Annotated in this window: 57 protein-coding genes and 2 tRNA genes (1 of these 59 only partly in view); 23 read left to right on the top strand and 36 right to left on the bottom strand. The window is 58.3% G+C overall.

The genetic code is table 11. The features are described 5' to 3' along the window. Positions 1-17: 17 nt before the first annotated feature. From L350_RS07420 to mltB, 11 genes are all read right to left on the bottom strand, one after another. Positions 18-94 (bottom strand) — tRNA-Arg (locus L350_RS07420). A gap of 4 nt (positions 95-98) precedes the next feature. Next, positions 99-191, bottom strand: a tRNA-Ser gene (locus L350_RS07415). Positions 192-533: 342 nt separating this feature from the next. Continuing rightward, a complete protein-coding gene (gene csrA / locus L350_RS07410) occupies positions 534-719 on the bottom strand; it encodes a carbon storage regulator CsrA (RefSeq protein ID WP_000906486.1) in 186 nt (61 codons plus the stop codon). 241 nt (positions 720-960) lie between these two features. Further along, entirely contained in the window at positions 961-3,588 is a 2,628-nt protein-coding gene (gene alaS / locus L350_RS07405; RefSeq protein ID WP_023298452.1) for an alanine--tRNA ligase, read from the bottom strand. A gap of 131 nt (positions 3,589-3,719) precedes the next feature. Beyond that, positions 3,720-4,220: a recombination regulator RecX gene (gene recX, locus L350_RS07400; protein WP_017382782.1), complete on the bottom strand. Its 501-nt coding sequence runs from the start codon at positions 4,218-4,220 to the stop codon at positions 3,720-3,722. 68 nt (positions 4,221-4,288) lie between these two features. Next, complete coding sequence (gene recA, locus L350_RS07395; protein WP_022649140.1) at positions 4,289-5,347, bottom strand: recombinase RecA; 1,059 nt, start codon at positions 5,345-5,347, stop codon at positions 4,289-4,291. An 89-nt stretch (positions 5,348-5,436) separates the two neighbouring features. Next, positions 5,437-5,934: a nicotinamide-nucleotide amidase gene (pncC, locus tag L350_RS07390; protein ID WP_003862172.1), complete on the bottom strand. Its 498-nt coding sequence runs from the start codon at positions 5,932-5,934 to the stop codon at positions 5,437-5,439. A 130-nt stretch (positions 5,935-6,064) separates the two neighbouring features. Beyond that, a complete protein-coding gene (locus L350_RS07385; protein WP_032625933.1) occupies positions 6,065-6,943 on the bottom strand; it encodes a metal ABC transporter substrate-binding protein in 879 nt (292 codons plus the stop codon). A 14-nt stretch (positions 6,944-6,957) separates the two neighbouring features. Beyond that, positions 6,958-7,818 carry a metal ABC transporter permease gene (locus L350_RS07380; protein ID WP_022649142.1) on the bottom strand — a complete coding sequence of 287 codons (861 nt, stop codon included), beginning with the start codon at positions 7,816-7,818 and terminating at the stop codon, positions 6,958-6,960. After that, positions 7,815-8,468 carry a metal ABC transporter ATP-binding protein gene (locus L350_RS07375; protein WP_032625935.1) on the bottom strand — a complete coding sequence of 218 codons (654 nt, stop codon included), beginning with the start codon at positions 8,466-8,468 and terminating at the stop codon, positions 7,815-7,817. The genes L350_RS07380 and L350_RS07375 overlap by 4 nt, the downstream gene beginning before the upstream one ends. 310 nt (positions 8,469-8,778) lie before the next feature. After that, positions 8,779-9,879: a lytic murein transglycosylase B gene (gene mltB, locus L350_RS07370; protein ID WP_022649145.1), complete on the bottom strand. Its 1,101-nt coding sequence runs from the start codon at positions 9,877-9,879 to the stop codon at positions 8,779-8,781. 251 nt (positions 9,880-10,130) lie between these two features. On the opposite strand from mltB, the gene srlA reads away from it, so the two are divergent. From srlA to gutQ, 7 genes are all read left to right on the top strand, one after another. After that, positions 10,131-10,694: a PTS glucitol/sorbitol transporter subunit IIC gene (gene srlA / locus L350_RS07365; RefSeq protein WP_003862164.1), complete on the top strand. Its 564-nt coding sequence runs from the start codon at positions 10,131-10,133 to the stop codon at positions 10,692-10,694. Further along, positions 10,691-11,650 carry a PTS glucitol/sorbitol transporter subunit IIB gene (locus tag L350_RS07360; protein ID WP_022649146.1) on the top strand — a complete coding sequence of 320 codons (960 nt, stop codon included), beginning with the start codon at positions 10,691-10,693 and terminating at the stop codon, positions 11,648-11,650. Before srlA ends, L350_RS07360 begins: the two co-directional genes overlap by 4 nt. Before the next feature lie 12 nt (positions 11,651-11,662). Then, on the top strand, positions 11,663-12,025 hold the full coding sequence (gene srlB, locus L350_RS07355; RefSeq protein WP_022649147.1) for a PTS glucitol/sorbitol transporter subunit IIA: 363 nt from the start codon (positions 11,663-11,665) through the stop codon (positions 12,023-12,025). 14 nt (positions 12,026-12,039) lie between these two features. Further along, positions 12,040-12,819: a sorbitol-6-phosphate dehydrogenase gene (gene srlD, locus L350_RS07350; protein WP_032625941.1), complete on the top strand. Its 780-nt coding sequence runs from the start codon at positions 12,040-12,042 to the stop codon at positions 12,817-12,819. A gap of 91 nt (positions 12,820-12,910) precedes the next feature. Further along, entirely contained in the window at positions 12,911-13,270 is a 360-nt protein-coding gene (gene gutM / locus L350_RS07345) for a transcriptional regulator GutM (protein WP_023298457.1), read from the top strand. A 63-nt stretch (positions 13,271-13,333) separates the two neighbouring features. After that, positions 13,334-14,107, top strand: coding sequence for a glucitol operon DNA-binding transcriptional repressor SrlR (locus tag L350_RS07340; RefSeq protein ID WP_015571676.1), 774 nt, complete (start codon positions 13,334-13,336; stop codon positions 14,105-14,107). Then, a complete protein-coding gene (gene gutQ / locus L350_RS07335) occupies positions 14,100-15,065 on the top strand; it encodes an arabinose-5-phosphate isomerase GutQ (protein ID WP_023298458.1) in 966 nt (321 codons plus the stop codon). The genes L350_RS07340 and gutQ overlap by 8 nt, the downstream gene beginning before the upstream one ends. Here gutQ and norR read toward each other — a convergent pair. Then, positions 15,062-16,576, bottom strand: a complete 1,515-nt coding sequence (gene norR / locus L350_RS07330; protein WP_032625943.1) for a nitric oxide reductase transcriptional regulator NorR — start codon at positions 16,574-16,576, stop codon at positions 15,062-15,064. The two genes, gutQ and norR, sit on opposite strands and share 4 nt — an antisense overlap. 187 nt (positions 16,577-16,763) lie before the next feature. Here norR and norV point away from each other — a divergent pair, with 187 nt between their 5' ends. Both norV and norW read left to right on the top strand, forming a co-directional pair. Then, positions 16,764-18,212, top strand: coding sequence for an anaerobic nitric oxide reductase flavorubredoxin (gene norV / locus L350_RS07325; protein ID WP_023298460.1), 1,449 nt, complete (start codon positions 16,764-16,766; stop codon positions 18,210-18,212). After that, on the top strand, positions 18,209-19,342 hold the full coding sequence (gene norW / locus L350_RS07320; protein WP_032625945.1) for an NADH:flavorubredoxin reductase NorW: 1,134 nt from the start codon (positions 18,209-18,211) through the stop codon (positions 19,340-19,342). The genes norV and norW overlap by 4 nt, the downstream gene beginning before the upstream one ends. Before the next feature lie 79 nt (positions 19,343-19,421). On the opposite strand, the gene L350_RS07315 is transcribed toward norW, so the two are convergent. The 5 genes from L350_RS07315 to L350_RS07295 all read right to left on the bottom strand — a co-directional run bounded on the left by L350_RS07315 (position 19,422) and on the right by L350_RS07295 (position 25,692). Next, a complete protein-coding gene (locus L350_RS07315; RefSeq protein WP_032624508.1) occupies positions 19,422-20,579 on the bottom strand; it encodes a DDE-type integrase/transposase/recombinase in 1,158 nt (385 codons plus the stop codon). Between the two features lie 173 nt (positions 20,580-20,752). Further along, a complete protein-coding gene (locus L350_RS07310; protein WP_032625946.1) occupies positions 20,753-21,775 on the bottom strand; it encodes a HoxN/HupN/NixA family nickel/cobalt transporter in 1,023 nt (340 codons plus the stop codon). A 1-nt stretch (position 21,776) separates the two neighbouring features. Next, positions 21,777-23,993, bottom strand: a complete 2,217-nt coding sequence (gene hypF, locus L350_RS07305; RefSeq protein WP_032625948.1) for a carbamoyltransferase HypF — start codon at positions 23,991-23,993, stop codon at positions 21,777-21,779. A 6-nt stretch (positions 23,994-23,999) separates the two neighbouring features. Continuing rightward, positions 24,000-24,545 (bottom strand): electron transport protein HydN, encoded by a 546-nt coding sequence (gene hydN / locus L350_RS07300; RefSeq protein WP_017382793.1) that lies wholly within the window; start codon positions 24,543-24,545, stop codon positions 24,000-24,002. Positions 24,546-24,678: 133 nt separating this feature from the next. Next, a complete protein-coding gene (locus L350_RS07295) occupies positions 24,679-25,692 on the bottom strand; it encodes a LacI family DNA-binding transcriptional regulator (protein WP_032625950.1) in 1,014 nt (337 codons plus the stop codon). A gap of 214 nt (positions 25,693-25,906) precedes the next feature. Between L350_RS07295 and ascF the strand changes: the two genes are divergently transcribed. Both ascF and L350_RS07285 read left to right on the top strand, forming a co-directional pair. Beyond that, positions 25,907-27,358 (top strand): PTS cellobiose/arbutin/salicin transporter subunit IIBC, encoded by a 1,452-nt coding sequence (gene ascF, locus L350_RS07290; protein ID WP_032625951.1) that lies wholly within the window; start codon positions 25,907-25,909, stop codon positions 27,356-27,358. An 18-nt stretch (positions 27,359-27,376) separates the two neighbouring features. Then, a complete protein-coding gene (locus L350_RS07285) occupies positions 27,377-28,801 on the top strand; it encodes a 6-phospho-beta-glucosidase (protein ID WP_032625953.1) in 1,425 nt (474 codons plus the stop codon). A gap of 59 nt (positions 28,802-28,860) precedes the next feature. Here the strand turns inward: L350_RS07285 and hycI are convergent, their stop codons facing one another. The 9 genes from hycI to hycA all read right to left on the bottom strand — a co-directional run bounded on the left by hycI (position 28,861) and on the right by hycA (position 36,671). After that, entirely contained in the window at positions 28,861-29,346 is a 486-nt protein-coding gene (hycI, locus tag L350_RS07280; protein ID WP_032625956.1) for a hydrogenase maturation peptidase HycI, read from the bottom strand. Next, the gene (locus L350_RS07275) at positions 29,339-29,749 is read right to left on the bottom strand and encodes a formate hydrogenlyase maturation HycH family protein (RefSeq protein ID WP_032625959.1); all 411 of its coding nucleotides are present in this window, start codon (positions 29,747-29,749) and stop codon (positions 29,339-29,341) included. Before L350_RS07275 ends, hycI begins: the two co-directional genes overlap by 8 nt. After that, positions 29,746-30,513 (bottom strand): NADH-quinone oxidoreductase subunit B family protein, encoded by a 768-nt coding sequence (locus tag L350_RS07270; RefSeq protein WP_032625962.1) that lies wholly within the window; start codon positions 30,511-30,513, stop codon positions 29,746-29,748. Before L350_RS07270 ends, L350_RS07275 begins: the two co-directional genes overlap by 4 nt. Continuing rightward, positions 30,513-31,055, bottom strand: a complete 543-nt coding sequence (locus tag L350_RS07265) for a formate hydrogenlyase complex iron-sulfur subunit (protein WP_003862138.1) — start codon at positions 31,053-31,055, stop codon at positions 30,513-30,515. The genes L350_RS07270 and L350_RS07265 overlap by 1 nt, the downstream gene beginning before the upstream one ends. Positions 31,056-31,064: 9 nt before the next feature. Next, complete coding sequence (gene hycE, locus L350_RS07260) at positions 31,065-32,774, bottom strand: formate hydrogenlyase subunit HycE (RefSeq protein ID WP_023298468.1); 1,710 nt, start codon at positions 32,772-32,774, stop codon at positions 31,065-31,067. Between the two features lie 15 nt (positions 32,775-32,789). Further along, the gene (locus L350_RS07255) at positions 32,790-33,713 is read right to left on the bottom strand and encodes a respiratory chain complex I subunit 1 family protein (protein ID WP_032625965.1); all 924 of its coding nucleotides are present in this window, start codon (positions 33,711-33,713) and stop codon (positions 32,790-32,792) included. Position 33,714: 1 nt separating this feature from the next. After that, positions 33,715-35,529 (bottom strand): formate hydrogenlyase subunit 3, encoded by a 1,815-nt coding sequence (gene hycC / locus L350_RS07250; protein WP_032625967.1) that lies wholly within the window; start codon positions 35,527-35,529, stop codon positions 33,715-33,717. After that, positions 35,526-36,134, bottom strand: coding sequence for a 4Fe-4S dicluster domain-containing protein (locus tag L350_RS07245; RefSeq protein ID WP_032625969.1), 609 nt, complete (start codon positions 36,132-36,134; stop codon positions 35,526-35,528). The genes hycC and L350_RS07245 overlap by 4 nt, the downstream gene beginning before the upstream one ends. Positions 36,135-36,206: 72 nt before the next feature. Then, positions 36,207-36,671, bottom strand: coding sequence for a formate hydrogenlyase regulator HycA (gene hycA, locus L350_RS07240; RefSeq protein WP_022649167.1), 465 nt, complete (start codon positions 36,669-36,671; stop codon positions 36,207-36,209). Positions 36,672-36,881: 210 nt separating this feature from the next. On the opposite strand from hycA, the gene hypA reads away from it, so the two are divergent. The 6 genes from hypA to flhA all read left to right on the top strand — a co-directional run bounded on the left by hypA (position 36,882) and on the right by flhA (position 42,630). Then, entirely contained in the window at positions 36,882-37,232 is a 351-nt protein-coding gene (gene hypA, locus L350_RS07235; RefSeq protein WP_022649168.1) for a hydrogenase maturation nickel metallochaperone HypA, read from the top strand. 3 nt (positions 37,233-37,235) lie between these two features. Further along, entirely contained in the window at positions 37,236-38,099 is an 864-nt protein-coding gene (gene hypB, locus L350_RS07230) for a hydrogenase nickel incorporation protein HypB (RefSeq protein WP_032625971.1), read from the top strand. Next, entirely contained in the window at positions 38,090-38,362 is a 273-nt protein-coding gene (locus L350_RS07225; RefSeq protein WP_003862132.1) for a HypC/HybG/HupF family hydrogenase formation chaperone, read from the top strand. The genes hypB and L350_RS07225 overlap by 10 nt, the downstream gene beginning before the upstream one ends. Before the next feature lie 3 nt (positions 38,363-38,365). Continuing rightward, entirely contained in the window at positions 38,366-39,487 is a 1,122-nt protein-coding gene (gene hypD / locus L350_RS07220; protein ID WP_032625973.1) for a hydrogenase formation protein HypD, read from the top strand. Next, entirely contained in the window at positions 39,484-40,494 is a 1,011-nt protein-coding gene (hypE, locus tag L350_RS07215; RefSeq protein ID WP_032625976.1) for a hydrogenase expression/formation protein HypE, read from the top strand. Before hypD ends, hypE begins: the two co-directional genes overlap by 4 nt. A 63-nt stretch (positions 40,495-40,557) precedes the next feature. Then, positions 40,558-42,630: a formate hydrogenlyase transcriptional activator FlhA gene (flhA, locus tag L350_RS07210; protein WP_023330179.1), complete on the top strand. Its 2,073-nt coding sequence runs from the start codon at positions 40,558-40,560 to the stop codon at positions 42,628-42,630. A gap of 130 nt (positions 42,631-42,760) precedes the next feature. Here the strand turns inward: flhA and L350_RS07205 are convergent, their stop codons facing one another. Further along, positions 42,761-43,105 (bottom strand): nitrous oxide-stimulated promoter family protein, encoded by a 345-nt coding sequence (locus L350_RS07205; RefSeq protein ID WP_022649174.1) that lies wholly within the window; start codon positions 43,103-43,105, stop codon positions 42,761-42,763. Positions 43,106-43,270: 165 nt separating this feature from the next. Between L350_RS07205 and L350_RS07200 the strand changes: the two genes are divergently transcribed. Together L350_RS07200 and mutS are read left to right on the top strand one after the other, a co-directional pair. Then, the gene (locus L350_RS07200) at positions 43,271-43,501 is read left to right on the top strand and encodes a SymE family type I addiction module toxin (RefSeq protein WP_022649175.1); all 231 of its coding nucleotides are present in this window, start codon (positions 43,271-43,273) and stop codon (positions 43,499-43,501) included. 113 nt (positions 43,502-43,614) lie between these two features. After that, the gene (mutS, locus tag L350_RS07195) at positions 43,615-46,176 is read left to right on the top strand and encodes a DNA mismatch repair protein MutS (RefSeq protein ID WP_022649176.1); all 2,562 of its coding nucleotides are present in this window, start codon (positions 43,615-43,617) and stop codon (positions 46,174-46,176) included. A 140-nt stretch (positions 46,177-46,316) separates the two neighbouring features. Here the strand turns inward: mutS and L350_RS07190 are convergent, their stop codons facing one another. Genes L350_RS07190 through L350_RS07180 form a run of 3 tightly spaced genes read right to left on the bottom strand, consistent with a single transcriptional unit; the run spans position 46,317 to position 48,568 of the window. Then, positions 46,317-46,538 carry a non-oxidative hydroxyarylic acid decarboxylases subunit D gene (locus L350_RS07190; protein ID WP_003862116.1) on the bottom strand — a complete coding sequence of 74 codons (222 nt, stop codon included), beginning with the start codon at positions 46,536-46,538 and terminating at the stop codon, positions 46,317-46,319. Between the two features lie 10 nt (positions 46,539-46,548). Further along, on the bottom strand, positions 46,549-47,976 hold the full coding sequence (locus L350_RS07185) for a non-oxidative hydroxyarylic acid decarboxylases subunit C (RefSeq protein WP_023298476.1): 1,428 nt from the start codon (positions 47,974-47,976) through the stop codon (positions 46,549-46,551). Then, the gene (locus L350_RS07180; RefSeq protein WP_003862111.1) at positions 47,966-48,568 is read right to left on the bottom strand and encodes a non-oxidative hydroxyarylic acid decarboxylases subunit B; all 603 of its coding nucleotides are present in this window, start codon (positions 48,566-48,568) and stop codon (positions 47,966-47,968) included. Before L350_RS07180 ends, L350_RS07185 begins: the two co-directional genes overlap by 11 nt. A 172-nt stretch (positions 48,569-48,740) precedes the next feature. Between L350_RS07180 and L350_RS07175 the strand changes: the two genes are divergently transcribed. After that, positions 48,741-49,148 carry a MarR family winged helix-turn-helix transcriptional regulator gene (locus tag L350_RS07175; RefSeq protein WP_022651767.1) on the top strand — a complete coding sequence of 136 codons (408 nt, stop codon included), beginning with the start codon at positions 48,741-48,743 and terminating at the stop codon, positions 49,146-49,148. On the opposite strand, the gene L350_RS07170 is transcribed toward L350_RS07175, so the two are convergent. After that, entirely contained in the window at positions 49,145-50,032 is an 888-nt protein-coding gene (locus L350_RS07170; protein ID WP_032625978.1) for a LysR family transcriptional regulator, read from the bottom strand. The genes L350_RS07175 and L350_RS07170 overlap by 4 nt on opposite strands. Before the next feature lie 109 nt (positions 50,033-50,141). On the opposite strand from L350_RS07170, the gene L350_RS07165 reads away from it, so the two are divergent. Then, entirely contained in the window at positions 50,142-51,344 is a 1,203-nt protein-coding gene (locus L350_RS07165; protein ID WP_032625980.1) for an MFS transporter, read from the top strand. Then, positions 51,341-51,718, top strand: a complete 378-nt coding sequence (locus L350_RS07160) for a DUF4440 domain-containing protein (RefSeq protein WP_032625982.1) — start codon at positions 51,341-51,343, stop codon at positions 51,716-51,718. The genes L350_RS07165 and L350_RS07160 overlap by 4 nt, the downstream gene beginning before the upstream one ends. 50 nt (positions 51,719-51,768) lie before the next feature. Here the strand turns inward: L350_RS07160 and rpoS are convergent, their stop codons facing one another. Beyond that, complete coding sequence (gene rpoS / locus L350_RS07155; RefSeq protein WP_022649182.1) at positions 51,769-52,761, bottom strand: RNA polymerase sigma factor RpoS; 993 nt, start codon at positions 52,759-52,761, stop codon at positions 51,769-51,771. Between the two features lie 60 nt (positions 52,762-52,821). Beyond that, the gene (gene nlpD, locus L350_RS07150) at positions 52,822-53,895 is read right to left on the bottom strand and encodes a murein hydrolase activator NlpD (protein ID WP_306307778.1); all 1,074 of its coding nucleotides are present in this window, start codon (positions 53,893-53,895) and stop codon (positions 52,822-52,824) included. Here nlpD and L350_RS24815 point away from each other — a divergent pair. Continuing rightward, entirely contained in the window at positions 53,837-53,968 is a 132-nt protein-coding gene (locus tag L350_RS24815) for a peptidase (RefSeq protein WP_306173474.1), read from the top strand. The two genes, nlpD and L350_RS24815, sit on opposite strands and share 59 nt — an antisense overlap. A 94-nt stretch (positions 53,969-54,062) precedes the next feature. Here L350_RS24815 and L350_RS07145 read toward each other — a convergent pair whose 3' ends face one another. The 3 genes in view from L350_RS07145 to truD are tightly spaced (each overlapping or abutting the next) and all read right to left on the bottom strand, a layout consistent with a single transcriptional unit that may run on beyond the window. Further along, entirely contained in the window at positions 54,063-54,689 is a 627-nt protein-coding gene (locus L350_RS07145; protein WP_022649184.1) for a protein-L-isoaspartate(D-aspartate) O-methyltransferase, read from the bottom strand. Continuing rightward, positions 54,683-55,444: a 5'/3'-nucleotidase SurE gene (gene surE / locus L350_RS07140; protein WP_017382816.1), complete on the bottom strand. Its 762-nt coding sequence runs from the start codon at positions 55,442-55,444 to the stop codon at positions 54,683-54,685. Before surE ends, L350_RS07145 begins: the two co-directional genes overlap by 7 nt. Continuing rightward, positions 55,425-55,772, bottom strand: the 3' portion of a protein-coding gene (gene truD, locus L350_RS07135) for a tRNA pseudouridine(13) synthase TruD (protein WP_032625985.1). The gene runs 702 nt beyond the window's last position; only the last 348 of its 1,050 coding nucleotides appear in the window; its start codon lies off the right edge, out of view — the gene reads right to left on this strand; it ends in the stop codon at positions 55,425-55,427. The genes surE and truD overlap by 20 nt, the downstream gene beginning before the upstream one ends.

Genomic DNA, 55,772 nt, shown 5'->3' on the forward strand with positions numbered 1-55,772 from the left:
CAATATGAAGTAATAGATGGTGCATCCGGGAGGATTCGAACCTCCGACCGCTCGGTTCGTAGCCGAGTACTCTATCCAGCTGAGCTACGGATGCAAAATGGCGGTGAGGCGGGGATTCGAACCCCGGATGCAGCTTTTGACCGCATACTCCCTTAGCAGGGGAGCGCCTTCAGCCTCTCGGCCACCTCACCACACAACGCCTCTTTCGAGTGCTTCGAGCAACTCGTTAAGAGCTTCTCGTCGCTGCGTGGCGCATATATTACTTTCTGGGACTTATAAGTCAAACAATTTTCCACATGCTTTTTTCGTTTGCACAATTCGCACGCAATTCGCATGTAAAAGCCGCAAAGAGAGTGTTTTATAAGCGGATTTTGCAGGCATCTTCACAGAATTGTGTTGAGAGAAGCGCGTCATTTGGATGAGATAAGATTATGAGAGTGGTCAAAAACGAAGCGTTTGAAATAGAACGGTAACTTTATGCAGGAAAAATAGCGGGAGGGTTGCGTCTCGCCCGACAGCGAGACGCGACAATATCAGTAACTGGACTGCTGGGATTTTTCAGCCTGGATACGCTGGTAGATCTCTTCACGGTGGACAGATACTTCTTTAGGAGCGTTAACACCAATACGTACCTGGTTACCCTTTACCCCTAAAACTGTCACGGTGACCTCATCCCCAATCATGAGGGTCTCACCAACTCGACGAGTCAGAATCAGCATTCTTTGCTCCTTGAAAGATTAAAAGAGTCGGGTCTCTTGTATCCCGGCATTATCCATCATATAACGCCAAAAAGTAAGCGATGACAAACACATAAAGTGTAAGCAGTCACGGCATCACATTCTGTTAAACGTAAGTTTAGCCGATATACACAAACTCAACCTGACTTTATCGTTATCGATAGCGCAGTGAGCAAGACGCCATAACGTTACCGCTATGGCGTCTGCTTGTGCTTTGTAGTTATTACAGTTTCGCGCTTACCCAGCTTTCAACGCTGGCTAATGCCGCGGGAAGTGCCGCCGCATCCGTACCACCGGCTTGCGCCATGTCCGGACGACCGCCACCTTTGCCACCCACCTGCTGGGCGACCATGCCAATCAGTTCCCCTGCTTTGACACGATCCGTCACATCCTTAGAGACGCCCGCAATCAGAGAAACCTTACCCTCTGCGACCGTTGCCAGCACGATAATCGTCGAACCAAGCTGGTTCTTCAGATCGTCGACCATGGTACGCAGCATCTTAGGCTCAACGCCCGCCAGGTCGCTGACCAGCAGTTTGACGCCCTTAATGTCTACCGCTTTGCTGGAGAGGTTTGCGCTCTCCTGCGCCGCAGCCTGTTCTTTCAGCTGCTGGAGTTCTTTTTCCAGCTGACGGGTACGATCCAGCGCGACACGCACTTTCTCGCCCAGGTTCTGGCTATCGCCTTTCAGCAGCTGCGCGATCTCGTGCAGCTGGTCGCTCTGCGCATGCAGGCTGGCAATTGCACCTTCCCCGGTCACCGCCTCAATACGACGCACGCCTGCCGCCGTACCCGACTCGGAAACGATGCGGAACAAGCCGATGTCACCGGTGCGGGATGCGTGAGTACCGCCACACAGTTCGGTAGAGAAGTCGCCCATGCTCAGCACGCGAACGCGGTCGTCATATTTCTCGCCAAACAGCGCCATCGCACCTTTCTTCTTCGCTGCCTCAAGATCCATGATGTGGGTTTCGATTGGCAGGTTACGGCGGATCTGGGCATTCACCAGATCTTCCACCGCACGAATTTCAGACGGCTTCATCGCTTCAAAATGCGAGAAGTCGAAACGCAGCACTTTGTCGTTAACCAGAGAACCTTTCTGTGCAACGTGCGTACCCAGCACTTCGCGCAGGGCTGCGTGCATCAGGTGGGTTGCCGAGTGGTTCAGACGAATGCGCGCGCGGCGAGCTTCGTCAACGTTGGCCTGAACGCCCTCGCCCACTTTCAGAGAACCGGAAACCAGTTTGCCCTGGTGACCAATTGCCTGACCGTATTTCTGGGTATCGCTTACGCTGAAGCTGAAGCCATTGCCTTTCAGTTCGCCTTTATCGCCAACCTGGCCGCCGGATTCCGCATAGAACGGTGTTTTATCCAGGATAACAACCGCGTCCTGACCTGCGCTAATGCTGTCTACGGCTTTACCGTCAACAAACAGCGCGGTCACGTTGCTGGTCAGAGCCAGCTCTTCGTAGCCTTTAAATTCAGACGCGCTATCAACGCGAATCATCGCGTTGTAGTCCGCGCCAAAACCGCTGGATTCACGCGCACGACGACGCTGCTCTTCCATTGCGGCCTCAAAGCCTGCTTCGTCAACTTTGATGTTGCGCTCGCGGCAAACGTCCGCCGTCAGGTCAACCGGGAAGCCGTAGGTGTCGTACAGGCGGAAAGCGGTTTCGCCATCCAGCGTGTCGCCCTTGAGTTTCGCCAGCTCGTCGTCCAGCAGCGCCAGTCCGCGCTCCAGCGTACGGGCAAACTGCTCTTCTTCGGTTTTCAGAACCTGTTCAACCTGCGCCTGCTGGCGTTTCAGCTCGTCACCGGCAGAGCCCATCACGCCAATCAGTGGCCCAACGAGTTTATAGAAGAAGGTGTCCTTCGCGCCCAGCATGTTGCCATGACGGATCGCACGACGAATGATACGACGCAGCACATAGCCACGGTTTTCATTCGACGGGATAACGCCGTCAGCAATCAGGAACGCACAAGAACGAATATGGTCTGCGATAACGCGCAGTGATTTGTTGTTCAGATCGGTTGCGCCCGTCACTTCGGCAACGGCTTTGATCAGGGTGCTGAACAGGTCAATCTCATAGTTGGAGTTAACGTGTTGCAGAACGGCCGCGATACGCTCAAGACCCATACCGGTATCTACGGACGGTTTTGGCAGCGGCTCCATGGTGCCGTCGGCCTGACGGTTGAACTGCATGAAGACGATGTTCCAGATCTCAATGTAGCGATCGCCATCTTCTTCCGCGCTTCCCGGAGGGCCGCCCCAGATGTGGTCACCATGATCGTAGAAGATCTCGGTGCACGGACCGCAAGGGCCAGTGTCACCCATCTGCCAGAAGTTATCAGACGCGTAAGGCGCGCCTTTGTTGTCACCGATACGGATGATACGTTCGCGAGGGATACCCACTTCTTTTTCCCAGATGTCGAACGCTTCGTCATCGGTCTCATACACGGTCACCCACAGACGCTCTTTCGGCAGATTAAACCAGTTTTCACCGGTCAGCAGTTCCCACGCATATTGAATGGCGTCGTGTTTGAAGTAGTCGCCGAAGCTGAAGTTACCCAGCATTTCGAAGAAAGTGTGGTGGCGCGCGGTGTAACCGACGTTTTCCAGATCGTTGTGTTTACCGCCCGCACGCACGCAACGCTGTGAGGTTGTGGCGCGGGAATAATTACGCTTGTCGAGACCAAGGAACACATCCTTGAACTGGTTCATCCCGGCGTTGGTAAACAGCAGAGTCGGGTCATTGTTCGGTACCAGGGAGCTGCTGGCAACAACCTGGTGTCCCTTACTATGGAAAAAATCGAGAAACGCCTGACGGATCTCAGCGGTGCTCTTGCTCATAATTATCCTGAAATCAAGCTAACGAAATGTCGCAGCAGATCTGTATCTGTAAACAGTTGGACGGACCAGCTACTGGAAAAAGTGGGAATAAGATAAGTTTTCTTTAGTGGGAAGTAAAATCCCGCATGCGTTCAATCGGTAAAATTACGCCAGATATCCTGAATATCTTCCATCAGGAAGCCGCGGTAGAGCAAAAAGCGCTGGATTTTAACTTTTTCTGAAAATTCACGCGGCAGCGGCTCACCGTACTTTCGTACCGCCTGCTCACGCGCCAGTTCGCACCAGTCGATTTCACTTTCGCGCATGGCTTTTTCAATCGATTCACGGGCTACACCTTTCTGGTTCAGCTCCTGGCGGATACGCGCTGGCCCATAGCCTTTACGACCACGGCTGGCAAGAAAGCGAGCGGCAAAACGGCCGTCATCCAGATAGTGATGCTCGTAGCACCAGGCAACCACGCGGTCATAATCTTCCGCGGTGGCATCAATGTCTTCCGGACCGTTTTTGCTCATGACGGGCGCTGACAGTTTCCGCCGCAGCTCCTGTTCGCTATGGTCACGCACGGCAAGAATACGCACGGCCCGATCCAGCAAGCGTGAGTAGGCTGGTCGGCGTGATGTCGGTTCACTCATAAAAAACCTGTCGATTCAGAAATGCAAAAAGGGCCGCATCAGCAGCCCTTCATTTTTATCCGAGAGGATTAAAAATCTTCGTTGGTTTCTTCAGCATCCGCGCCGTCGACCACGAAATCAGGTTTAGAGTCCTGGTTGCTCAGCAGGAGTTCACGCACCTTCTTCTCAATCTCTTTCGCCGCCGCCGGGTTCTCTTTCAGCCAGGAGATAGCATTCGCTTTACCCTGACCAATCTTGTCACCGTTGTAGCTGTACCATGCGCCCGCTTTTTCAATCAGCTTCTCTTTCACGCCAAGGTCAACCAGCTCGCCGAGGAAGTTGATACCTTCGCCGTAGAGGATCTGGAATTCAGCCTGTTTGAACGGTGCTGCGATTTTGTTCTTCACAACCTTCACGCGGGTTTCGCTACCGACGACGTTATCCCCCTCTTTCACCGCGCCGATACGGCGGATATCCAGACGGACAGAAGCGTAGAATTTCAGAGCGTTACCGCCGGTGGTGGTTTCCGGGTTACCGAACATTACACCAATTTTCATACGGATCTGGTTGATAAAGATCAGCAGCGTATTGGACTGCTTCAGGTTACCCGCCAGCTTACGCATCGCCTGGCTCATCATACGTGCCGCGAGGCCCATGTGAGAGTCACCGATTTCACCTTCAATTTCCGCTTTTGGCGTCAGCGCCGCAACGGAGTCGACGATGATCACGTCAACCGCACCTGAGCGCGCCAGCGCGTCACAAATTTCCAGGGCCTGCTCGCCGGTGTCCGGCTGTGAGCACAGCAGGTTGTCGATATCAACGCCCAGTTTACGGGCATAGACCGGGTCCAGCGCGTGCTCGGCATCGATAAACGCACAGGTTTTACCTTCGCGCTGTGCCGCCGCAACAACCTGCAACGTCAGGGTGGTTTTACCCGAGGATTCCGGACCGTAGATTTCTACGATACGGCCCATCGGCAAACCGCCAGCGCCCAGTGCGATATCAAGAGAAAGCGAACCAGTGGAGATAGTTTCCACATCCATGGAACGGTCTTCACCCAGGCGCATGATGGAGCCTTTACCGAATTGCTTTTCGATCTGGCCCAGTGCTGCCGCCAACGCTTTCTGTTTGTTTTCGTCGATAGCCATTATTACTCCTGTCATGCCGGGAGAAGCAACTGCGCTTCACCATGGACTTCTGTTCTGTTGAGGCAATTATACTGTATAGTCATACAGTATCAAGTATTTTGTAGAAATTGTTGCCAGAGCGTTTTTAACGCGTATTCCGTTGCCTGACGACGCACGCTTTCGCGATCGCCGCTGAAGCATTCCCGGCGGGTGATCCCTTCACCTTTTGAGGTGGCAAAGCCAAACCAGACGGTGCCGACAGGCTTCACGTCGCTGCCGCCGTCCGGCCCCGCGATACCGCTGATGGAGATAGCGTAATCTGCGCGCGCCTCTTTCAGCGCGCCAATCGCCATTTCGATCACCACCGGCTCGCTGACCGCGCCATGCTGCTCAAGCGTGGCTTCACGCACGCCAATCATCTGCGCTTTAGCCTCGTTACTGTAGGTCACAAAACCGCGTTCAAACCAGGCGGAACTGCCAGCAATATCGGTAATTGCTTTCGCCACCCAGCCGCCGGTGCAGGATTCTGCGGTCGTGAGAGTCGCGCCGCGCTGTTTCAGCGCCAGCCCCACCACTTCGCTTAGCTGCATCAATTCATGGTCAGTCATTCTCGCTCCAGGCCTTAGAAAAACATGCAGCACAAGATAGCACTTTCTCATCAAATATGGGGATGCGCGTCGGGTTTTACGAGGGGGCTTCAGAAAAAAGCCGATGCGGGCGCATCGGCCAGAGAGACGCTTATTTCATGCTGTTAGCGAGGGTGTCTACATTGTGGCGAAACGCCTTGACGTAGGTGTCCGCCACGCCGCCCTTCGCGGACAGCGCTTCCGGGTAAAGTTCACCGCCCGGCTGGGCGCCCGTGGCGGTCGCAATCTGCTTCACCAGGCGCGGATCAAGCTGGTTTTCCATAAACCAGGTTTTCACGCCGTCAGCTTTAATCTGATTGATGATCTCCGCTACCTGCGCCGCGCTGGCTTCACTCTCAGACGACAGCCCCTGCGGCGCCATAAACGTCACGCCGTAGGCGCGGCTGAAATAGCCGAAGGCGTCGTGGCTGGTCAGCACTTTGCGCTTCGCCTGTGGGATGTCGCTGAAACGCTTTTTAGCCCAACCGTCCAGCTGAGAGAGCTGCGCAATATAGGGTTTACCGGTAGCTTCAAGCGCCGCCGTATCTTCAGGATCGGCCTTCACCAGCCCAGAGAGAATATTTTGCGCATACAGCGCGCCGTTCGCCGCGCTGTTCCACGCGTGCGGAACGGTCACTGTTTTACCGTCCTCTTCCAGCGTGTGCGTTTTCACGCCGTCCGAAGCAACCACCAGTTGGCCTTTGAATCCGGAGGCTTTCACCAGACGATCGAGCCAGCCTTCCAGCCCCAGCCCATTGACTACCACCACGTCGGCTTTACTCAGCGCCGCGCTGTCTTTGGGCGAGGGTTCGAAAGTATGGGGATCACCGTCCGGCCCCACCAGCGTCGTCACCTTCACACGATCGCCGCCAACCTGCTGCGTGATGTCTCCCAGGATGGAAAAGCTGGTCACCACATTAAGCGTTTTCGCCATTACGCCGTGCGTCATCATGCCGAGCGCGAGCGCCACGGCTAACCCTGTACGTTTCATCGTTTCCCCTTGCGTTAAAAAAGCGCCCGCAGGCTATCCGCCAGCCTGCTGCGCGTGCCAAATAAAACGGAAATAAAGAACAATGCGCTGGCGGTCAGCACAATGGAGGGCCCGGCGGGCAGACTCACTGCCCAGGAAAGGCTTAAGCCCAGCCACGCGCAAAAAATACCGCTGATACCCGCCATCAGAAGTAACCCTGGCAGGGTGCGCACCCAGCAGCGTGCCGCCACGGCGGGCAACATCATCAGCCCGACGGCCATCAACGTGCCGAGCACCTGAAAACCGGCCACCAGGTTGAGCACCAGCAGCGCCAGAAACAGACCGTGTAACATCCCGGGCAGCCAGCGCGCGTTCACCTGCAACCACGCGGTATCGAACGCTTCGCTGACCAGCCCACGATAAAACATCGCCAGCGTGAGGAGCGTGAACATGCAAACGCCCGTCACGAACAGGGCTGACGCGCTATCCACGGCGAGAATGGAGCCAAACAGAAGATGAAGCAGATCGACATTTGAACCGCGCAGCGACACCAGCGTGACGCCCAGCGCCAGGGAACCCAGGTAAAACCCCGCGAAGCTGGCATCCTCTTTAAGGGGCGTGCGGCGGCTGACCAGCCCGGCCACCAGCGCAACGGCGATCCCGGCAATAAACCCGCCGACAGTCATTGCCAGCAGCGACATTCCGCTGAGCAGATAGCCCACCGCGACACCCGGCAAAATGGCATGAGAAAGGGCGTCCCCCATCAGGCTCATCCGACGCAGCTGAAGGAATACCCCCAGCGCCGTGGTGCTGACGGAGAGCGCCAGGCAAACCACCAGTGCACGGCGCATAAAGCCGTACTCAATAAACGGCTGGAAGAATGTATGCCAGATCATGCCACCCTCACCCGCTCGGTTTTCCATTGGGGACTATCAGCGTCCAGACGTAACGTCTGCGGGAAGTGACGTGCTACGCGCTCGCTGTCATGCAGTACCGCCAGCAGAGTCTGCCCCTGCATATACATCTCCAGCATCAGATCCATCAGCACGTTGCAGGTCGCTTCATCGACGCCGGTAAAGGGTTCGTCCAGCATCACCAGCGGTGCCTGCTGCACTAAAACGCGGGCAAACAGCATGCGCTGGAATTGCCCGCCGGAGAGTTCATCGATGGTGGATAACGCCATGGACGCCAGCCCCACGCGCTCAAGCGCGCCGGCAATGCGCATGCGGGCATCCCGACGAAAACTGGCAAATAGCGAGATTTCTGGCCAGCAGCCCATGCTCACCACGTCCTGCACGGTCAGAGGAAATTGCGCCTCCAGCGCGTGACGCTGCGCCAGCCAGCCCACCACCGGACGTCTCCCCTGCCAGCGAAACGTACCGCTGACGGGCGGAAGAAAGCCAGCGAGCGTTTTCAGCAGCGTGGATTTGCCGCAGCCGTTGGCCCCGACGATGGCGGTCATGCTCCCGCGTTCAATCACGCCGGACAGTGCGCGCGTAACGGGCTGGCGATCGTAACCCGCTACCAGGTCGTTCATCACGATCATGGCAACGCCACCGCCCAGCGCACGGCCAGGCCGAGAAACAGAATGAGCACCAGCGCCAGCAGCAGCCGAACCGGGGATGAGAGAGAAAACAGGGACATGGACATCTCAATTCAAAATTATGTTATAACATAACAATAATGAAAGACGATTAAGATGTAAACGGCGGGAGTGAAATGGGAATGTGGCGAAATGTTTCTGCAAACTTCCCTCTCCCGTGGGAGAGGGTCAGGGTGAGGGCATCAGGCCGCACCGTGCGGGCAGCCATGCCGGGTGGCGGCGTTGCCTTACCCGGCCTACCCGTCGGGGTAACTTACTGGCTAAACGGTGACGCTGCCGGCACACGCGCCTGAGACACCGCCAGCCCCAGTTGCCACACCGCCATCGCATAGTGCGTGCTGTGGTTGTAGCGGGTAATGGTGTAGAAGTTCGGCAGTCCGAACCAGTACTGATAACCGGTTCCGACATCCAGGCGCAGCAGGCTCACCTGGTCAACATTGCCCAGCGGCTGCGACGGCGTTAAGCCTGCCGCTGCCAGCTGCGCCACGCTGTATTTGGTTTTAAATCCGTTTTCCAGACCAAACGCCTCGCCGTTTGCCTGCACCGCCACCTGGCCGCCCGGCGTCCAGCCGTGCGCTTTGAAGTAGTTGGCCACGCTGCCAATGGCGTCTTCGGGATCCCACAGGTTGATGTGACCATCCCCGTTAAAATCTACCGCGTACTGCTTATAGGAGGACGGCATAAACTGGCCGTAGCCCATCGCACCGGCGAACGACCCTTTCAGATCTAACGGATCGTCCTGTTCGTCTCGCGCCATCAGCAGGAAGGTTTCCAGTTCAGAGGAGAAATACTCGGCGCGGCGCGGGTAGTTGAAGGAGAGCGTCGCCAGCGCATCGAGGATGCGGGTTTTACCCATAATGCGTCCCCAGCGAGTCTCGACCCCAATAATACCGACGATGATCTCCGGCGGCACGCCATAGACCTGCCACGCGCGGTTCAGGGCGTCTTCATACTGATTCCAGAACACCACGCCATTTTGCACGTTGTCCGGGGTAATAAACTGTTTGCGATAGCGCAGCCACGCCCCGTTTGGCCCGGTCGGCACCTGGGCCGTCGGCGCCTGCCTGTCCATCAGGCGCAGCACGTAGTCCAGACGCTTCGCCTGAGACAAAATGGCATGCAGCTGCTGGCGATCAAAACCGTGCTTGCTCACCATTTTATCGATGAACTGTTCGGCCGCAGGGTTATTCGCGAAGTCGCCGCCCATCTGCATCATATTGTGCTGCGGCTCAAGCAGAAACCCGCCGGAAGGCGCGCCCGCCGTTTGTTGAACAGCTTCAGTCCTGGGTTTGCTACTACAGGCGGACAGGAGAATAAGCGCAGGTAACAGCGCTGCATAACGACGCTTGAACATGTGGCATCCATTTAACGAGTTCGGTAAGAACCCAGTATGGTAAAGCATCCGCAACACCTCAAGGAAGCGGTACACACCTCCCCAACGCAAATCCGCGCTTTTTTCCATCGAAAATCATTCGCCCCACCAATTATCTTTCATATTAATCCATTTTTCTTTCATTGTGAGATCTAATTAACACTTTAAAAGCTTTCAATTTGATTATTATTAGCCCCGAACAGACAAAAACAAACGCCCTACAGGAGAGAAGAATGATAGAAACCATCACCCACGGCGCCGAGTGGTTCATCGGGCTTTTTCAGAAAGGCGGCGAGGTATTCACCGGCATGGTGACCGGGATCCTGCCCCTGCTGATCAGCCTGCTGGTAATCATGAACGCGCTGATTAACTTTATCGGCCAGCAGCGTATTGAACGCTTCGCCCAGCGCTGCGCCGGAAACCCGCTGTCCCGCTACCTGATCCTGCCCTTCATCGGCACCTTTGTGTTCTGCAACCCGATGACCTTAAGCCTCGGCCGCTTTATGCCAGAGAAGTACAAGCCGAGCTATTACGCCGCCGCCTCCTACAGTTGCCATTCCATGAACGGCCTGTTCCCGCACATCAACCCCGGCGAGCTGTTCGTTTATCTCGGGATCGCCAGCGGCCTTACCACGCTTGGCCTGCCGCTCGGCCCGCTGGCGGTGAGCTACCTGCTGGTCGGTCTGGTCACCAACTTCTTCCGCGGCTGGGTGACGGATCTCACCACCGCCATTTTTGAGAAAAAAATGGGCATCCAGCTTGAACAGAAAGTCCATCTTTCAGGAGCTACAGCATGAACCGGATCCGCATTGAGAAAGGCACGGGCGGCTGGGGCGGCCCGCTGGAGTTCGACGCCACCGAAGGCAAAAAGATTGTGTACATCACCGCGGGCACGCGCCCGGCGATCGTCGACAGGCTGCACGAGCTGACGGGCTGGGAAGCGGTCGACGGCTTCAAGGAAGGCGAACCGCCGGAAGCGGAAATCGGCGTGGCGGTGATCGACTGCGGCGGCACGCTGCGCTGCGGCATCTATCCGAAGCGCCGCATTCCGACGGTAAATATTCACTCCACCGGGAAATCCGGCCCGCTGGCGCAGTACATCCTTGAGGATATTTATGTCTCTGGGGTGAAGGAGGACAACATCACGCTGGTGAATGGCACATCCGCGCCGCAAAAAGCGGCCCCGCGCGAGTACGACACCAGCAAAAAAATCACCGAGCAGAGCGATGGCCTGCTGGCGAAGGTCGGGATGGGGATGGGGTCCGCCGTGGCGGTGCTGTTCCAGTCCGGGCGCGACACCATCGACACGGTGCTGAAAACCATTCTGCCGTTTATGGCGTTCGTCTCGGCGCTGATCGGTATCATCATGGCCTCCGGCCTCGGCGACTGGATTGCCCACGGCCTCGCCCCGCTCGCCAGCCACCCGCTCGGCCTGGTGACGCTGGCGCTGATCTGCTCCTTCCCGCTGCTGTCGCCGTTTCTCGGCCCGGGCGCGGTGATTGCCCAGGTCATCGGCGTGCTGATTGGCGTACAGATTGGTCTGGGCAACATTCCCCCGCACCTCGCTCTGCCAGCCCTTTTCGCCATTAACGCTCAGGCGGCGTGCGACTTCATCCCCGTCGGGCTGTCGCTGGCGGAAGCACGTCAGGACACCGTGCGCGTGGGCGTCCCCTCCGTGCTGGTGAGCCGCTTCCTGACGGGCGCGCCCACGGTGCTGATTGCCTGGTTTGTCTCCGGCTTTATTTATCAATAAGAGGTTCCTGCCATGACCGTGATTTACCAGACCACCATTACCCGCATCGGCCAGAGCGCAGCCGATGCGCTGAGCGACCAGATGCTGATCACCTTCCGCGAAGGGGCGCCTGCGGATATCGAAGAGTTTTGCTTTATCCACTGCCACGGCGAGCTAAACGGCGAGCTGAAGGCCGGGAGCCAGCTTGAGCTGGGCGAGGCGCGCTATGCCGTGACCGCCGTCGGCGACGTCGCTGAACAAAACCTGCGCGAGCTGGGGCACATCACCCTGCGTTTTGACGGGCAGCCGCAGGCGGAGTATCCCGGCACGGTTCACGTTGAGGGGCCGGTTCCGCAGGCTGTCACACCAGGCTGTACGTTAAAATTTGTTGCGTAATTAAGGAGAAACACATGAGTCAGGTTGCCGTTGTCATTGGTGGGGGACAAACCTTAGGCGAGTTCCTCTGCCGTGGGCTTGCCGCAGAGGGTTACCACGTAGCGGTAGTGGACATTCAGAGTGAAAAAGCCGCCCGTGTGGCGGACGCCATCAACACCGAGTTTGGCGAAGGGATGGCGTACGGATTTGGTGCCGACGCCACCAGCGAGCAGAGCGTGATGGCGCTGGCCCGCGGCGTGGACGAGATATTTGGGCGTATCGACCTGCTGGTCTACAGCGCGGGGATCGCGAAAGCGGCCTTTATCAGCGATTTCGAACTGGGGGATTTTGACCGCTCGTTGCAGGTGAATCTGGTGGGCTATTTCCTCTGCGCCCGTGAGTTTTCCCGGCTGATGATCCGCGATGGTATTCAGGGGCGCATCATTCAGATCAACTCGAAATCAGGGAAAGTGGGCAGCAAGCACAACTCCGGCTACAGCGCGGCGAAGTTTGGCGGCGTGGGGCTGACGCAGTCTCTGGCGCTGGATCTGGCCGAATACGGCATCACCGTTCACTCGCTGATGCTGGGTAACCTGTTGAAATCGCCGATGTTCCAGTCCCTGCTGCCGCAGTACGCCTCCAAGCTCGGCATCAAAGCTGAAGAAGTGGAGCAGTACTACATCGACAAAGTGCCGCTCAAGCGCGGGTGTGATTATCAGGACGTGCTGAACATGCTGCTGTTTTACGCCAGCCCGAAAGCCTCGTACTGCACCGGGCAGTCGATTAACGTCACCGGTGGGCAGGTGATGTTCTGAGTTTAATCCCCGGTGGCACTGCGCTTACCGGGGCTACAACCCCCGTAGGCCGGGTAAGGCGCAGCCGCCACCCGGCAATTAAGGAGCCGATATGGTAACCGCATTAATCACCTTCGCCGCCCTCGCCTGGATCTGCCAGATGGCGTTTGGCGGCTGGCAAATCCATCAGTTTAACCGCGCCTTTGACGCCCTGTGCCAGAAAGGCCGTGTGGGCGTCGGGCGTTCCGGTGGACGCTTTAAACCGCGGGTTGTCGTCGCTGTTGCGCTGGATGAAAACAATAAGGTCTGCGATTCCCTCATCATGCGCGGCATGACCGTCTTTGCCCGCCCGGTGAAAATCCAGGCGATCAACGGCATTTTGCTGCATGAATTACAACCTGATGTGATCTTCCCCCATGATTCACTCTGTCAGAATGCACTATCATTAGCGCTTAATCTGAAACATGGATAATTTCGTTGTGAAAGTTATAAACTTGCGGAATTATCATTTCGCAACGTAAGGAACGAAGCGCCTATGAAACCACGTCAGCGGCAGGCGGCCATACTTGAGCATCTGCAAAAGCAGGGAAAGTGCTCGGTAGAGGATCTGGCCCACTACTTTGACACCACCGGCACGACAATACGCAAGGACCTGGTGTTGCTCGAAAACTCCGGCGCCGTCATTCGTACCTACGGCGGCGTGGTGCTCAATAAAGACGAAGCCGACCCGCCTATCGATCACAAGACGCTGATTAATACGCACCAGAAAGCGCTGATTGCCGAAGCTGCGGTCAAATTTATCCAGGACGGCGATTCCATCATCCTCGACGCTGGCAGTACCGTCCTACAGATGATCCCGCTGCTCAGCCGCTTTAATAACATCACCGTGATGACCAACAGCCTGCACATCGTCAATGCCCTGTCAGAGTTCGACAGCGAGCAGACCATCCTGATGCCCGGTGGCACCTTCCGTAAAAAATCCGCGTCGTTTCACGGGCAGCTGGCGGAGAATGCCTTCGACCACTTCAGCTTCGATAAGCTGTTTATGGGCACGGACGGCATCGACCTCAACGCGGGCGTGACCACCTTCAACGAGGTGTTCAGCGTCAGCAAAGCGATGTGCAACGCCGCGCGGGAAGTGATTTTGATGGCGGACTCGTCGAAGTTTGGCCGTAAAAGCCCCAACATTGTCTGTAGCCTTGAAAGCGTCGATAAGCTGATTACCGACGCAGGTATCGATCCGGCATTTAAAAAAGCGCTGGAAGCGAAGGGCATCGACGTGATCGTAACCGGAGAGAAAAATGAGTGATTTTCTGTTAAACGCAGGCCGCCAGACTCTGCTGCTGGAGCTACAGGAAGCCAGCCGCCTGCCGGAGCGTCTGGGTGAGGATTTTGTTCGTGCAGCCAACACCATTATCCACTGCGAGGGCAAAGTGATCGTGGCGGGTATCGGTAAATCCGGTCATATCGGCAAGAAGATTGCCGCGACGCTTGCCAGCACCGGCACACCGGCGTTCTTCGTGCATCCTGCCGAAGCGCTGCACGGCGATCTGGGGATGATCGAAAGCCGCGACGTGATGCTGTTTATCTCCTACTCCGGTTCAGCCAAAGAGCTGGATCTCATCATCCCTCGCCTGCAAGAAAAATCGGTGGCCCTGTTAGCGATGACCGGCAAATCCCGTTCGCCGCTGGCGCTGGCCGCGAAAGCAACGCTGGATATTTCCGTTGAGCGCGAAGCCTGCCCGATGCACCTGGCACCGACCTCCAGCACCGTCAACACGCTGATGATGGGCGACGCGCTGGCGATGGCGGTGATGCAGGCGCGCGGTTTTAATGAGGAAGATTTCGCCCGTTCCCATCCTGCTGGCGCGCTTGGGGCACGTCTGCTCAACAAGGTTCACCACCTGATGCGCACGGACGATGCCATTCCTCAGGTCAAACTCGACACCAGCGTGATGGACGCCATGCTGGAGCTGAGCCGCACCGGGCTGGGGCTGGTTGCGGTATGCGACAATGACCGCCAGGTGAAGGGCGTCTTCACCGACGGCGACCTGCGCCGCTGGCTGGTGGGCGGCGGCAAGCTGGAGGCGCGGGTATCCGAAGCAATGACCCGGGGCGGGCTGACGCTGAATGCCGACAGCCGCGCCATTGAAGCCAAAGAGGTGCTGATGAAGCGCAAAATCACCGCTGCGCCGGTGGTGGACGAGCACGGCAGGCTGTGCGGCGCGATCAACCTGCAAGACTTCTACCAGGCGGGGATTATTTAACCCTTAAGCCCCAGACGTTTCGCCAGCCTGTGAAGGTTGGCGACGTCCATCTCCAGCGCCCGCGCGCATGCCGCCCAGCTGCGGTTATTCTGCTCCAGGGCGCGGGTGATCATCTGACGCTGGAACGCATCCGTCGCCTCGCGCAGGTTTTCGTTCACGCTCTCAGGTATCACTGGCTTCACGGACGGCGTCGTTTCCTCATGCAGCGCGAAATGGCGCGCATGGATAACCACTTCATCCCCCGAACGCGTAGCCCGCGCCAGCACCACCGCGCGGTGAATCGCATGTTCCAGTTCACGCACGTTACCCGGCCAGCCGTAGCTCAGCAGGTGCGTCCTCGCGCCGGGGCTTAGCACCACGCGGGAAAGCCCCATTTTGTGCCGACACTGTTCGCAGAAAAAGCCCGCCAGCAGCACCACATCATCGCCCCGCTCGCGCAGCGGCGGCACCGTGAGCGGGAACACGCTCAGACGGTGGAACAGATCGGCGCGGAAATTGCCCGCCAGCACCTCTTCGCGCAGATCGCGGTTCGTCGCCGCCAGCACGCGCACATCCACGCGTAAGCTGCGATCGTCACCCACGCGTTGAATATCGCCATACTGCAACACCCGCAGCAGTTTGGCCTGGAGCGAAAGGGAGAGTTCGCCAATTTCATCGAGGAACAGCGTGCCGTTATCAGCCATTTCGAACTTGCCGCTGCGGTTGCTGATCGCCCCGGTAAAGGCTCCTTTGACGTGTCCGAACAGCTCGCTTTCCGCCACGCTTTCCGGCAGCGCCGCGCAGTTGAGATACACCAGCGGGTTCACCGCACGGGGCGAGGCTTCGTGGATCGCTTTCGCCACCAGCTCTTTACCGGTGCCGGTCTCCCCGAAGATCAGCACGTTCAAATCAGACGCGGCGACAATCTCAATCTCTTTTTTAAGCTGCGCCATGCCCGGCGAAAGGCCAATCATTTCGGTGTGCGCCACCTGCTCAAACGCCGTCGGGCTACCCGGAAGAATATTCTGGCTCTCCAGCTGTTCTATCAGCAGGGCGTTGTTCAGCGCCCCGGCCGCCAGCGCGGCAATCAGCCGTAGCTCTTCGTCGCTGAAGGTATCGAACTGATCCGGCGACATGCCGTCGAGGGTTAACGCGCCAATCAGGTTCTGCCCGGCAAACAGCGGCAGGCCGATACAGGCGTGAACCTTCAGGCTCTCCTGGCCGGGGATCAGGCCGTCGTACGGATCGGGCAGATCGCTGTCTGCCGGGAAACGCACCACATCACCCGCACGGGCGATGGTTTCCAGACGCGGGTGACCCTCCAGGGTAAAGCGCCGCCCGAGTACGTCCTTCGCCAGACCGTCGATAGCCAGCGGAATAAACTGCCGCCCTTCGTAACGCAGCAGCGCCGAGGCATCGCAATCCAGCACGTGGCGCAACGTGGAGATCAGCCGCTGAAAGCGGTCCTGATGACCAATACCGGTTTGCAGTTCTATGGCGATCTTCGCCAGCACATCTACGGAAAAGCTCATCGCTGCCTCACTGTCATTTTGACAACACATAGTGTCATATTGACAATTTTTAAGATAGTCAAAATGACTACCCATTAGGGAGAATAAAAATATAAATACATTATTTTCAATGAGTTAAAAAACTGGCACGCAACTTGATATATGACAGTCATCTTATTTGAAAACGCCGTATTAAGTTGAGGTTGCTATGTCTATTCTGGTTAAAAATAACATTCATTGGGTGGGTCAACGTGACTGGGAAGTACGTGATTTTCACGGGACGGAATACAAAACGCTGCGCGGCAGCAGCTACAACAGCTACCTCATTCGCGAAGGTAAAAACGTCCTGATCGATACCGTCGATCACAAATTCAGCCGCGAGTTCGTGCAGAACCTGCGCAGCGAAATCGATTTGAATGACATCGACTACATCATCATCAACCACGCGGAAGAGGATCACGCCGGGGCGCTGACCGAGCTGATGTCCCTCATTCCGGATACCCCGATCTACTGCACCACCAACGCCATTGACTCCATCAACGGCCACCACCACCATCCGGAGTGGAACTTCCACACCGTAAAAACCGGCGACACGCTGGATATCGGCAACGGCAAACAGCTGATCTTTGTGGAAACCCCAATGCTGCACTGGCCGGACAGCATGATGACCTACATGACCGGTGACGCGGTGCTGTTCAGCAACGACGCCTTCGGCCAGCACTACTGCGACGAACGTCTGTTCAACGACGAAGTGGATCAGACCGAGCTGTTCGAACAGTGCCAGCGCTACTACGCCAACATCCTGACGCCGTTCAGCCGTCTGGTCACGCCAAAAATCACCGAGATCCTCGGCTTCAACCTGCCGGTGGATATGATTGCCACCTCCCACGGCGTGGTATGGCGTGAAAATCCTACCCAGATCGTCGAGCTGTACCTGAAGTGGGCGGCGGACTATCAGGAAGATCGCATTACGATCTTCTACGACACCATGTCCAACAACACCCGCATGATGGCGGACGCCATTGCCCAGGGCATCAACGAAGTGGATCCGAACGTGGCAGTGAAAATCTTCAACGTGGCGCGCAGCGATAAGAATGAGGTATTGACCAACGTCTTCCGCTCCAAAGGCGTGCTGGTGGGTACCTCCACCATGAATAACGTGATGATGCCGAAAATTGCCGGACTGGTGGAAGAGATGACCGGCCTGCGCTTCCGTAACAAACGCGCCAGCGCCTTTGGTTCACACGGCTGGAGCGGCGGCGCGGTAGACCGTCTCTCCACCCGTTTACAGGATGCCGGTTTTGAGATGTCCCTGAGCCTGAAGGCGAAATGGCGTCCGGATCTCGACGCGCTGGAAATCTGTCGCCAGCACGGTCGCGACATTGCCCGCCAGTGGGCGCTTGCGCCGCTGCCGGAAACCGCACCCGCCGCGGCTGCTGCGCCGGAAGCCGTAGCAGAAGCCGCTCCTGCCGCTGCCGACCTCGGCCCCTGCATGCAGTGCAGCGTCTGCCAGTGGATTTACGATCCCGAGCTGGGCGAGCCGTTGCAGGATGTCGCGCCGGGTACACCGTGGAGCGAGGTGCCGGACAACTTCCTCTGCCCGGAATGTTCCCTCGGAAAAGACGTCTTTGATGAACTGGCAACGGAGGCAAAATGAGCCACGGCATCGTCATTATCGGCTCGGGCTTTGCCGCCCGCCAGCTGGTGAAAAATATCCGCAAACAGGATGCTAACGTGCCGTTGACGGTGATCGCCGCCGACAGCATGGATGAGTACAACAAGCCTGATTTAAGCCACGTCATTAGCCAAAATCAGCGCGCCGACGATCTCACCCGCCAGACGGCGGGGGAGTTTGCAGAACAATTTAATCTGCGTCTGTTTCCGTACACCTGGGTCACCGATATCGACGCCGACGCCCACGTGGTGAACGCGAAAGATAAAACCTGGCAGTACGACAAGCTGGTGCTGGCGACGGGGGCATCGGCGTTTGTGCCGCCGGTTGAGGGCCGCGAGCTGATGGTCACGCTCAACAGTCAGCAGGAGTATCAGGCCAGCGAGACCCTGTTACGCGACGCCACACGGGTGATGATTGTCGGTGGCGGGCTGATTGGCACCGAGCTGGCGATGGACTTCTGCCGGGCGGGAAAATCCGTCACCCTGGTTGACCACGCGGCCAGCATTCTGTCAGCGCTGATGCCGGCAGAAGTAAGCAGTCGCTTACAGCATCGTTTGACCGACATGGGCGTGCATCTGCTGCTGAAATCGCAGTTGCAGAGCCTGAGCAAAACCGAAACCGGCATTTGTGCGACGCTCGACCACAACCGCAGGGTGGAAGTGGATGTGGTTATTGCGGCGACGGGGCTGCGCCCGGAAACCGCGCTGGCGCACCGCGCAGGCGCAGAGATCAATCGCGGCGTGAAGGTAGACAGCTACCTGCAAACCACCCAGCCGGACATTTATGCCCTGGGCGACTGCGCGGAAATTAACGGCCAGGTGCTGCCGTTCCTGCAACCGATTCAGTTGAGCGCCATGTTCCTGGCGAAAAACCTGCTCGGCGGCAACGCCCCGGTGAAATTACCCGCCATGCTGGTGAAGGTAAAAACGCCGGAACTACCGCTGCATCTCGCAGGTGAAACGCAGCGTCAGGATCTGAACTGGGAGATTGCCCTTTCGCCTCAGGGCATGGTGGCGCGCGGCACCGATACTGTCGGTCAGATGCGCGCCTTTGTGGTCAGCGAAGACAGAATGAAGGAGGCCTTCGCGCTGCTGAAATCGTTACCTGCTTAACCCTCGTCATGCCGGGTGGCGCTCCTGTATGACCGGATACATAGGTAACAGATCAGACCGGGAACATAGGTAACACTTTTCAGTCTATCCGGAGCACACTCTGGGTTTTTCGGTCGTAGTACGCAAGCGTTATTCCATTAAAGATGATGGCCTCCAGGCCATCATCTTGTTCTTCCAGCATGATGTACTCATCAGTCAGCGCTTCACTCAGGAACACCGTCCCCTTTTTCCCCATATAGAGTGTCCCCCTTGATTTCACCCTGTAGACCGTACCTCCTTCCGGATAAGCATATTCAGGAACCCTGCCATCCCAGTGCCGGCCTGAGGGGTGCCATACCGTTCCGGGCGTTGCACCCGCCAGGGCTTCATGCGGCCTTTCGTAGTTAAACTCTTCCCGGTAGCCACTGAACCACCGCTGTTGTTCTTCCATCGTCATAAATATGTTGCCCTGTTTTACTGCACTTTTCAGCGAACGATGCATTCGCTCATGACGGCCGTTTTCTTCCGGATGCCCCTTTCTGATGCGTTCCGGTCTGATGCCCAGCTTTATCAGCCAGACTGCAAGGCGACTTAACCCGGCGATACCTGTTCCTGCGAAAGGCTGACCATTATCCGTTCTCAGGACTTCCGGCAGACCGTACTCCAGGAACGCATCCGTCAGGCACTGCCTGACGAAGGGCTCGCTCTCCCGGTCTGCTCCCCGGCAGCTCAGAAGATACCGGCTGTGATTGTCGGTGAGGGTGAAGGGATGACAGTATTTCCGGCTCAGCAGCCTGAACTTGCCTTTAAAATCAGCGCTCCAGACCTGATTGTTCTCACTGATGATGGTCAGGGGCTGGCGATTGCCCGGGGTTCTGCGTTTTCGCTTTTTATCCGGAACCAGGCCTTCACGCTTGAGGATATCGCCGATAGTACTGGCAGCGGGGACGGTAAAATCGACGTGATGATTGAGCAGCCACATCCGCAGTTTTTTGGGGCCCCAGTCAGGGTGTTTTTGCCTCAGGGCCGTAAGCTGCCCGGCGATATCATCAGGAACTGTCCGGGAGTGGGAGTGCGGAGCACGCGACCGGTCAGAGAGAGATGACAGGTCAGAGGGGTCAAAACGCTGAAGCCATTTGTAACCGGTTTTTCGACTGATGCCGAAGAGACGGCAGAGGGCAGAAAAAGAATCCGTACCTGCATGGCAGGCACGGATAAAATCAAGGCGTTGCATAGGTCGGGTCTCAGTCCAGGGCATAGCGAGTCTCCTCTTCTATGCCAGTTATAACTGTTACCCATGTATCCGGTCTAAAGTGTTACCCATGTTTCCGGTTCATACCCTCCGCTTACCCGGCCTACTTAACACCATAACGGTAAACCTTGTAGGCCCGCGCAAGCGTAGCGCCGCCGGGCAAAACAGGGCTGCGTGGTTCAGGACCGCACCACCAGCGCGTCATAACCGCGCCAGCGGTAGTTCGCCATCGAGATCAGCCAGCAGGCGACAAACAGCCCGACCACCACAAACCCGGCGTCGCCCAGGTTATCGTTCACCGCGCCAATCAGATCCCACACGCCGCCGCTGAGGGAGAACTTGTCCATCAGCAGACCCAGCGCTTCCAGCCCGCCGATAAACAGCGCCACCACCACCGAAGTGCCGGTGATGGTCATGTTGTAGTACAGCTTGCGCTGCGGCTTGTTGAATGCCCAGCCGTAGGCACCCACCATCAGCAGGTTATCGAGCGTATCCACCAGCGCCATGCCGCTGGCGAAGAGCGCCGGGAAGATCATGATCGACCACACCGACATCCCGCTGGAGGCGCTGGCGGTGGAGATCCCCAGCACGCCGATTTCGGTGGCCGTGTCAAAGCCGAGGCCAAACAGGAAGCCCACCAGATACATCTGCCAGCTTTTATTGACGAGGCGGAAGGTTTTGCCGAACAGCCAGTTCATGACGCCACCCTGGGCAGGCAGCGTGATGTCGCCCTGCACGGGCCTGCCGTGTTTCAGTGCCTGAAAACTGCGCCAGACGCCGCGCAGGATCACCATATTCACCAGCGCCATCGCCAGCAGGAAGGTGGCGGAGACGGCAGTGCCAATCAGGCTTCCGGTTTCGTGGAACCATTCCATATTTTTCTGAAACGCCGTGGCGGTGGCGGCGATGGCAATGGAGGCCAGCACCACGATGGTGGAGTGTCCGAGGGAAAACCATGCCCCCACGCCGGATGGGCGCTTGCCCTGCTGCATCATCTTACGCGTCACGGTATCAATCGCGGCGATATGGTCGGCATCCACCGCATGACGCAGTCCGTAACACCAGGCCAGCAGGCTGGCCGCCATCAGCGCCGTACTGCCGCTAAAGGTGTGCCACGCCAGCCCCCAGGCCAGCAGGTTAGCCATCACCAGAGCCAGCAGCAGGCACGCTGCACGAGGTTCATTGCGTAAAAGTCGTAACATTTTAAATCCTTTGTGAACATGATCGGGCGGCAGCAACCACCGCCTGCCCGAAGGAGATCGCTCCGTCGCCTGCGGGCAGGCGCGAAGGAAAAAGAAGCGTGAAATCAGAAAGGTAATGACGAAGGCGCGCGCGTAGCAGGCGGTTGTGAAGGACACCTCCGCTGAAGCACACCGTAGAGAGCGACCGTCGGCGGGCATGCGTTGCCGCCAGTTCGCTCAGCCCTTTTGCCAGCGCATCGTGAAAGGCCCAGGCGCGCTCTCCGGGCTCCGCCCGCCAGGCCAGCCACTGCTGCCAGAACAGCGCAAGGTTATCCGTCTTGAGCGTCACCGGATGATCAACCCCTGCACAGCGTTCGGCCAGCGCCTCCAGCCGGCACGCGGCTTCGCCCTCATAGCGTTGCGTTTCAATGCCCAGCGCACAGGCCACGGCGTCAAACAGACGACCACAGGAGGAGGCCCGCGGCGCATTGATACCGCGCGACACTGCCGTTGCCAGCAGCGGCCAGTTTTGACACTGTACCGCCTCTGTTTCCGGGTACTGCTGCCAGTCAGGTACGAACGCCAGACAGTGGGCGAGCAAATTGCGCCACGGCTGTTTTGCCGCCAGATCGCCCCCCGGCAGCGCAACGGCTGGCAGACCGCCCAGCCGTTCGCAGTCGCGATAGTTCACCCGCAGGCACTCGCCGCCCCACATCGCGCCGTTCTCACCCATACCGATCCCATCCAGCGTCAGGGCAATAACATCCCCGCCGTCGAGCGGCCAGCCATTCTCCGCCAGACACGCTGCTGCATGCGCATGATGATGCAGCACGGTCTCAACGGGCAGCGCCTGCGCCCGGGCCCACTGTCGGGCGTGATATCCCGGATGGGCATCGCACACCACGCGCTCTGGCTGGAAGGCGTAGATGTCCTGCATCGTCGAGAGCGCACTGCGCCACTGCGCCTCTACGCCCTCGTCGCTCAGATCGCCAAAATGCTGGCTCAGCACCGCCTGGTTGCCACGTACCAGGCAGAAGGTATTTTTCATCTCCGCGCCGGTGCATAACATGGGCGAGATGTCGCGGAATCCGGCGGGCAATGTGATGGCATCCGGCACAAAACCGCGTGCGCGACGCAGCATCGCACCGTCCCGATCCATTACTGAATCATCCATCCGTTGAAGAATATCACGGTTGTGCAGCAGGAAGCCGTCAGCGATGTCACTGAGTTCTTCCAGCGCCTGCTGGTTGCTTATGGCGGGTGGATGGCCGCTGAGGTTGCCGGAGGTCATCACCAGCGGGCGCTGGCAGTCCAACATCAGCAAATGCTGGAGCGGGTTCGCAGGTAGCATTACGCCGACCGTATTCAGCCCCGGCGCAATCTCCTCAGGAAACGCAGGAAGGCAGGCTTTTCGCGTCAGCACAATCGGCGCAGCGGGTGAACCTAACAGCGTCTTGATGGCCTCCGGCAGATCGTTCGCATGCGGGATCATCACCGCCAGCGGCTTGGTCGGGCGCTGCTTGCGTGCCCGCAATTTCCGAATCGCCTGTGGGTTAAGCGCGTCGCAGACCAGGTGAAATCCGCCCAGCCCTTTGACCGCCACAATCCCGCCGTTTTTCAATCTCTCCACCGCCGCGCTTAACGCCGATTCGCGGGTGGTGGCAGCATCCCCGGCTTGCCACTCCAGCTGCGGCCCGCAGTCCGGGCAGGCCACCGGCTGGGCGTGAAAACGCCGGTCAGCCGGGTTGCGGTACTCCGTTTCACAGGGCACACAGAGCGGGAAAGGCGCCATTGACGTGGCCGGGCGGTCATAGGGCATGGCGCGGATAATGGTAAACCGCGGCCCGCAGTGGGTGCAGTTGATAAACGGGTAGCGATAACGGCGCTCGCGCGGATCGCGCATCTCCGCCAGGCATGCGGGACAGGTGGCGGCATCCGGGACGATTTGCGTATCCATCGCCCCGCTCTCGCTGTGGCGGATGACAAACTCGTCCGGCAGCGTATTCCAGCTGTACGGCTGCGTTTCAACGCGATCGATGCGCGCCAGCGGTGGGCAGTCCTGGCGCAGTCTCGCGGTAAAGTCACCCCCACTACCCGCGAGACGCACCAGGACACCCTCTCCGTCGTTGCACACGTCGCCCGCCAGCCCCAGCTGGTGTGCAAGCTGCCAGACGAAGGGACGAAATCCTACCCCCTGCACCTTGCCGCGCACCCGAAGCTGTACGCCGTTAACGCGCATTGCAGCTTAAAACAGCAGCGATGACGAGGTGTCGAACGCCGCACGGCGGCGTTTTTCGGCACTCATCTGTTCGAGCTTGTCGCGATCGACGCAGACCAGCGCATGCGTCGGACAGGCTTCCATACACGCCGGACCGGCGTCGCGGTGGTAGCAGAGGTCACATTTATTGGCTTCGGCTTTCTCCGCGCGCACGCTGAGCCCGATACCACTGTTGCGCACCACCGGGCGAACGACCACCTCCATCGCGCCATACGGACACGCCACCACACAGGTTTTGCACCCGATGCAGCGCTCCTGCATCACATGCACGAAGCCTTTCTCGCGCTTAATCGCCCCGTTCGGACAGACGTTGGCGCACGGCGCGTCTTCGCACTGGCGACAGATAGCGGCGGTGGAAATATTCACGCCTTTAATGACGTGGATGCGCGGCAGGAAGGTGTCGGGGGTCAGGGAGGCGCAATCCTGCTCCGCCTGATGGGACACCACGCACGCCACTTCACAGGTACGGCAACCAATGCATTTGCTGGCATCGGCCATAATAAAACGGTTCATCTGCTTCTCCGGCATAACTGTTATGCGCGAAGCTATTCATAAACCGTGCCAATATTTAATACATTGATTTTAAAGCGAAATAAAAAAGAAGAGGATCTGTCATCGTCATTTGTGACGATGACAGATGTCGACGTCAGCGATGCGGGCCGTCAATGACGGAGCCGCGCAGGATAAGCTCGCCGGAAAAAGTTTGCTGAGGCTTAAACTCACCGCCGTCGAGCATGAAGATCAGGCGACTGATGGTCTCCTGGATCATCTCCGTTACCGGAATACGCACGCTGGAGAGGGACGGCACGATATAGGGCGCGATTGCCACGTCGTCAAAGCCGATGACGGACACCGCGCCCGGCGTGGCGACGCCGCTCTCGTGCAACTGCCTGATGGCACCAATCGCCATATCGTCGTTACTCGCCACCAGCGCGGTAAACGTTTCGCCGCGGGTGAGCAGCTGAGAGACCGCCGCCGCGCCGCTGGCCGGGCTCCACTTCCCTTCGGCGATCAGCGCGTCACGCAGGGAAATGCCGTTCTGCGCCAGCGCGTCCTTGTAGCCGGAAAGACGCTCCACCCCGGTGGGGGAATCCAGCGAACCGGTGATAAACGCAATCTCCCGGTGGCCTTTCGCGATCAACTGCGATACTGCGTCCTGACACGACGCTTTATGATCGGACCAGACGCTGTGGCTGCTGTTTTTCCGCAAACGGCGGTTGAGCACCATAATCGGCTGCTCGCATTTCTCAATAATTTCGTCCAGCGCTTCCACGCTCAGAAAACGCGGGTAGATAATCACCGCGTCGCAGCGCATGTCGAGCAGGTACTGGATCGCCTCGCGCTCCTCTTCGGCGCTGTGCTTGCCGTCCGCCAGGATCAGCTGACGGCCCTTCTCTTCCGTCATCCGCGCGGCGTTAAACAGCAGCTCGCTAAAGTAGACCCCATGGTACAGGGTGTTAGTCACCACCAGCCCCAGGGTCTGGGTGCGTTTGGTCGCCAGGTTTCGCGCCAGCAGATTGGGGCGATACCCGCTCTCTTCGATGGCCTGAAACACGCGGTCTTTCGTCTCCTGGCTGACGTAACCGTTCCCCGACAGCACCCGGGAGACCGTCGCTTTCGACACGCCTGCCCGCTTCGCCACTTCCAGCATCGTGGTCATAGTGTTATTCCATTCAAAACCGATGAGCCGCAGTGTACTTCACCGCAGAAAAATTGTCGCAGCGGCGTTATCACGCTTTATACGGCCACGAGTGATCGTCATCACGAAACGAAAAAATGCATAAAAAGTGGTCTTGTTTCATTAAAAGAAACTCATGATGATTATGTGAAACCGGTTTCCTACACTTCTCACAACGATAACAGGATCACATCCGATGGCAAAAAATTACGCTGCGCTGGCAAATGACGTGGTTAGCGCGCTGGGCGGTAAAGAGAACATCGTCGCCGTCACCCACTGCATGACGCGCCTGCGCTTCGTTCTGAAAGACGAAAGCCTTACCGACGCCGCGCGTCTGAAAAGCATCAGCGGCGTGCTCGGCGTGGTGCGCAACGACAATCAGTGCCAGGTGATCATCGGCAACACCGTGTCCCAGGCATACCGTGAAGTGGTGAGCCTGCTGCCCGCCAACCTGCAACCTGCCGTAGCGGAAGGTCCACAGAAGCTTACGCTGCGCCGGATTGGCGCCGGGATCCTCGACGCGCTGATCGGCACCATGTCTCCGCTGATCCCGGCGATCATCGGCGGGTCGATGGTCAAGCTGCTGGCGATGATCCTTGAGATGACCGGCGTGCTGGGCAAAGGTGACCCGACGCTGACGATCCTGACCGTTATCGGCGATGGCGCGTTCTTCTTCCTGCCGCTGATGGTGGCGGCTTCCGCAGCGGTGAAGTTCAAAACCAACATGTCCCTGGCGATAGCCATTGCGGGCGTACTGGTTCACCCGAGCTTTATCGAGCTGATGGCGAAAGCGGCGCAGGGCGAGCATGTAGAATTTGCCTTAATTCCGGTTACGGCGGTGAAATACACCTATACCGTTATCCCGGCCCTGGTGATGACCTGGTGCCTGTCGTATATCGAACGCTGGGTGGATCGCATCACCCCGGCGGTGACCAAAAACTTCCTCAAGCCGATGCTGATCGTGCTGATTGCCGCCCCGCTCGCCATCGTACTGATTGGCCCGCTTGGGATCTGGATCGGTAGCGCCATCTCCGCGCTGGTCTACACCATTCACGGCTATCTGGGCTGGCTCTCCGTTGCCATTATGGGCGCGCTGTGGCCGCTGCTGGTGATGACCGGGATGCACCGCGTGTTTACGCCGACCATCATCCAGACCATTGCCGAAACGGGCAAAGAAGGGATGGTGATGCCGTCGGAAATCGGCGCCAACCTGTCGCTCGGCGGTTCGTCGCTGGCGGTGGCGTGGAAAACGAAAAACCCGGAGCTGCGCCAGACGGCGCTGGCGGCGGCGGCCTCCGCCATCATGGCGGGGATCTCTGAACCGGCGCTGTACGGCGTGGCGGTACGCCTGAAGCGTCCGCTGATTGCGAGCCTGATCAGCGGCTTTATCTGCGGCGCGGTGGCCGGCATGGCCGGTCTTGCCAGCCACTCCATGGCGGCGCCGAGGCTGTTCACCAGCGTGCAGTTCTTCGACCCGGCCAACCCGATGACCATCGTCTGGGTGTTTGGTGTGATGGGTCTGGCGGTGGTGCTGTCGTTCGTGCTGACCCTGCTGTTAGGGTTTGAAGATATCCCGGTAGAAGACGAAGCCGAAAAAGCACGCGCCCTGCAAACCGCACCGGTACAGAACAAAGCAGCAGAAGCATAAACTGAAAGCGAGGTAAGAATGTCTGTTTTTCCACAAGGATTTTTATGGGGCGGCGCGCTTGCCGCCAACCAGAGTGAAGGGGCTTACCGTGAAGGCGGCAAAGGACTGACAACGGTCGATATGATCCCCCACGGCGCAAACCGTCTGGCGGTAAAAGTCGGCAAGGAAAAACGGTTTTCGTTGCGTGACGACGAATTTTACCCGAGCCACCAGGCGATTGATTTTTACCATCGTTACAAAGAAGACATTGCCCTGATGGCGGAGATGGGCTTTACGGTGTTCCGCACCTCGATTGCCTGGAGCCGCCTCTACCCGAACGGCGACGAACCGTTGCCAAATCGGGAGGGCATTGCCTTCTACCGCGCGGTGTTCGAGGAGTGCAAAAAGTACAACATTGAGCCGCTGGTGACGCTCTGCCATTTCGACGTGCCGATGCACCTGGTGACGGAGTACGGCTCCTGGCGCAACCGTAAGATGGTGGATTTCTTCGCCCGCTACGCCCGCACCTGCTTCGAGGCGTTTAACGGGCTGGTGAAATACTGGCTGACCTTCAACGAAATCAACATTATGCTGCACAGCCCGTTCTCCGGCGCGGGGCTGGTGTTTGAGGAAGGGGAAAACGAAGACCAGGTGAAATACCAGGCCGCGCACCACGAGCTGGTGGCGAGCGCGCTGGCGACCAAAATCGCCCACGAGGTGAACCCGGAAAACCAGGTCGGCTGCATGCTGGCGGGCGGCAATTTTTACCCCTACTCCTGCAAGCCGGAAGACGTGTGGATGGCACTGGAGAAAGACCGCGAGAACCTGTTCTTTATCGACGTGCAGGCGCGCGGCAGCTATCCGGCCTACTCCGCCCGCGTGTTCCGCGAGAAAGGGGTGGTGATTGTGAAAGACCCCGGCGACGACGACCTGCTGAAAAACACTGTCGACTTTGTCTCGTTCAGTTATTACGCCTCGCGCTGCGCGTCGGCGGATATGAACGCGGGCAACACCAGCGCGGCGAACATCGTGAAGTCCCTGCGCAACCCGCACATTCAGGTGAGCGAGTGGGGCTGGGGCATCGACCCGCTCGGGCTGCGCATCACCATGAACATGATGTATGACCGCTACCAGAAGCCGCTGTTCCTGGTGGAAAACGGCCTCGGGGCGAAGGACGTCATTGATGAAAACGGCGAGATCAACGACGACTACCGCATCAGCTACCTGCGCGAGCATATCCGTGCGATGGGTGACGCGATTGAGGACGGCGTCCCGCTGATGGGCTACACCACCTGGGGCTGCATTGACCTGGTCTCGGCCTCAACCGGGGAGATGAGTAAGCGCTACGGGTTTGTCTACGTCGACCGCGACGACGCCGGGAACGGCACGCTGGATCGAAAACGCAAGAAATCGTTCTGGTGGTATAAGAAGGTGATTGCGAGTAACGGGGCGGATCTGGCGTAGCCTGTTTTGCCGGGTGGCGGCGTTGCCTTACCCGGCCTACAAACTGCTCGATGCGGTTTTCACCCTCTCCCCTCTGGGGAGAGGGCCGGGGTGAGGGGCTGAAAACCCCCGTCCCCAACCCACCCGGCAAGCCGTGAATACACCACGTCCACCGCCTCTTTCACCGGCGGCGTCATCGGATAATAAAACCCGACGATGTCCGGCTGAATGCCCAGAAACAGTACCTCACCCACGTCGTCTTTAATCTGACCCACCAGGTAGTTCAGCGGCATGTTGTGGGTGGTCATCATAAACATCTCGGCGATGTCGTCCGGGTCAATCAGGCGGATCTCGCCGGGGTTGAGCCCCATATCGGTGGCATCGACGATTAACAACCTGTCCGGGCGCAGCTCGCGAATGGCCACCACGTCGTTTTCCGGCGCGCTGCCGCCGTCAATCACCACCCAGTTGCCCGGCGGGTTCGCGGCGCACATCTCCGCCAGCAGCGGGCCCGCGCCGTCGTCGCCCATCATGCTGTTGCCGACACACAGTAAAACGTCAGTCACGTAATCTCCTCACCATCAGGTAGATGGCGCTCTCCTGATGAATATCGTGCAGCATGCCGAGCAGCGTTTTGCTCCACGCCTGCTGCGCCGGGGTTTGTACGCTCAGCGCCGCGTCAAAGGCGTTGGCGAGCATCGCAATATGGTTGGCGTCGATGACGATCTCACCGTACTTCGGCACGCCCTCCATTTTGCGCCGCGCCGTGCTGCCCTCCTCCAGCGTGGCGATCCACGCCAGGTACTCGGGCCACGGGCAGCTTAACGCCGCCTCCAGGCAGTCGATCACCCCGAGGTGGTGCCCAATCGCCAGGCTGTAATAGACCACCTGCTGCGCCGCATCCGGCGTGGCATCGTTCTCATCAATAAACTTACGGCTCAGCTGGCTGAACACCAACGTTTCACTCATCGGATACGCGCCTCATCCACAATACTGTTCAGGTTTGCCACGATCTCATTGAGACGCGGATCGTTCTCGGCCTCCAGCCAGCGCGCCACCTGATGGTCGCCCTGGCTCAGCAGACGCAGATAATCGTCGGCAATCTGACGGCCATAGCGGTAACCCGCCAGCCTGCACGCCGTGCGGTCGATCTTCACCCGCAGCGGCTGCACCATATCCGGGTGCAGGAGAGTGGCTGGCTGGTTGTCCAGCTCGCCCGGCTCGCGGGCGTGGATCTTCTGCTCCAGCAGGCCGAGCGCCATGGCAAAACCGTACAGCGTGGCGGCGGGCGTCGGCGGGCAGCCCGGAATGTAAACGTCCACCGGCACGATTTTGTCGGTGCCGCCCCAGACGCAGTAAAGATCGTGGAAGATGCCGCCGCTGTTGCCGCAGGCGCCGTAGGAGATGCAGATTTTCGGATCCGGCGCAGACTGCCAGGCGCGCAGCGCAGGCGAGCGCATCGCGCGGGTGACCGCGCCGGTGAACAGCAGGATATCCGCGTGGCGCGGGGACGGCACCACTTTGATGCCGAAGCGTTCGGCGTCAAACAGCGGTGACAGGGTGGCGAAGATTTCGATCTCACAGCCGTTGCAGCCGCCGCAGTCCACGCGATAGACGTAGGCCGAGCGTTTGATTTTTTTCAGCAGCGACGCCTTCATGCTGGCGATGGACTCCTCCACCGTCAGCGGTACCGGAATGCCGTTAGCGTCGCGCGGGCCGAGTAAGTTTTCCATCAGCTGGCCTCTCTCATATGACGGGTTAAATCGATGCGGTCAGACGGCAGCAGGCATTTCTGACGTTTGCACTCCGGGCAGGTTTCGAAGCTTTCACGGTGATGCTCCGCACGCACGTCGCCGTTGTGCTTCAGCAGCGCGATGGCGTAGTCGATCTCTTTTTGCACGGCGAACGGACGCTTGCAGACGCGGCAGTTACACAGCGCAAAGCGCGACTGCTGGAGGAAATCCTCTTTTTTCCACACCGCCAGCTCGTACTCCTGAGACAGGCGAATGGCTACCGTCGGGCAGACCTCCTCGCAGCGGCCGCAGAAGATGCAGCGCCCAAGGTTAAACTGCCAGGCCAGCTCGCCGGTTTTCAGGTCCGTTTCCACCGTTAAGGCATTCGACGGGCAGGCGTTGACGCAGGCCGCGCAGCCGATGCACTGCTGCGGGTTGTGCTCCGGCTTGCCGCGAAAGTTTTTATCCACCGGGATCGGCTCCAGCGGATAACTGCTGGTCTGCGCGCCGGTTTTGATCACTTTTTTGATAAAGGTAAACATGACGAGTCCTTATTTCAGCGGCGAGTTCTTACGCTCGATGCTGTAGCGCTCAAGCTCTTTGTACGGCACCACCTGGCTTTTCTTCTTGCGCACGTCCACGACGGTCATGCGGTCGGTGCAGGAGTAGCACGGGTCGAGGCTGCCGATGATCAGCGGCGCGTCAGAGACGGTGTTACCGCGCAGCATGTAGCGCAGGGTTGGCCAGTTGGCGTAGGTCGCCGCACGGCAGCGCCAGCGGTAGAGCTTCTGGTTGTCGCCGGTCATGCTCCAGTGAATGTCATCCCCGCGCGGCGCTTCGGCGAATCCGAGGGCAAAGCGGTTTGGAATGTAGGTGAAGCCTTCCACCATCAGCGGGCCGCCCGGCAGGTTATCAAGGCCGTAGTCGATCATGTTCAGCGCGGTAAACACCTCGTTGATGCGCACCTTCAGGCGGGAGATGACGTCGCAGCCCTGCTCGCTGTGCACGGTCATCGGCAGCAGGCCGTAGCCGACGAACGGGTGATCGGCGCGGGTGTCGCGGGCGTGGCCGCTGGCGCGCACCATCGGGCCGACGTTGCTGAAGTCGCGGGCGATTTCCGGGTCAAGACGACCAATCCCGACGGTGCGCTGCTCAATGTTTGGCGTGCTGAGCAGCATGTCCACCAGCTCCTGCACGTCGCGGCGCATCTGCTGCGCCAGCTGGCGGGTCTGGATCATGTCGTCTTTCAGCAGGTCGCGGCGGATCCCGCCGATCAGGTTCAGGCCGTAGGTTTTACGCGCCCCGGTGAGGATCTCCGCCATCTTCATTGATGCCTCACGCACGCGGAAGAACTGCATAAACCCGGAGTCAAAGCCGACGAAGTGGCAGGCCAGGCCGAGGTTCAGCAGGTGTGAGTGCAGGCGTTCCACCTCCAGCAGAATGGCGCGGATCATCTGCGCGCGTTCCGGCACCACGATCCCCATGCCGTTCTCCACCGAGGTGGTGTAGGCGGTGCTGTGGGCAAAGCCGCAGATGCCGCACACGCGGTCAGAAAGAAACGTGACTTCGTTGTAGCCCATGCGGGTCTCCGCCAGCTTCTCCATGCCGCGGTGGACGTAGAACAAGCGGTAGTCGGCGTCGATAATGTTCTCGCCGTCGACGAACAGGCGGAAGTGGCCCGGTTCGTCAGAGGTGACGTGCAGCGGGCCGATCGGCACCACATTATTCTTCTTGCTGCCCAGCTCGTTGATGAACTCGTAGGTTTCGCTGTCGGTTGTCGGGGCCGGACGCTGGCGGTAGTCCATGCTATCCTTGCGCAGCGGATAGAGTTCATCCGGCCAGTCGTCCGGCAGCACCAGACGACGCTCGTCAGGCAGACCAACCGGCACCAGGCCGTACATGTCGCGCACTTCGCGCTCGCCCCAGACGGCGGCGGGTACGCGCGGCGTGACGGACGGGTACTCCGGCTTGTCCGGGTCAACTTCGACGCGCACGGTGAGCCAGCACTTCTCGCCCTGCTCCATCGACATCACGTAGTACACCGCATAGTTGCCGCACAGCTGACGCTCGTCGTTGCCGAACAGCACCGACAGCCAGCCGCCCTGCTGGTAGTAAAGAAACTCCACCACTTCCGGCAGATAGTTCACCTTAATGGTGACGGTTACCTGGTCTTTGGTTTGCCAGGACTCCTCCAGCACCACGCCCGGGAAAGCCTGATGCAACGCGGCGAGATACTGCTGACCTTTCTTTTCTTCAGACATAAACACTCTCTTTAATCACGCCACCAGCAAGGAGACGAACGCTAAAAATGCAAAACCAAAACCAGCCCAGGTAATGCGTGACGTTTCGACAAAACGCAGGCGCGCCATGCTGTTTTCAAACAGGGCAATCACCAGCACGCCGATAAGCAGCTTGAGCGCAGCCACCACAACGGCCAGCAGCAGGCCGCCCGCAGAGAAGTGCGTCATCTGCCCCCACGGGAAGAAAACGCCGACGAACATCTGCAACACCACCAGCTGCTTGAGGCTGATGCCCCACTTCAGCACCGCAAAGCCGTAGCCGCTGTACTCGGTGAGTGGCCCCTCCTGCAATTCCTGCTCCGCTTCCGCGAGATCGAACGGCAGCTTGCCCATCTCGATAAAGGTGGCGAACGCGCAGGCGCAGAGCGCCAGCACCAGCGGGAGCGAACGTGAAACCGGCCAGTGGTAAACGGTGTCGGTGATGAAACTGATGTGGGTCGAGCCAGCAACCTGCGCGGCGACCCACAGCCCCAGCAGCAGAATTGGCTCAACCAGCACGCCGAGCATCGCCTCACGACTGGCGCCGATACCCGTAAACGGGCTGCCGGTGTCCAGGCCCGCAATCGCAAAGAAGAAACGCGCGATGGCGAAGAGGTAGATCAGCGTAATCAGATCGCCAAGCACGGGCAGCGGCGAGCCCACCGTCACTACCGGCAGCGCGGTGGCGATGGTCAGCATCACGCCGACCATCACGAACGGCGTCAGGCGGAACACCCAACCTGCGGCATCCGGCGCGACGCTCTGACGGGAGAGCAGCTTGAAGAGATCGCGGTACTCCTGGAGCACGCCAGGCCCGCGACGGTTGTGTAGCCGGGCGCGCGCCACGCGCGTGATGCCCGACAGCAGCGGCGCGGCGGCAAACAGCACCAGCGCCTGAAGTATTGCCAGTAACAAACTCATGTCAGGCTCCTCGTGAAATGACAATCACCACCAGCACCGCCAGCTCGATCAGCGCCAGGCGACGGAACAGCACGGGCACGGCGGCACTCTGCCAGCCCGGCACCCAGCCCACCGGGTTCAGCCAGTGGCGCAGCTTCAGCACGGCGGCGAAGTTCTCCTTCACCGGCATGGCGAAACCGTGGGCGGTGATGACCATCGACTGCTCGTGTTCGTAGCCGCAGGCCCACGCCGCGCCGCGCGAGCGGGAGGCGAGACGGTCGCGTCTGAAGAACAGCGTCAGCACGAACGGCAGGAGCGGCGCGGCAATCAGCAGCAGCGCCATCATCGGCTGGGACACGACGGTATGCGCCGTAGCCAGCGGCAGCGGAATGGCGTGGCCCAGAAGCGGCAGCAGCCACGGCGCGACAACCCCACCTGCGATACAGCACAGCGCCAGCGCGACCACGCTGGTGGCCATCAGCACCGGGGCGCAACAGGCGTTTTCCGCTTCGCGGGTGCGCGGCGCGCCCAGGAAGGTGACGCCGTAAACCTTCGCCATACACATCACCGCCAGTGCCCCGGTAATCGCCAGCCCAACCGCCAGCAGCGGGCCGAGCAGCCGCGCGATAAACGCGTCGCTCTGGCCGAGCGCGAAGAAGGATTGATAGATCACCCACTCCCCGGCAAAGCCGTTCAGCGGCGGAAGCGCGGCCATCGCCATCAGCCCGACCAGCATCGCCAGCGAAATGACGGGCATTTTTTTGCCAATCCCGCCGAGCTTTTCAATATCGCGGTGCCCGGTGCGAAACCAGACGCTGCCCGCGCCGAGGAACAGGGTGCTTTTAAACAGGCTGTGGTTGATAAGGTGATACAGACCGCCAATAAACCCGGCGGCAATCAGCGCCGGCTGGTTGAGCGCCAGCCCGCTGACACCCGCGCCCATGCCGAGCAGGATGATGCCGATATTCTCCAGGGTGTGGTACGCCAGCAGGCGCTGGATGTTATGCTCCATCAGGGCGTACAGCCCGCCGACAAATGCGGTGATCATCCCCGCAATCAGCAGCGCCACGCCCCACCACAGCGGCGGCTGGCCGCCCGTCAGGGTTATCGTCAGGATGCCGAACAGACCGACCTTCATCACCACGGTGGAGAACAGCGCGGCAGCCGGGGCCGAGGCATTGGCATGCGCCTGCGGCACCCAGCCGTGCAGCGGGATAATCCCGGCCAGCAGGCCAAAACCGACTACGCCCAACAGCCAGACGTCATTCCCCAGCGGCTGGCCGTTAAGCACGGCAAAGTCCAGCGTGCCGAAACGCTGCCACACCAGCCAGCAGGCCAGCGCCAGCAGCAGCGTGCCGAGTCGTCCGAGCGCAAACCACAGCTTGCCGGAGGCGCTGCATCCGGTCAGGAACACGCCGCACAGGGCCATGATTTCAGCCATCACCACCAGCGCGCCGAGGTTGCTGGCGACAACAGTGCAGACCGCGGCGGCCATCAACAGGTTGACCAGCAGGCCGTTGGCGTTGGTATGCTGATGGCGGTGCCAGTCGATATTAAACAGGCTGATAAACAGCCCACACAGACCAAAGGTGACCAGCCAGATGGCATTTAGCGGCGTAAGCTCAACGGCGTGGTGAATCAGCGGGATGAGGGTGTCGACGGATTGGCCGTCGATCAGGACAACGCCACCCGCCGCCAGCGTCATCAGGCTGCCGACCGCCCCGCCGATACCGGCGATCCAGCCGCTCAGCGTTTTATGGAAGGAGAGGAGCAGCGCCAGGACAGCGGCGGCGGCAAACCAGGCCACGCCGCTGGTCATCATAACTATCGCGTTCATTTCGCCCCCTCGTTAAGCGCCCGCAGCAGCGAAAGATCGCCGACGTCAGTATCGATGGTAAGCTCGCGCTTGCGTTTGCTGGTGCGGGCGATGTCGCGAATATTAACCAGAATTAACGCTTTGGTCGGACAGGTGCGCACGCAGGCCGGACCTTGTTCATCGAAGCTGCACAGGTCGCACTTCACCGCGACGGCGCGAATGCCCGGCACCCAGTCCAGCAGCGTGCTCACGCGTGCCGGTGCCGGTGGCGCAGGCGGCGCTTTCGGGGTGTTGGCATTCGCCGGAATATGCAGCGGACGGCTGCCGGAAAACTCAATGGCGCCAAACGGACAGGCGATGCCGCACAGCTTGCAGCTCACGCACAGGCTTTCGTTCAGCTGTACCGCGCCGTCAACGCGGGTGATGGCATTGACGGGACAGACGCCCGCGCATGGCGCGTCTTCACAGTGGTGACAGAGCTGCGGGGCAGACTCTTTCTCATTACGCATGACGCGCAGGCGCGGCATGGACTGTAGCCCGTGCAGGCGGTGTGTTTCCGAGCACGCCGCCTCACAGGTTCGACAGCCAATACAGACCGTCGAGTCAGCAATTACAAAACGGTTCACCGGGTCATCCTCTGGTGATGGTCATTTTTGACGAAAAAAACTGTCTTATCGACACTTCTCGACACTCGCTCTTCAGGCCACATTCGCGGAGGATTTTCCGTCGATCAGCTGTTTCAGGTTGATCGGCTGATCGTGCTCAACGGCAGCGTAGAGGCCGTTATAAACCGGCGCGATTTTCTCCAGATAGTGCTCCAGCACCTGCTGGCGATCGCGGGTGCTGACGTGACCGTCCACCATGCCGTCGGCCATCAGTTGGGCTTTCGCAATACACTGTTTTTCACCCTCTTTTGTCTCAACGTAATACTCAATGGTGTGGCTGTTGAAGCTCTCCGCCAGGGTGACAAAAATCGTGAAGTGTCCAAACAACACAAAGCGCATATCCCCCTGCGCCGCGCAGCTCATGGCATGGTGCAGACGGGCTTTTGACAGGGTGATCCCCTGAATCAGAGAGTTGCAGTAGAGGTGCCACTGATCCTGAAGCTGCTGATGACGTTGCGCGATGTAATCCGCTTTTTCGCTAATTTCCCAAATAGTCATAAAAGGTATCCGGTTAATGGAGTTAGCGGCTGTTAAGCAGATTTCGTGCCAGTTTTTAATTTATTGATTTAAATGGATTTTAAAGAGATGCGCACTGTCACCACCGCGGTGTCGACGTGTCATTTCGACAGCGTTGACATCGTCACGCCGTAACGCAAATCAAGCTGGCACTGTTATTGCATTAAAGGGGCAATTCATTAAGGAGGCGTCATGCACGAAATCACCCTCTGCCAGCGGGCACTGGAACTTATCGAACAGCAGGCTGTGCAGAACCATGCGAAGCGCGTGACCGGCGTCTGGCTGAAGGTCGGGGCGTTTTCCTGCGTCGAGACCAGCGCCCTCACCTTCTGTTTTGAGCTGGTGTGCCGCGGCACGCTGGCGGAGGGTTGCGCACTGCATATCGAGGAGCAGCAGGCGGAGTGCTGGTGCGAGCAGTGTCAGCAGTACGTCACGCTGCTGTCATCGAAGGTACAGCGCTGTCCGCAGTGCCAGAGCAGCGGGCTGCGCATCGTGGCGGATGACGGTATGCAGATCCAACGCCTCGAAATCGAGAAGGAGTAATGTATGTGTAGTACCTGCGGTTGCGCTGAAGGCAACCTGTATATAGAAGGGGATGAACACCGTCCCCACTCCGCGTTTCGCTCCGCACCCTTTTCTCCTGCCCCGCGTCCCGCGGCGGCACTGACCGGCATCACCTTTGCGCCGCAGCGTTCAGACGCGGGCGACCTGCATTACGGCCACGGCGAAGCGGGCACCCACGCGCCGGGCATCAGCCAGCGCGAGATGCTGGAGGTGGAGATCAATGTGCTGGACAAAAATAACCAGCTCGCCGCTCGCAATCGCGCCCGCTTTGCCGCCCGTCAACAGCTGGTACTGAACCTGGTCTCCAGCCCCGGCTCCGGTAAAACCACCCTGCTGACCGAAACCCTCAAACGACTGAATAAACGTGTCTCCTGCGCCGTTATCGAAGGCGATCAGCAAACGGTAAACGACGCGGCGCGCATCCGCGAAACCGGTACGCCCGCGATTCAGGTCAACACCGGCAAGGGCTGCCACCTGGATGCGCAGATGATTGCCGACGCCGCCCCGCGCCTGCCGCTGGCGGATAACGGCATCCTGTTTATTGAAAACGTCGGCAACCTGGTCTGCCCGGCAAGCTTCGACCTCGGCGAGCGGCATAAAGTGGCGGTGCTCTCTGTGACCGAAGGGGAAGACAAGCCGCTGAAGTATCCACATATGTTTGCCGCCGCCTCCCTCATGCTGCTGAACAAAGTCGACCTGCTGCCGTACCTGAATTTCGACGTGGATAAGTGCCTGGCTTACGCCCGGGAAGTGAACCCGGACATTGAGATCCTGCTGGTTTCCGCCACGCGCGGCGACGGGATGGATGCCTGGCTGAACTGGCTGGAGAGCGAACGATGTGCATAGGCGTCCCCGGACAAATTCATTCGATCGACGGCAATCAGGCCAAAGTGGAGGTCTGCGGCATCCTGCGCGATGTCGATCTGACGCTGGTGGGCAGCCACGATGAGACCGGCGCATCGCGTCTCGGCCAGTGGGTGCTGGTCCACGTGGGGTTTGCCATGAGCGTGATTAATGAGGAAGAAGCACGCGACACGCTGGACGCGCTACAGAATATGTTCGACGTTGAGCCGGACGTGGGTGCCCTGCTGTATGGTGAGGAACGATAACACATGCGTTACGTTGATGAATATCGCGCGCCTGAGCAGGTGTTGCAGCTTATCGATCGCCTGAAAACCCGCGCGTCCCTGCTGGACTACACGAAAGAAAAACCGCTGCGGATCATGGAGGTGTGCGGCGGACACACCCACGCCATCTTTAAATTTGGCCTCGACCAGCTGCTGCCGGAGAACATCGAATTTATCCACGGCCCCGGCTGCCCGGTGTGCGTGCTGCCGATGGGGCGCATCGACAGCTGTCTCGACATCGCCAGCCGCCCCGGTGTGATTTTTTGCACCTTTGGCGACGCCATGCGCGTACCGGGAAAAAATGGCTCGCTGCTCCAGGCGAAGGCGCGCGGCGCGGACGTGCGGATCGTCTACTCACCGATGGATGCCCTGACGCTGGCAGAGGCTAATCCTGAGCGTAAGGTGGTCTTTTTCGGGCTGGGTTTTGAAACCACCATGCCCGCCACCGCTATCACTCTCCAGCAGGCGAAAGCCCGCAACGTCACTAACTTTTACTTTTTCTGCCAGCACATCACGCTTATTCCCACGCTGCGTAGCCTGCTTGAAGCGCCGGACAACGGCATCGACGCCTTCCTGGCACCAGGACACGTCAGCATGGTGATCGGCACAGAAGCCTACGGTTTTATCACTGAACAGTACAATCGTCCGTTAGTGGTGGCTGGTTTCGAGCCACTTGATCTACTGCAAGGCGTGACCATGCTGGTTGAGCAGAAAATAGCGGCCCTGAGTGTGGTGGAAAATCAGTACCGCCGCGTGGTGCCCGATGCAGGTAACAGACGGGCACAACAGGCGATAGCCGACGTGTTTAGCGTCGAAGGCGACAGCGAGTGGCGCGGACTGGGGCTGATTGCCGAATCCGGCGTACACCTGACGCCCGCGTATCGCGCCTTCGACGCCGAAGCGCATTTCCGCCCGCAGCCGCAGAAGGTGTGCGACGATCCCCGCGCCCGCTGTGGCGACGTACTCACCGGCAAATGCAAACCTCATCACTGCCCGTTATTTGGCAACGCCTGTAACCCGCAAACCGCGTTTGGCGCGCTGATGGTCTCTTCCGAAGGGGCATGCGCCGCGTGGTATCACTATCGCAACCAGGAGTGTGAAGCATGAACACGGTGGAAATGGCGCACGGAAGCGGTGGACAGGCGATGCAGCAGTTGATTAACAGGCTGTTCATGGAAGCCTTTAACAACCCCTGGCTCGCCGAGCAGGAAGATCAGGCGCGTATTGACCTCGCGGCCCTGACCGCCCACGGCGACAGGCTGGCGTTCTCTACCGACAGCTACGTGATTGACCCGCTGTTCTTCCCGGGCGGCGATATCGGCAAGCTCGCCGTCTGCGGCACGGCAAACGACGTGGCCGTCAGCGGCGCGATCCCCCGCTACCTCTCCTGCGGGTTTATCCTCGAAGAAGGGTTACCCATGGTGACGCTCACGGCGGTGGTCAACAGCATGGCGCACACCGCCCGCGAGGCGGGGATCGCCATCGTGACCGGGGATACCAAGGTGGTGCAGCGCGGCGCGGCGGATAAGCTCTTCATTAACACCGCCGGAATGGGGGCGATCCCCGCCGACATTCACTGGGGCGCGCAGCAGCTTTGTGCAGGCGACGTGCTGATTGTCAGCGGCACGCTGGGCTGCCACGGGGCAACCATCCTGAACCTGCGCGAAGGCTTAGGGCTGGATGGCGAGCTGCACAGTGACTGCGCGGTACTCACGCCGCTGATCCAGACGCTGCGCGACATGCCGGGTGTAAAAGCCCTGCGCGACGCCACGCGAGGCGGCGTGAATGCCGTCGTACACGAATTTGCCGCAAGCAGCGGCTGTGGAATTGAACTGACCGAGCGCGGCCTGCCCGTTAAGCCTGCTGTACGCGGGCTGTGCGAGCTATTAGGGCTAGACCCGCTTAACTTTGCCAACGAAGGCAAGCTGGTGATCGGCGTGGAACGTACGGTGGCGGAAGCCGTACTTGAACAACTGCGCGCACATCCCTTAGGGAAAGACGCGGCCATCATCGGCGACGTGGTTGAGCGCAAAGGGGTGCGCCTGACCGGGCTTTACGGCGTGAAGCGCACGCTGGATCTGCCGCACGCTGAACCGTTACCCCGAATTTGCTAGACCGCGCCAAAAGCGGTCAGCGCTGAATGTCTCTTTTTTGCCAGTTTCTATTGGAAAGCAATAATGCCGTATACACCGATGAGCGATCTTGGACAGCAGGGCCTGTTTGACATCACGCGCACACTTTTACAACAGCCCGATCTCGGCGCGCTGAGCGATGCCCTGACGCGGCTAGTCAGGCAATCAGCGCTGGCGGACAGCGCCGCCATTGTGCTCTGGCATAGCGCAACCCACCGCGCGAGCTATTTCTCAACGCGTGATAACGGCAAAATCTTCGAATATGAAGATGAAACGTTTCTGGCCCACGGTCCGGTGCGACGTATTCTCTCCCGCCCGGAAGCGCTGCACTGCAATTTTGACCAGTTTCGCCAGGCCTGGCCGAAGCTGGCAGAGAGCAACCTTTACCACCCGTTCGGCCACTACAGCATGCTGCCGCTGGCGGTGGAAGGGCAAATTTTTGGCGGCTGCGAGTTTATCCGTAATAACGACCAGCCCTGGACCGAGGCGGAGTACGAGCGGTTGCATACCTTCACGCAGATTGTGGCCGTCGTGGCAGAGCAGATCCAAAGCCGCGTCACCAATAACGTGGATTACGACCTGTTGAGCCGCGAGCGCGATAATTTCCGCATACTGGTCGCCATCACCAATGCCGTGCTGTCGCGTCTCGATATGGACGAACTGGTGAGCGAAGTCGCCAAAGAGATCCATCACTATTTCAGGATCGATGCCATCAGCATTGCGCTGCGCGGCAACCGTAAGGGCAAGCTGAACATCTACTCCACCCACTACCTCGACGAAGCTAACCCGGCGCACGAGCAAAGCGAAGTGGACGAAGCGGGAACCCTGTCTGAACGGGTATTTAAAAGCAAAGAGATCCTGCTGTTAAATCTCAGCGAGCAGGATCCGGTAGCGCCCTACGAGCGGATGTTGTTTAACACCTGGGGCAACAAGATCCAGACCCTGTGCCTGCTGCCGCTGATGTCCGGCAACACCATGCTCGGCGTGCTTAAACTGGCGCAGTGCGATGAAGCCGTATTTACCACCGCCAACCTGAAGCTGCTGCGCCAGATCGCCGAACGTATCTCCATTGCGCTGGATAACGCCCTCGCCTATCAGGAGATCCACCGTCTGAAAGAACGGCTGGTGGACGAAAACCTGGCGCTGACCGAGCAGCTCAACAATGTGGACAGCGAGTTTGGCGAAATCATCGGACGCAGCGATGCCATGTACAACATCCTCAAGCAGGTGGAGATGGTGGCGCAGAGCGACAGCACGGTGCTGATCCTCGGTGAAACCGGCACAGGGAAAGAGCTGATTGCCCGGGCGATCCACAACCTGAGCAACCGCAACAGCCGCCGGATGGTGAAGATGAACTGCGCGGCGATGCCTGCGGGCTTACTGGAAAGCGACCTGTTCGGCCACGAGCGCGGCGCGTTTACCGGCGCCAGCAGCCAGCGGCTGGGCCGTTTTGAACTGGCGGATAAAAGCTCGTTGTTCCTCGACGAAGTGGGCGATATGCCGCTGGAGCTTCAGCCTAAGCTGCTGCGCGTTTTGCAGGAGCAGGAGTTCGAGCGTCTCGGCAGCAACAAGCTGATCCAGACCGACGTGCGTCTGATTGCCGCCACCAACCGCGATCTGAAAAAAATGGTCGCCGACCGCGAGTTTCGCAGCGATCTTTACTATCGTCTGAACGTCTTCCCGATCTGCCTGCCGCCGCTGCGCGAACGCCCGGAAGATATTCCGCTGCTGGTGAAAGCCTTTACCGCGAAGATTGCCCGCCGGATGGGGCGAAATATCGACAGTATTCCTGCCGAAACGCTACGCACCCTTTCGGCGATGGAGTGGCCGGGGAACGTGCGCGAGCTGGAAAACGTCATTGAGCGCGCGGTCCTGCTGACGCGCGGGAACGTGCTCCAGCTCTCCCTGCCAGAGGTTACTCTCTCTGAAACGACCGTGGCCGCAAGCGAGCTTGCGAAAGAGGGAGAAGATGAATATCAGCTCATTATGCGAGTGCTGAAGGAGACCAACGGCGTGGTAGCCGGACCGAAAGGTGCGGCGCAACGGCTGGGGCTGAAGCGTACTACCCTGCTCTCGCGTATGAAGCGTCTGGGAATCGATAAAGAGAGCCTGAAATAACCCGTCATTCCGTCAGCGGGTACATATTGCTCCCGCGCTGGCGCAGGGATATTTGGTGCTCTTTTTCTGTCTGCCTGCGCCGCGCCGTAGCCCTGAGCGTGATTTGTCGTCCACTGCGGCGCTGAGACGATTATTTTTTAGGCCGATACTTTTCCGGTAATTCCGGAACCGGACGACGATCGTCGATCAGATGTCGGATGGTCAGAATCGGATGACGCCATAACATACGTGGCCCTGCCCAGCGCATTACCTGCTTCATCTCTTCCCGTCGGGCGGGCTGATAACAGTGCACCGGGCACTGTTTGCAGGCAGGTTTTTCCTCACCAAACACGCATTTATCCAGCCGCTTATCGGCATAAGCCTTAAGCGCCGAATAGTGCCCCTCTTCTTTTATGGCGTGCGGACACCTGTTTTCGTACAGGGCGATCATTCTGGCGATCGTCTTTTTTTCTCGTGAAATACGTTTACCGGACATAACGTCGTCCTCAACAATAAAGTGCATTTATAATACCTTTTTATCCGCACATTTTCAGTTATTGCATTCCGTTTTCTGAAGCGTCCTTCCAGAATTACCCCTCCCCTCGCTGCGTTTTACTGGTATTTTATACAGGTGTAAATAACCGCATTCACCGGAGAGCCTATGCAACAGATCGCGATCGCCAAACCCTATCGGCACTTAAAAGTGGGTTACTTCAGAAAACGTCATGAAGACCGTAAAACGAAAATTCCAAAACGCTACAGCGTACACGCAGCGCTGAGCCTGAAAGGCGACTGGCTTGAACAAGCGGGATTTACCACCAACTCGCAGGTTCGGGTGGGCGTCGAGCACGGAAAAATCATCATTGAATTAATAGCGGAAGATGCCTCGTAAAGTCGTGACTTTTTTCTGCGCCGCACCTTTTTTTCATGCGACAATAGAAGGAACAATCGGCCATTGAGCCGCTCAAAGCGTAATATTTTCAAAGAAATGAATATCATAACTCCATGAGCACAATCGACAATTTCGACGCGCATACGCCGATGATGCAGCAGTACCTGAAGCTGAAGGCACAGCATCCGGAAATTCTGCTGTTTTACCGTATGGGCGATTTTTACGAGCTTTTTTATGACGATGCGAAACGTGCGTCTCAGCTGCTCGACATTTCTCTGACGAAACGTGGCGCGTCGGCAGGCGAGCCCATCCCGATGGCGGGTATCCCGCATCACGCGGTTGAAAACTATCTGGCGAAGCTGGTGAACCAGGGCGAGTCTGTCGCTATCTGCGAACAAATTGGCGACCCGGCCACGTCGAAAGGCCCCGTTGAGCGCAAGGTCGTACGCATCGTGACGCCGGGAACCATCAGCGATGAAGCCCTGCTTCAGGAGCGCCAGGATAACCTGCTGGCGGCGATCTGGCAGGACGGTAAAGGGTTTGGCTACGCCACGCTGGATATCAGCTCCGGTCGTTTTCGCCTGAGTGAACCGGCTGACCGTGAAACCATGGCGGCTGAACTACAGCGCACCAATCCGGCAGAACTGCTTTATGCAGAAGATTTCGCCGAGATGGCGCTGATTGAAGGTCGCCGCGGCCTGCGTCGTCGTCCACTGTGGGAGTTCGAAATTGATACCGCGCGCCAGCAGCTGAACCTGCAATTTGGCACGCGCGATTTGATTGGCTTTGGTGTGGAAAATGCCCCGCGCGGGCTATGTGCTGCAGGCTGCCTGTTGCAGTACGTGAAGGATACGCAGCGTACCGCCCTGCCCCATATCCGTTCAATTACCATGGAGCGTCAGCAGGACAGCATCATCATGGATGCCGCCACGCGCCGCAACCTGGAGATCACGCAGAACCTCGCTGGCGGCATGGAAAATACGCTGGCATCGGTTCTTGACAGCACGGTTACCCCCATGGGCAGCCGTATGCTCAAACGCTGGCTGCATATGCCGATCCGCAACACCGAAACGCTGATTGGCCGTCAGCAAACCATTGCCGCATTGCAGGATCGTTACACCGAATTGCAGCCGGTGCTGCGTCAGGTGGGTGATCTTGAGCGTATCCTGGCGCGCCTGGCATTGCGTACCGCGCGTCCACGCGATCTCGCCCGTATGCGTCACGCTTTCCAGCAGTTGCCGGAACTGCGCGCTCAGCTGGGAGAGATCGACAGCGCGCCAGTGCAAAAGCTGCGCGAAACCATGGGCGAATTTACCGAGCTTCGCGAACTGCTGGAACGCGCCATCATTGATGCGCCGCCTGTTCTGGTGCGGGATGGCGGGGTTATTGCTCCGGGTTATAACGAAGAGCTGGACGAATGGCGTGCGCTGGCCGATGGCGCGACGGATTATCTGGATAAGCTGGAAATCCGCGAGCGTGAACGTCTGGGGCTCGACACCCTGAAAGTCGGCTACAACGCCGTACACGGTTACTATATCCAGATCAGTCGTGGGCAGAGCCACCTGGCACCGATTCACTACGTTCGCCGCCAGACGCTGAAAAATGCCGAGCGCTACATTATTCCCGAGCTGAAAGAGTACGAAGACAAAGTGCTCACGTCGAAAGGTAAAGCGCTGGCGCTGGAAAAACAGCTGTATGACGAGCTGTTCGACATCCTGATGCCGCATCTGGCTGACCTTCAAATGAGCGCCGCTGCGCTGGCCGAGCTGGATGTGCTGGTAAACCTGGCCGAGCGCGCCGAAACGCTGAACTACACCTGTCCAACCTTTACTGACAAACCCGGTATTCGCATTACCGAAGGTCGCCATCCGGTGGTTGAGCAGGTGCTGAACGAGCCGTTTATTGCCAACCCGTTGAACCTGTCACCGCAGCGAAGAATGCTGATCATTACCGGCCCCAATATGGGCGGTAAAAGTACCTATATGCGCCAGACAGCCCTTATCGCGCTGCTCGCCTACATCGGCAGCTACGTTCCGGCGCAGAAGGTTGAGATTGGCCCTGTCGACCGTATCTTCACCCGTGTGGGTGCGGCGGACGATCTGGCGAGCGGTCGCTCTACCTTTATGGTCGAGATGACCGAAACCGCCAACATTCTGCATAACGCGACAGAGAACAGTCTGGTGTTGATGGACGAAGTAGGACGCGGTACCTCCACCTATGACGGCCTGTCCCTGGCCTGGGCGTGCGCGGAAAGTCTGGCGAATAAAATCAAGGCGCTGACGCTGTTCGCGACGCACTATTTCGAACTGACACAGCTGCCAGAGAAAATGGAAGGCGTGGCTAACGTCCACCTTGATGCGCTTGAGCACGGCGACACCATCGCCTTTATGCACACGGTGCAGGACGGCGCGGCAAGCAAGAGCTATGGCCTGGCCGTCGCCGCGCTGGCGGGCGTGCCGAAAGAGGTGATTAAGCGCGCGCGTCAGAAATTGCGTGAGCTGGAAAGTTTGTCACCGAATGCGGCAGCTACGCAGATAGATGGTACACAGATGTCACTGCTGGCGGTGCCAGAAGAGACCTCTCCGGCTGTGGAAGCGCTGGAAAATCTCGATCCGGATTCGCTGACGCCGCGTCAGGCGCTGGAGTGGATTTATCGGTTGAAGAGTCTGGTTTAGTTCTCTGCGGTCTTTTTTGCCGGGTGGCGGCTTCGCCTTACCCGGCCTACAAAACCCGTAGGCTCGGTAAGCGTAGCGCCACCGGGCAAAAGACCGCACAATATTATCGCCCGGTAAGCGCAGCGCCTCCGGGCTTTTTATTACAGCAGCGGCGGGATCGTCGGCACCTGCGGTGCTTCATCAATATCCTTCTGCGTCATGCGGAACGCTTCCGGGTAATGCTCACGGCTGGTACGGCGCAGCGGTTCGGTATCGCGCCAGGTATACAGACAGTGCTGACACTGGTATACCGTCCAGACACCTTTCACCGGTGATGTTGCCATCACCTCAATATGTTCATCGGCACAACGTGGACAAATCATTTTTTCCTCCTTATTGACGTGCCGCCAGCATCGCGGTCAGTTTTTCGGCCCAGGCTTTGGTTTCAGGGAGATCCTGTACCGGCTGGCTGTAGTGACCACGGTTGTCCGGAGCGACTGGGGTGGTGGCATCAATGATCAGCTTGTCAGTGATCCCCGCCGGGCTGGAGCCGGGGTCAAGCTCCAGCACAGACATATTCGGTAGCTGCACCAGATCGCCAGCCGGATTGACCTTCGATGACAGCGCCCACATCACCTGCGGCAGGTTAAACGGATCGACGTCCTCATCCACCATAATCACCATTTTCACGTAACCCAGACCGTGTGGCGTGGTCATGGCGCGGAGCCCGACCGCACGGGCAAAACCGCCGTATCGTTTTTTGGTGGAGATAATCGCCAGCAGGCCGTGGGTGTACATGGCGTTTACCGCCTGCACTTCCGGGAATTCCGCCTTCAGCTGCTGATAGAGCGGCACGCAGGTAGCGGGCCCCATCAGATAATCAATCTCGGTCCACGGCATCCCCAGGTAGAGAGATTCGAAAATGGGTTTTGTGCGGTAAGAGACTTTATCAATGCGCACGACCGTCATGTTGCGCCCGCCGGAGTAGTGTCCGGTAAACTCACCGAATGGCCCTTCAATCTCACGTTTTCGGCCTTCAATCACCCCTTCCAGGATCACTTCCGACCCCCACGGCACATCAAAACCGGTCAGCGGAGCCGTCGCAATCGGATACGGGCTTTCGCGTAGCGCACCGGCCATCTCATACTCGGATTGATCGTATTTCAGCGGCGTGGCGCCCATCAGGGTGATGATCGGATCGTTACCCAGCGTAATGGCAATAGGCAGGTCTTCGCCGCGCTCTTCTGCCTTATGCAGATGCAGCGCGATATCATGCATCGGCACCGGTTGCAGGCCGAGCTTACGCTTGCCCTTCACTTCCATACGGTAAATCCCGACGTTCTGCTTGCCGAAGTGATCGGGGTCGAGCGGATCGCGGGAGACAACGCACGCTTTATCGAGATAAAAGCCCCCGTCACCGTCGTTCAGGCGGAACAGCGGCAGAATGTCGAACAGGTTGATGTCTTCCCCGTCCACCGTGTTCTGCGCCCAGGCCGGATTTGCACGACGCTCTGGCGAGACGGGGAATTTGTCCCAGCGACGAATAAACTCGTCGATCTGTTTTTTCACCGGGGTATTTGCTGGCAGCCCCATCGAAATAGCGTGGTTTTGCCACGAGCCGATAGTGTTCATCACCACACGGGCATCGGTGAAGCCGCGAATATTATCGAACCACAGCGCAGGCGCACCATCGCCAATGCGTCCGGTAGCGTTGGCGGCGGCCGCTAAATCCGGCTCAGCGTTTACCTCTTCCTCAATTTTCAGCAGCTGCCCTTGCTCATCGAGCGCCTGCAAGAAGCTTCTCAAATCATCAAATGCCATCTTTATTCTCCTGTGAAAAATGTTTCGCTGCCTGCAAACCTTCCCAGCGTCGGGCTTTTTTATGCTCCAGACCAAACTGGTCGAGAACGCGGGTCACGATATGCTGGGTTATGTCATCGGCGGTTTGTGGGTGGTTGTAGTACGCAGGCATAGGCGGCACCATCGCCACGCCCATGCGGGAAAGGGCAAGCATGTTCTCAAGATGGATGGTGCTGAGCGGCGTCTCACGCGGAACCAGCACCAGCTTGCGTCCCTCTTTCAGCACCACGTCTGCCGCACGCCCTACCAGCCCTTCGGCGTAGCCCGCGCGGATACCCGCCAGCGTTTTCATGCTGCACGGAATGACGATCATGCCGTCGGTGCGAAACGAGCCGGAGGAGATGGTGGCAGCCTGATCGGCCGGGCTATGGACGACATCCGCCAGTGCAGCAACGTCATGCGCAGTGAAGGGCGTTTCCAGCTCAATCGTGGTTTTTGCCCACTTCGACATCACCAGATGCGTTTCCACCTCCGGCATTTCCCGCAGCGCCTGCAACAACGCCACGCCTAATGGCGCACCCGTCGCGCCCGTCATTCCCACAATCAATCTCATTCAGCACCTCAATTAGTTTGTTCGTATACGAACATATTAACTAAACTACGCCTGGATCCTGCTGCTGACAAGATCGTTCGCATACGATCACACTATTCGCTAAAAACTCTCGCGTTAAAATTCAGCCCGAGAGCGGCTATCATAGAGGGAGTATTTTTCCGTCGGAGTGTCCATGGAGTTAAGACAAGAAGCTTTTCACCTGCTACGTCAGCTTTTTCAACAGCATACCGCCCAGTGGCAACACGCATTGCCCGAACTGACCAAACCACAATATGCGGTGATGCGGTCAATTGCTGAAAATCCTGGCATTGAGCAGGTTGCCCTGACTGAAGTCGCGGTGAGCACCAAAGCGACGCTGGCAGAAATGCTGAGCCGCATGGAAGCACGCGGCCTGGTCAGGCGCGAGCACGATCCGGCGGACAAACGCCGTCGGTTTGTCTTTCTGACGGCCGAAGGTGAGGCCCTGCTTGAGAGCAGTAAACCGATTGGAAATGAGGTGGATGAGGCGTTTTTAGGGCGCCTTAACGGCGCGGAACGAGAGCAATTTTCAGCGCTCATTAAAAAGATGATGCAGGGTTAAGTAACCCTGATGCGCATAAAATCAATAAATGTTCGCACTTTCGCGGGCACATGCCGGGCATCGGGATAAACAGCATAGATGCCCTGCTGAGCAAACGTGTACTCCGGTAACAGCGAGACCAGCTTCCCTGCATCCAGTGCGTTACGCACCAGCCACTCCGGCAACAGCGCCACGCCACATCCCGCGAGGGCAAAAGCCATCAACGCCTGGGCACTGTCTGCATACAGGCGCGGCGCTTTTCTGATCTCAAAGGAAACCGGATGCCGATCAACGCCTCTCACCTGCCAGCGCAGCGGCGACGTTAAACGCTCGTGAATGATCCAGTCCGCATCCGCCAGCTGCTCCAGCGAGTCAACCGGATGGTTTGCCAGCCAGCATGGCGTCGCCACGGGCAGGATGGTGAAGGAGGTCATCAACGCGGCGTGGTAGCGCGAATCTGCAAGCGTGCCGAGCCGGATAGCGACATCGAAGCGCTCGGCGATAAGATCGGCATGCAAAGAGGACGAGACATGCCGCACGCGGAGATCAGGGTGCAGCTGGCTAAACTCAGCCAGCAAAGGCACTACTACCTGCGAGCCATACTCGGGCGTGGTGGTGATCCGCAGTTCTCCCGTCAGCCCGGCGTGGTTGGCGCGAACATCATCCTGCAATCGCTCTGCATCCCGTAACAGCATCACGCTTCGTTGATGAAAGAGCTTCCCCGCTTCGGTCAGCGTCAGGCGTCGGGTGGTTCGCAGCAACAGGGTGACGCCCAGCTCCTCTTCAAGCTGACGAATATGAAAGCTGACCACCGCTTTTGTCAGCCCCATCGCCTCCGCCGCGGCGGTGAAACTGCCGGTGTCCGCTACGGCGATAAACATCGCCGTACGCTGTAAATTAAGCATCGCTTGCCTGGTTAACTGTCAAAATAATGTTGACAGTATATCGTCCTTTGTAGCGTTTATCCTTAACGCGTGGGCCGATACGATACGCCACCTCACCGGAGGAACTTCCATGACGTATCGCAGCAAAATCGCCGTCGTCTTTCTGCTCGGCTTTTTCCTTGATTTGATAAACATGTTTATTGCCAGCGTCGCCTTTCCGGCGATGGCTCACGCATTCAATACCACACCTTCCGCGCTTGCCTGGGTAAGTAACGGATACATTGCCGGGCTGACGTTAGTCATCCCATTCAGCAGTATTCTGACGCGCCGCGTCGGGCCGAAGCGCGTTATTCTGCTCTCACTGCTTCTCTTTAGCGCGGCCTCCGTTGCGGCGGGTTTCTCATCTTCGCTGGAAAGTTTGATTGCCTGGCGCGTCGTGCAGGGCGCCGGAGGGGGTTTACTGATCCCGGTTGGTCAGGCGCTGACCTGGCAACAGTTTAAGCCTCATGAGCGGGCCAGACTCACCTCGGCGGTGATGCTGGTCGCGCTGCTTGCCCCCGCCTGCTCACCGGCTGTGGGCGGCATGCTGGTTCAGACATTCAGCTGGCGCTGGATATTTTTTGCCACCCTGCCCGTCGCCATTGTGACCTTTGTTTTGGCCTGCGCGTGGCTTAAAACAGAACCGTCACCGATAAACACCACCAGAATAGTAAACCTGTCTTTGCTGACGGATCCGCTGTTGCGCTTATCCATGCTTATCTATGTGTGCGTACCCGGCATCTTTATTGGCGTGAACGTAACGGGCATGTATTACCTTCAGAGCGAGGCCAATATGACGCCCACCGCAACGGGCATGCTTATGCTGCCGTGGTCTGTGGCATCGTTTTTGGCTATCACCGCGACAGGACGCTATTTCAACCGTATCGGCCCGCGGCCGCTGGTGGTCATCGGTTGCCTTTTGCAGGCAACGGGCATTCTGCTTTTAATTAACGTCGGCCCGGCTATGCTGTTACCTGCCGTTGCGTTTGCGTTAATGGGTGCGGGGGGAAGCCTTTGCAGCAGTACGGCTCAGAGCAGCGCGTTTTTGACAACGCGGCGGGAAGATATGCCTGATGCCAGTGCGCTATGGAATCTGAATCGTCAGTTGAGCTTTTTTGCGGGTACCCTGCTGCTGGCGCAGGCGCTGAGCTTCATGCAAGCTTATCTTACGCCGCTGGTCGCCTGCCACGGGATGTTTATTTTTGCCGCAGTTATCACTCTGCTGCCCGTACTGTACGTCTACCGTCTTAATAACACGCAGTTACTTGCGCAACTGCAACAGGAGCAACCATGACCCATTTCGAACAAGAGATCCTCGACATCCACGTCGCCCTTGAAAACTGGTTAGGTGCAGGCGAAGGCGAACAGGACGCCCTGCTCGCCCGTTTCCGTCCGGATTTTCTGATGGTTCCACCGAGTGGCACCCATTTAGATCATCACGCTCTGGCCCAATTTTTATATGCGCAGCGGGGAACCCGACCCGGGCTCAGGATCGGCATTGATGCGCTAATGACGCTTCAGACATGGGACAACGGCGCGGTGCTCCATTACCGGGAGACGCAAACCCGGCCTGGCCAGCCCGTCAACGTGCGCTGGTCAACCGCGGTGCTTAATCAGGAAGGGGATAACATCACCTGGCGTTTGCTGCACGAAACGGCGCAATCGTAAGACATAAAAAAGGCCCGTCTCACGACGGGCCTTTTCTGACGAATGGTTGCTTACTCGCGGAACAGCGCTTCGATATTCAGACCTTGCCCTTGCAGGATTTCACGCAGGCGGCGTAGCCCTTCAACCTGAATCTGACGAACACGTTCACGGGTCAGGCCAATCTCACGGCCGACATCTTCCAGTGTCGCAGCTTCATACCCCAGTAAACCGAAACGACGTGCCAGCACTTCACGCTGTTTGGCGTTCAGTTCGAACAGCCATTTGACGATGCTCTGTTTCATGTCATCGTCCTGCGTGGTGTCTTCCGGGCCGTTGTCTTTTTCATCGGCCAGGATGTCCAGCAGCGCTTTTTCGGAGTCACCACCCAGCGGGGTGTCAACCGAGGTAATGCGCTCGTTGAGACGCAGCATACGGCTTACGTCATCAACCGGTTTGTCGAGTTGCTCTGCGATCTCTTCCGCACTTGGCTCGTGGTCCAGTTTATGGGACAACTCGCGCGCGGTACGCAGATAAACATTCAACTCTTTGACGATGTGGATCGGCAGTCGAATCGTACGGGTCTGGTTCATAATAGCCCGTTCGATGGTCTGACGAATCCACCAGGTCGCGTAGGTTGAGAAACGGAACCCGCGTTCCGGGTCAAACTTCTCAACTGCGCGGATGAGACCTAAGTTGCCCTCTTCAATCAGATCCAGCAGAGCCAGACCACGATTGCCGTAACGGCGGGCAATTTTCACGACCAGTCGCAGGTTACTTTCGATCATGCGACGACGCGAGGCAACATCACCACGCAAAGCACGACGTGCGAAATAGACTTCTTCTTCGGCCGTTAGCAGTGGGGAGTAACCAATCTCCCCAAGGTAAAGCTGAGTCGCGTCCAGCACACGCTGTGTGGCACCCTGCGATAACAGCTCTTCTTCAGCCAAATCGTTATCACTGGGTTCCTCTTCTACTAAGGCTTTTTCGTCAAAAGCCTCTGATCCGTTCTCATCAAATTCCGCGTCTTCATTTAAATCATGAACTTTCAGCGTATTCTGACTCATAAAGGTGGCTCCTACCCGTGATCCCTGGACGAGACACCCTGGCTGGCATGCCCCGTCAATTTATCGCTGCGGTAAATATTGCAGCGGGTTTACGGATTTCCCCTTGTAACGAATTTCAAAATGCAAGCGTGTAGAACTGGTTCCGGTGCTACCCATGGTAGCGATTTTTTGCCCCGCCTTAACTTCTTGTTGTTCCCGGACCAGCATAGTGTCGTTATGGGCGTAGGCACTCAGGTAATCATCGTTATGTTTGATGATAATAAGATTACCGTAACCGCGCAGTGCGTTACCGGCATAGACAACGCGTCCGTCTGCGGTCGCGATGATTGCCTGTCCTTTACTGCCTGCGATATCGATCCCTTTGTTGCCCCCCTCAGAGGTAGCGAAGTTCTCGATAATCTTGCCGTCAGTTGGCCAGCGCCAGGTGGTGATTGACGAGCTGGCATTTTGACTGCTTGCAGTCGGTACAGTAGAGCTAACCACAGGTGCCGTAGTCGGTGCTGTGACAACAGTCGCAGTACCTTTATTATTCGGCAACATTTTGTTAGCACTCTGATCACCTGAATCCTCAGAATACGTAATTACAGGTTGTGAAGCAACCACCGTGGTGGTTTTTTGTGCAGGAGTAACGCTGTTATTTTGCGCAGTTACGTCGGCCGCTGAAACGGTGTTGCCTGGCGTAAGCGGTGTCCCCGTCGCGTTGCCAACCTGAAGCGTTTGCCCGACTTCCAGAGCATACGGGGCCTGGACGTTGTTTCGCTGTGCAAGATCGCGGAAATCGTTCCCGGTGATCCAGGCAATATAGAACAGCGTATCGCCGCGCTTCACGGTATAGGTGCTGCCGCCGGTATAGCTACCTTTCGGAATGTTCCCATACTTACGGTTATACACTATGCGGCCATTTTCAGTCTGAACAGGCTGTTCCACTGCCTGAATCTGCGTAGGCTGCGTAACTGGACGTTGAACCGGCTGGATCTGCGGAGTTTGCTGCGCCGTTGAGGTGCCCATTTTAGGCGGAGGGGTGATCAACATTCCGCTGGACGTGTTACCCGAGCCGCTGGTTCCATTAACGGAACTGACGGGCGCAGGCGCGTTATTTGAACTTGTACAGCCTGCCAGCCAGAGCGAAACCAGTGATAATGCCGCAACACGGCTGATGGTGAATTTTGGGCTTCCCGCGCTCATTTATCCCCCAGGAATGTGTTAACTACCAGTGACTTAAAAATAACCGTGATGGCACGAATCTATCGCGCCACACCATACGCTGAATTTGCCTTAATAACCCTGGAAAAATCCGAGTCTCAGGCCAGTTCGCCCTTAACCAGGGGCACAAAGCGCACGGCTTCCACGGTATCGATAATAAACTCGCCGCCGCGTCGACGAACGCGCTTCAAAAGCTGCTGCTCATCGCCGACGGGCAATACAAGAATGCCACCCTCGTCCAGCTGCGAAAGAAGCGCAGTGGGGATTTCAGGTGGCGCTGCCGTGACAATGATGGCGTCAAACGGGGCGCGAGCCTGCCAACCCTGCCATCCATCGCCGTGGCGTGTCGATACATTATGTAAATCAAGCTGTTTCAGGCGACGGCGCGCCTGCCACTGCAACCCTTTAATCCGTTCCACCGAACAGACATGGTGCACAAGGTGAGCCAGGATCGCGGTTTGATACCCTGAACCGGTGCCAATTTCCAGCACCCGGGACTCTGGCGTTAGCTCCAGAAGCTCCGTCATACGCGCCACCATGTAGGGCTGCGAAATCGTCTGGCCTTGCCCAATGGGCAGCGCCACGTTTTCCCACGCTTTGTGTTCAAACGCCTCATCTACAAACTTCTCACGGGGAACCTGGGCAAGCGCGTTCAGCACCTGCTCGTTGGCGATCCCCTGTGCGCGTAATTGTTCCAGAAGAGTTTGTACACGTTTACTTACCATTGCGCGTTCACTCCGACCCGATCTAACCAGTCCGACACCACATCATGCGCGCTATAAGCGGTTAAATCTACGTGCAACGGCGTAACGGAAACGTACCCTTCATCCACCGCAGCGAAGTCGGTGTCTGGCCCGGCATCGCATTTATCTCCCGGCGGGCCGATCCAGTACAGGGTATTGCCGCGCGGATCCTGCTGGGGAATAACCTGATCAGCAGGATGGCGACTGCCACAGCGCGTCACGCGGATCCCTTTGATCTCGTCCAGCGGGAGGTCCGGCACGTTAATATTGAGTATACGTCCGGTACGCAGCGGCTCGCGGCCAAGCGCACGGAGAATGGAGCAGGTCACCGCGGCGGCTGTGTCATAGTGGGTGTGACCGTTTAACGAGACCGCCAGCGCCGGAAACCCCAGGTGACGCCCTTCCATCGCCGCAGCCACGGTGCCGGAGTAAATCACATCATCGCCAAGATTTGGCCCGGCATTGATGCCGGAGACCACAACATCCGGCCGCGGGCGCATCAGCGCGTTCACGCCCAGAAACACGCAGTCGGTCGGCGTCCCCATCTGGACGGCAATATCGCCATTCTCAAAGGTAAAGGTGCGAAGTGAAGACTCCAGCGTCAATGAGTTAGACGCGCCACTGCGGTTACGATCGGGAGCCACGACCTGCACATCCGCAAATTCGCGGAGGTGTTTCGCCAGCGTCTGAATACCTGGCGCATGGATCCCGTCATCGTTACTCAGCAATATTCGCATAATCACCCGACGTGTTGATAAGTTCCCTGACAACACTGGTGGCAAAGCTACCTGCCGGCAGCCAGAAGCGTAACTCGACGGTTACGTCATCCCACCAGTTCCAGCTCAGCTGTTGCGGGTAGAGGAGCATCGCACGACGTGCCGCCTCGACCTTTTCCCGCACCAGCAACGATTGTAATTCTGGCGCATCCGCCACCGCTGACTGCTCAGCGGCCAGCGCCTCGCCCTGGGTTCCCCAGTCGCCTGAACCCGGCAAGGCGGCGGTAATCATCAGCGTTTTAGCGTCCACGCGCGACTGGACATCGGCCATCTCTTCGGCCGTTGCCAC

This window comes from Enterobacter sp. MGH 4 (assembly GCF_000534735.1).
Classification (GTDB): domain Bacteria; phylum Pseudomonadota; class Gammaproteobacteria; order Enterobacterales; family Enterobacteriaceae; genus Enterobacter; species Enterobacter intestinihominis.

Excerpts from the sequence above, each read along its gene's own strand:
- csrA (WP_000906486.1), bottom strand. The coding sequence starts at position 719 with ATGCTGATTCTGACTCGTCGAGTTGGTGAGACCCTCATGATTGGGGAT.
- alaS (WP_023298452.1), bottom strand. The coding sequence starts at position 3,588 with ATGAGCAAGAGCACCGCTGAGATCCGTCAGGCGTTTCTCGATTTTTTC.
- recX (WP_017382782.1), bottom strand. The coding sequence starts at position 4,220 with ATGAGTGAACCGACATCACGCCGACCAGCCTACTCACGCTTGCTGGAT.
- recA (WP_022649140.1), bottom strand. The coding sequence starts at position 5,347 with ATGGCTATCGACGAAAACAAACAGAAAGCGTTGGCGGCAGCACTGGGC.
- pncC (WP_003862172.1), bottom strand. The coding sequence starts at position 5,934 with ATGACTGACCATGAATTGATGCAGCTAAGCGAAGTGGTGGGGCTGGCG.
- L350_RS07385 (WP_032625933.1), bottom strand. The coding sequence starts at position 6,943 with ATGAAACGTACAGGGTTAGCCGTGGCGCTCGCGCTCGGCATGATGACG.
- L350_RS07380 (WP_022649142.1), bottom strand. The coding sequence starts at position 7,818 with ATGATCTGGCATACATTCTTCCAGCCGTTTATTGAGTACGGCTTTATG.
- L350_RS07375 (WP_032625935.1), bottom strand. The coding sequence starts at position 8,468 with ATGATCGTGATGAACGACCTGGTAGCGGGTTACGATCGCCAGCCCGTT.
- mltB (WP_022649145.1), bottom strand. The coding sequence starts at position 9,879 with ATGTTCAAGCGTCGTTATGCAGCGCTGTTACCTGCGCTTATTCTCCTG.
- srlA (WP_003862164.1), top strand. The coding sequence starts at position 10,131 with ATGATAGAAACCATCACCCACGGCGCCGAGTGGTTCATCGGGCTTTTT.
- L350_RS07360 (WP_022649146.1), top strand. The coding sequence starts at position 10,691 with ATGAACCGGATCCGCATTGAGAAAGGCACGGGCGGCTGGGGCGGCCCG.
- srlB (WP_022649147.1), top strand. The coding sequence starts at position 11,663 with ATGACCGTGATTTACCAGACCACCATTACCCGCATCGGCCAGAGCGCA.
- srlD (WP_032625941.1), top strand. The coding sequence starts at position 12,040 with ATGAGTCAGGTTGCCGTTGTCATTGGTGGGGGACAAACCTTAGGCGAG.
- gutM (WP_023298457.1), top strand. The coding sequence starts at position 12,911 with ATGGTAACCGCATTAATCACCTTCGCCGCCCTCGCCTGGATCTGCCAG.
- L350_RS07340 (WP_015571676.1), top strand. The coding sequence starts at position 13,334 with ATGAAACCACGTCAGCGGCAGGCGGCCATACTTGAGCATCTGCAAAAG.
- gutQ (WP_023298458.1), top strand. The coding sequence starts at position 14,100 with ATGAGTGATTTTCTGTTAAACGCAGGCCGCCAGACTCTGCTGCTGGAG.
- norR (WP_032625943.1), bottom strand. The coding sequence starts at position 16,576 with ATGAGCTTTTCCGTAGATGTGCTGGCGAAGATCGCCATAGAACTGCAA.
- norV (WP_023298460.1), top strand. The coding sequence starts at position 16,764 with ATGTCTATTCTGGTTAAAAATAACATTCATTGGGTGGGTCAACGTGAC.
- norW (WP_032625945.1), top strand. The coding sequence starts at position 18,209 with ATGAGCCACGGCATCGTCATTATCGGCTCGGGCTTTGCCGCCCGCCAG.
- L350_RS07315 (WP_032624508.1), bottom strand. The coding sequence starts at position 20,579 with ATGCCCTGGACTGAGACCCGACCTATGCAACGCCTTGATTTTATCCGT.
- L350_RS07310 (WP_032625946.1), bottom strand. The coding sequence starts at position 21,775 with ATGTTACGACTTTTACGCAATGAACCTCGTGCAGCGTGCCTGCTGCTG.
- hypF (WP_032625948.1), bottom strand. The coding sequence starts at position 23,993 with ATGCGCGTTAACGGCGTACAGCTTCGGGTGCGCGGCAAGGTGCAGGGG.
- hydN (WP_017382793.1), bottom strand. The coding sequence starts at position 24,545 with ATGAACCGTTTTATTATGGCCGATGCCAGCAAATGCATTGGTTGCCGT.
- L350_RS07295 (WP_032625950.1), bottom strand. The coding sequence starts at position 25,692 with ATGACCACGATGCTGGAAGTGGCGAAGCGGGCAGGCGTGTCGAAAGCG.
- ascF (WP_032625951.1), top strand. The coding sequence starts at position 25,907 with ATGGCAAAAAATTACGCTGCGCTGGCAAATGACGTGGTTAGCGCGCTG.
- L350_RS07285 (WP_032625953.1), top strand. The coding sequence starts at position 27,377 with ATGTCTGTTTTTCCACAAGGATTTTTATGGGGCGGCGCGCTTGCCGCC.
- L350_RS07275 (WP_032625959.1), bottom strand. The coding sequence starts at position 29,749 with ATGAGTGAAACGTTGGTGTTCAGCCAGCTGAGCCGTAAGTTTATTGAT.
- L350_RS07270 (WP_032625962.1), bottom strand. The coding sequence starts at position 30,513 with ATGGAAAACTTACTCGGCCCGCGCGACGCTAACGGCATTCCGGTACCG.
- L350_RS07265 (WP_003862138.1), bottom strand. The coding sequence starts at position 31,055 with ATGTTTACCTTTATCAAAAAAGTGATCAAAACCGGCGCGCAGACCAGC.
- hycE (WP_023298468.1), bottom strand. The coding sequence starts at position 32,774 with ATGTCTGAAGAAAAGAAAGGTCAGCAGTATCTCGCCGCGTTGCATCAG.
- L350_RS07255 (WP_032625965.1), bottom strand. The coding sequence starts at position 33,713 with ATGAGTTTGTTACTGGCAATACTTCAGGCGCTGGTGCTGTTTGCCGCC.
- hycC (WP_032625967.1), bottom strand. The coding sequence starts at position 35,529 with ATGAACGCGATAGTTATGATGACCAGCGGCGTGGCCTGGTTTGCCGCC.
- hycA (WP_022649167.1), bottom strand. The coding sequence starts at position 36,671 with ATGACTATTTGGGAAATTAGCGAAAAAGCGGATTACATCGCGCAACGT.
- hypA (WP_022649168.1), top strand. The coding sequence starts at position 36,882 with ATGCACGAAATCACCCTCTGCCAGCGGGCACTGGAACTTATCGAACAG.
- hypB (WP_032625971.1), top strand. The coding sequence starts at position 37,236 with ATGTGTAGTACCTGCGGTTGCGCTGAAGGCAACCTGTATATAGAAGGG.
- L350_RS07225 (WP_003862132.1), top strand. The coding sequence starts at position 38,090 with ATGTGCATAGGCGTCCCCGGACAAATTCATTCGATCGACGGCAATCAG.
- hypD (WP_032625973.1), top strand. The coding sequence starts at position 38,366 with ATGCGTTACGTTGATGAATATCGCGCGCCTGAGCAGGTGTTGCAGCTT.
- hypE (WP_032625976.1), top strand. The coding sequence starts at position 39,484 with ATGAACACGGTGGAAATGGCGCACGGAAGCGGTGGACAGGCGATGCAG.
- flhA (WP_023330179.1), top strand. The coding sequence starts at position 40,558 with ATGCCGTATACACCGATGAGCGATCTTGGACAGCAGGGCCTGTTTGAC.
- L350_RS07205 (WP_022649174.1), bottom strand. The coding sequence starts at position 43,105 with ATGTCCGGTAAACGTATTTCACGAGAAAAAAAGACGATCGCCAGAATG.
- L350_RS07200 (WP_022649175.1), top strand. The coding sequence starts at position 43,271 with ATGCAACAGATCGCGATCGCCAAACCCTATCGGCACTTAAAAGTGGGT.
- mutS (WP_022649176.1), top strand. The coding sequence starts at position 43,615 with ATGAGCACAATCGACAATTTCGACGCGCATACGCCGATGATGCAGCAG.
- L350_RS07190 (WP_003862116.1), bottom strand. The coding sequence starts at position 46,538 with ATGATTTGTCCACGTTGTGCCGATGAACATATTGAGGTGATGGCAACA.
- L350_RS07185 (WP_023298476.1), bottom strand. The coding sequence starts at position 47,976 with ATGGCATTTGATGATTTGAGAAGCTTCTTGCAGGCGCTCGATGAGCAA.
- L350_RS07180 (WP_003862111.1), bottom strand. The coding sequence starts at position 48,568 with ATGAGATTGATTGTGGGAATGACGGGCGCGACGGGTGCGCCATTAGGC.
- L350_RS07175 (WP_022651767.1), top strand. The coding sequence starts at position 48,741 with ATGGAGTTAAGACAAGAAGCTTTTCACCTGCTACGTCAGCTTTTTCAA.
- L350_RS07170 (WP_032625978.1), bottom strand. The coding sequence starts at position 50,032 with ATGCTTAATTTACAGCGTACGGCGATGTTTATCGCCGTAGCGGACACC.
- L350_RS07165 (WP_032625980.1), top strand. The coding sequence starts at position 50,142 with ATGACGTATCGCAGCAAAATCGCCGTCGTCTTTCTGCTCGGCTTTTTC.
- L350_RS07160 (WP_032625982.1), top strand. The coding sequence starts at position 51,341 with ATGACCCATTTCGAACAAGAGATCCTCGACATCCACGTCGCCCTTGAA.
- rpoS (WP_022649182.1), bottom strand. The coding sequence starts at position 52,761 with ATGAGTCAGAATACGCTGAAAGTTCATGATTTAAATGAAGACGCGGAA.
- L350_RS07145 (WP_022649184.1), bottom strand. The coding sequence starts at position 54,689 with ATGGTAAGTAAACGTGTACAAACTCTTCTGGAACAATTACGCGCACAG.
- surE (WP_017382816.1), bottom strand. The coding sequence starts at position 55,444 with ATGCGAATATTGCTGAGTAACGATGACGGGATCCATGCGCCAGGTATT.